Source organism: Streptomyces sp. RPT161 (assembly GCF_027533845.1).
Classification (GTDB): domain Bacteria; phylum Actinomycetota; class Actinomycetes; order Streptomycetales; family Streptomycetaceae; genus Streptantibioticus_A; species Streptantibioticus_A silvisoli_A.
In genome coordinates, this window is sequence record NZ_JAPZVN010000006.1 from 1 (window position 1) to 55,630 (window position 55,630).

The window sequence follows — 55,630 nt, forward strand, 5'->3', positions numbered from 1 at the left end:
TGGCCGTCCTCGGCGCCGGATACGGCCTTACCCGGCACCGCACGGTCGCCAAGGAGGACCCCGTCGACCGGGTCGGCCGGGACACCTGGCGGATGCCGCCGCTGGCGACGCTCACCCGGCCCACCATGTCCACCGCCCGCAGGATCGGTATGGGCGCGCTGCGTTCCTACCTGTTCGTCGCGATGGTCCTGATGGTCATCAAGATCGTCCAGGTCGCCCTCGGCCACTGAACTCTGAGAGCGGCCGGGCGGTGGTTTCCCAGCCCGCCCCGAGTGCGCGGCGGGCAGCCGTCCGCGAAGCGTGGTCCGCCGCCAGCGGGTCTCGTCGCTGACCGCGATGGGGCCGTCGGCCGCGGCCAGCCCGGCGGCCCTCGCCGCTTACGCCGAGCCGCGCCCGAAGGTTCGGACACTGTTTACGGCATCACGCCGTCGTGGCTGGCTGTCAGCCCAACTCGTACTCGAAGGTGTAGGCGACCGACGGCTCGCCGTGGTGGGCCGTGAAACCGCCGGTGCCGGTCAGCCCGACCAACTCTCCGGTGCCTGTTCCCGGTACAACCTCGAACGTGCAGTGCACGGTGCCGTCGGCGTCGAACGAGCCGCGCTGCTCGACGACGAAGGCCCCGTCCCGCCCGTCCAGTTGGCCGGTCAGCGCCTCCATGCCGGTGAACGTACCGGTCTTCTCGGTGACGTAGACGATGGTGTACTCACATGTGGTGTCCGCTGCCTTGATGCCACCGGAGAACGCGTTGGTGACGGAGGCATGAGCGAGTCTGGGAATCACATCGCTCGAACTGACCGCCTGCTCATCCCAGTTGGCGAACGTGAAGTGGCCGGTGGTCTGCGTGGGCATGGGAAGTCCTCTCGCTCTCGGTCCGCCACACGCGTTCCTGCGTGCGGTGTGTGACCAGCGTGACCGCCATACCTGACACCCTCTGTCAGGTATGGCGGGACACTGTTTCCATGCGCGCTGACCGGCTTGTCTCCCTCCTCCTGCTGCTCCAGAACCGTGGGCGGATGACCGCTCCTGAACTGGCTGCCGAGCTGGAGGTGTCGGTCCGTACGGTGTACCGGGACATCGAGGCGCTCAGCGCGTCGGGCGTCCCGGTCCGCGCCGACCGCGGCCCTGCCGGCGGCTACCGCCTGATGGACGGCTACCGCACACGACTGACCGGCCTCACCGAGGCCGAGGCCCACGCCCTCTTCCTCGCCGGAGCACCCGGCCCGGCGCGTGAACTGGGGCTGGGCGCCGTGCTGACGACCGCGCAGCTGAAGGTGCAAGCGGCCCTCCCGGCCGAACTGGCGGAGCGGACCCGGCGCATCCAGGACCGGTTCCATCTGGACGCGCGGGCATGGTTCCGTGACGCGGACCCGGTCGCGCATCTGGCGCAGGTCGCGCAGGCGGTGTGGGAACAGCGGGTGCTGCGCACGCACTACCGGCGCTGGGGCGGTGAGGTGCGCCGGGAGATACGTCCGCTGGGCATCGTCCTCAAAGGTGGAATCTGGTACCTGGTGGCGTTCGCCCACGATTCGGTACGCACTTACCGGATATCGAGGTTCCTCGCGGTGGACACCACAGAAGAGGTCTTCGAACGCCCGACGGGGTTCGATCTGGCCGCCTACTGGCAGGAGTCGTCCCGCAGCCTGGAAGCCGCGCTCCACCAGGGAACCGCCAAACTGCGCATCTCGCCACGGGCACAGCGGCTGTTGCCCATGCAGTTCGGCGCGGTGGGTACCCGAGCCCTGGAGGGCGCCGGGCCGCCGGACGCGGAGGGCTGGGTGCAAGTGGAAGTGCCGGTCGAGGGAGAGACGGTCGCGGTCAGCGACCTGCTCAGACTCGGCGCGGAGGCGGAGGTACTCGGCCCTCCCGAACTCCGGCAGGCCATCGCCAAGGCCGTCGCCATACTGGCGGGCCGATACGGAGTGGCACCGTGACCCCACGGCATCTGGAGACGGCCGTCGGGATGGATCGCCATGGAGGAGTAACTGTGAAGACATGGCCGGGGGCCGCCGCGAACGCGGCGGCCCCCGGCCATGTGCCCGCAGACGCGGACAGCTGTGCCCCCAGGATCGGCGATGCTCAGTGCTTGAAGGCGTCCTTCACCTTTTCGGCAGCCTGTTTGAGATCGCCCCTGGCCTGGTCGACCTTGCCCTGGGTCTCCAGCTCCTCGTCCTCGGTCATCCGACCGACCGTCTCCTTCGCCTTGCCCCGGAGCTGGTCCTTGGCGTTGCTGGCCTTGTCCTCGGCACCCATGTCCTGCCTCCACATCACATTGACGTCTCTGCTTGACGAACAGGCGCTTGCCCAGGGCCCGATGACGTACACATCCATTCCGCCGGACACCCGCAGAAGGCTGCTGGGACCCCTCCGGACGGGGTGTGGCGACGTACGGCCGGTGTGACAGGAGTACCTGGTGGGAAGGCGCGGGACGAATGGTGTGTGCACCCTCGCGGTGCCAGCGACGGTACGACCACCGGTCGACAGCGGATGCGGAGTCATGAAGCCAGGAAACAAGTCACCTCGCGATGTGGGACGCAAGTTCGGAAAGGGTACCGGCAGCGCTGGTACCGAGCGCATGGTGCGCGTGCTGCTGCGCGGTCGTAAGAAGCGGCTGAGTGAGGAAGACATCACCGTCGTCGACCGTCTTCAGGTGCGGCGAGCCGTCTCGGCGGCGGCGCTCGGCAACATGATGGAGTGGTTCGACTTCGGGGTGTACGCCTACCTGGCCGCCACCTTGGGGAAGGTGTTCTTTCCGGCCAGCTCGCCGGGAGTGCAGGTCATTTCCGCCTTCGCGACGTTCGCCGCGGCGTTCATCGTGCGCCCGCTCGGCGGGTTTGTCTTCGGGCCGCTCGGCGACCGTATCGGCAGGCAGCGCGTACTGGCGGCGACCATGATCATGATGGCTGTCAGCACCTTCGCCGTGGGCATCCTGCCGACATACGGGACGGTTGGCATGGCCGCGCCCCTGTTGCTGCTGGTGTGCCGGCTCGTGCAGGGCTTCTCCACCGGCGGCGAGTACGCCGGAGCCACCACCTACATCGCCGAGTACTCGCCAGACCGCAAGCGGGGGTTTCTCGGCAGCTGGCTCGACTTCGGCACGTTCGTCGGCTACTCCCTGGGCTCCGCCCTGGTGACGGTCCTGACCGGCGTCCTCAGCGACGCGGACATGGCCTCCTGGGGCTGGCGCGTCCCGTTCTACGTGGCTGGGCCGCTCGGCCTGATCGGGCTCTACATGCGGCTGCGTCTCAAGGAGACACCGGCGTTCCAGCGGGTCGAGGAGGCCCGGCGCGAGGGTACGGCGCAGACGCCTCCAGACGAGGACCCTGTCGAGCAGTCACGCATGTCCGGCCGAGGACGTCTGAAGGAGCTGGCCACCCGGCACTGGAAGGCCATGGTCATCTGCATGGGCCTGGTTCTGGTCTACAACGTCACCAACTACATGGTGACCTCCTACCTGCCGACCTATATGACGGCGACGCTCGGCGCCCCCGCGCTGACCAGTCAGTTGCTGGTGCTCGGCACGATGCTGCTGGTGGTACTCACCATCACCGTGGTGGGCCGGTCCTCCGACCGCATCGGCCGTCGTCCGGTGCTGCTGTCCGGTGCGATGGCGATGGTCGCCTTGGCGATTCCCGCGTTCTGGATGATCCGGCAAGGAGGCCTGCTCTGGCCCTCGGCAGGATGTGTGCTGCTCGGGTTGCTGCTGGTGACGTTCGCGGGGGTCAGCGCCTCAACGCTGCCCGCCCTCTTCCCCACGCATCTGCGTTACGGCGGGCTGTCCGTCGCCTACAACATCTCCGTGTCCCTCTTCGGCGGTACCACCCCGCTGTTGGCCTCGTTCCTCGTCAACAGCACGCACAACGCCATGGTGCCCGCCTACTACTTGATGGTCGCGGGCCTCATCGGTACCGGGGCGGCCCTCGTCCTGAGGGAGACCGCGGGCAAGCCGCTGCGCGGGTCCGCGCACACGGTGGAGACCGAGGAGGAGGCACGGAAACTGGTGGCCGCCCACCGCACGCACGAGGCGCGTCGGGCCCGCAAGGTGTGGATTGCCCTACGCCACAGGGCGGTTGGAAATCGAGGCGGTAAGCGGCCGGGTAAGGCCGCCGCACGGTCGCCCCGCTGACGTACGCCTCAACTCGGCTACCTCTTCGTGCCGGTGACCCGGACTGGTGTCACCCGGTCAGGCCGGGGCACCCGTCCCCCACGGGCAAACGACGGCTGACATCACGGAAAGAGGGGCGGAGTGGGAACGAACAACGGCGCGCGAGCGCTGGACGCGACTCAACAAGCACTCGTCGTCGCTGAGACGATCGAGGAACCCGGTTCGAAGGCGGTCGCCTTGGCGCTCTTGGCGGTGGAGGCTCGTCTCGACGACATCGCGGCGGTGGCCAGGAGCGTGGATCACCGCCTGGAGCAACTCAACCAGTACCTCGGTGCCATCGCGAACAAGCCGTAGCGCAGTATTCCGAGCGGCTCGTGCTGGCCGCCGCCGGGCCGAACACCTGTCGGTCGCATGCCGGTTGGCACGTGAGGTCCCGTAGCGGCGCTGCCGACGGGAAGCTCACCCGATTGGGCGCGTGTGGTTCCGCTGGCTTGAGGCAGGCGTACCCCAACGTTTCGAGGAGAGCACAGAAGGGAGACCGAGGAGGTCGTCGCGAACCCCCCCACCGATGGGAGGTGGTTGACCAGGACACAACGTGGTGCTTCGCCCGTTCTGCTGCTCTGTCACACGGCGAAGCATGGCTCTGGGCGGGGACACGAGCGGGTCCCGGGACACATTCACAAGTCCCGCTCGGTCCCCGCCAACCTGTGTCCCGGGACGACAGTACGGGCGAGGAGGACGCCGGCACCGCGAGGACAAGGACTTCGGACAACCGTGGTGGATGAATCCCCGTGGCCGGGGTAGCCGCCGTTGCACAGATCCAGAACTTCGGAGGTGCCGACTTGTCATCCGAAACCGCGCCGCTGTCCATCGATGTGGCCGTGCGTCAGCCTGATGTGGCGGTGGTGTCAGTCGGTGGTGATCTCGACGTCGATACCGCGACCGAACTGCACTACCAGTTGGCCAACCAAATCGCCCACGGCCGCAGGAATCTGGTGCTCGACCTTTCGGCGGTTCCCTTCATGGACTCCTCGGGCCTCAACATCATCCTGCGCACCTTGCAGGAGGCGCGGCGGATCGGGGGGAGTGTGCAGGTGGCGGCACCGACGTCGGCGGTGCGCAGGATCCTGGAACTGACCGGAGTGGGTCTGGCCACGCCGATCCGCGAAACGGTCGACGAGGCGATGCGTGGGGTCGCGGACGCGGTCGAGACCGCCAAGCGCGGCAGGCAGGACGACGAGCCCGCGGTGGACCGTGCGGAAGACTAAGTGCGGGTCAGGGGAGAGCCGCGCAGGAAAAGTCACCCAGGGGTACATACCCGTGCGTACCGCTCCACAGACCGGGTAAACGACCGCCATGAAACGACGTCCCGCCAGAGCAAGGCGACTCATTTGCGTTGACCAGATCGTGTTCGGCCGGATCGCCGCCCGGACCTGGCCGTTCGCCGAATCGACACTGCCACGGCTCAGCCGGGCCGCCGACCATGGTGTGCTCTGGATCGGAACGGCCGCCGTGATCGCGGGTCTCGGTGGTAAGTCCGGGCGGCGAGCGGCCGGGCGCGGGCTCGCGTCGCTGGCGTTGGCATCGGCGGTGGTGAACACCGTGGGCAAGCGGCTGGTGCGCCGACCGCGTCCGCTGCGGGACGCGGTCCCGGCCATCCGGCAGCTGCGACGGCAGCCGTTCACCACTTCCTTCCCGTCCGGGCACGCCGCCTCGGCCGCTGCCTTCGCGGCCGGAGTGGGTCTCCAATCCCCGCGCTGGGGTGCGCTGGTGGCGCCGGTGGCGGCGTCCGTGGCGTTCTCCAGGGTGTACACCGGCGTCCACTACCCGAGTGACGTGCTGGCGGGTGCGGCCATCGGAGTGGGCGCCGCCGCCGTGGTGCGTGCGCTGGGCGCCGACCGACGGGAGTCGAAACCACCGCGCGTGGCGGCCCCGGCGCTGGACGCCGGTGAGGGCCTGGTCGTCGTGGTCAACAACACCTCGGGTGTGCCGCCCCTTCTGGTACCGCCCGCGGAGCGGCTGCGGGCCGCTCTGCCGAAGGCACAGGTGATCGAGGCGACCGAGGACGACGACTTTCCGGGACTCATGGAGAAGGCGGTCCGCCTTGCCGCTGAGTGCGGCGGCGCTCTGGGCGTCTACGGCGGTGACGGAACCGTCAACACCGCGGCGGCGATCGCCTCCCGAGAGAACGTACCGCTCGCGGTCTTCCCCGGCGGTACGCGTAACCACCTCGCGATGAACCTCGGCGTGGAGGAGATCGAGGACACCGCCCGCGCCGTGCGGAACGGCCAAGCCACCGCGATCGATCTGGCGTACTTCGACGGAGCCGACGGTGAGCGCGTTCCGTTCGTCAACACCTTCAGCATCGGTGCCTATCCGGAGCTGGTACGCGTCAGGGAACGCTGGTCCCGCCGACTGGGTAGCTGGCCCGCCAGCGTGCTCGCGGCGCTCCACGTGTTGCGCACCGCCGATCCGGTGCCGGTGGTCCTCGGCGGCCAACGGCGCCTGGTGTGGCTGGTCTTCGTGGGGAACTGCACCTATCGCGGCAACGGGGTGGCACCCCTGCGCCGAAGCGACCTGGCGGACGGCGTGCTGGACGTCCGCGTAGTGGAGGCTGGCCCCTTCGCCCGCGCGCGGCTGATGGCGGCGGCCGTCACCGGAGCGTTGGGGCGTTCCCCGGTCTACTCCGAGAAGAAGCTGCGCGCCCTGCGCATCGAAGGACTCGGCGAGGACGCACACCTCGCCTACGACGGTGAGGTCAGCCGTGCCCCCAGCACGGTGAGCATCGCCAAGGCGTACAAGGCGCTCGTCGTCTACCGCCCCGGAGTGTGAGTTACCGCGGGGCCGGTCGCCCCGGGGAGAGCACAGGTGGGAAGGGGGAGTGGTGTTCACCGGGAACACCCGCGCCTGGGCCACGGCGCTGCGGCAGACGCCCGTCATGGCCTGGAACGAGGACCTCACCGACTGGGCCGCGGCGCTCACGTACTACGCCGTGCTGGCGCTGTTCCCGGTGCTGCTCGTCGTCCTGTCGGTACTCGGGCTGTCCATTCCGGGTGCCGCACCGGGGGCCATCGACCACATCACCCAGGTCGTGCCCGCCGCCTCCCGTGGGCTGCTTCGGCGGAGCCTGCTGGAGATGTCCCAACAGCCGAGCACCACATGGACGTTGGCTGCCCTGGGTATGACGGGCTCACTGTGGTCGGGGTCCAGCTATCTGAGTGTCTTCCGTCGCGCCCTGCACGCCATGTACGGCGTGGACAGCCACCGTCCGGTCTGGCGCACGGCTCTGCGTATCCTGCTCACCGCGCTGCTCGTCATCCTGCTTCTCGTGGCGAGCGCCGTGACCCTCGTGGCGACGGGCGGAACCGCCCGGCGGCTGGGCCGGTTGCTGGACCTGGCCAGTGCCACGCTCGCCGCGTGGGAGGTGCTGCGGTGGCCCGCCATGCTGTGCCTGGCCGTCGTGCTGACGCTGGTGGTGTTCCGTACCGGGCCGGCGGCTTCCCGACCACTGCGCCGGATGGCGCCGGGCGGGGTGGTGGCGGTGCTGCTGTGGTTGACCGCGTCGGCCGGCTTTGCCACCTACGCTTCCCATGTCAGCACCTATCAGCGGGTCTACGGCTCGCTCTCGGGCGTCGCGGTGTTCCTCATCTGGTTGTGGTTCTCCAATCTCTCCCTGCTGCTGGGTGCCCAGTTCAACGCCCAACTGGCGAAGGCGGAGGCCAAGTGACCGCGGTACGGAAGACCAGCCGGTGAAGTGGTGGCGCATGCGCCGACTGTGGCCGGGTAGGCGCAGCCGCGGTTAGACGGGGTGTCGAAGGGCGTGAAACGAAGGGGAGAGATGGCCTTGCTGAAGCCTCATCCGCTGGTGCTGCGCAACCTGTTGGAGCGGTACGAATCGCTGGCCGGGCGGTCGGTGAACACCGCCGAGCCGACCGAGTTGCGGCGTGAACTGGAGGACGTCACATACACGTTGTGCGTGTCGACGGGTACGCGGGACGTGCAGTCCGCGGTGGCGGCGGCCCGGGGGATGCTGGAGGAGGCGTTCGCGGCCAGCGTGGCGCCTGGCGAAGCCCGAACGCCCTCGATAACCACGGCCGCTTGACGTTCCCGCGCTGGTGGCCGCGGGGGGACACGGCGCGGAACCTCAGCCCGAGCCCGGCATCGTCCGGGCTCGGGCTGATCGCTGTCGGGCCACCGCGCTTGCTCCGGGGAATCCCGGGAACAAGTCCCTCCACGGCCACTGGAAGGATGGCAGCCCATGTGGATGGCAGCGCCCACCGCCCCCACGCACGTAGCCGTGGTGATCATCGTGGTCTTCGTCGTAGCCGGAATCGTCGGAATGATCACCAGCCACAGGGACAAGCGATAGCCGCCGAACGACGGTGGAAACCGAAAACGGGTGGATGGCTGGGAGCTTGTGTGCCCGCTTTCACCGAAAACACATGACAAACCGTCGGACTGCTTTTGTGATATTGAGGTTTGCTGCTCCCCGAGGTGGGGATTCGTTGTGGCGGGTGCATTTCTCGCAGTAGGGAGGACTCGACTGTGCGTGCGATCGGTACGGCGAACGTCGGAGCGGACCGGGCGAGCGGTAACCTGGCCGAGGTGGTCGAACACCCGCCAGCTGACGCGGAGTTGACGACTGACGAGCAGGTGGAGCGGGCTTGTGCGGACCTGCGCGCGGCGGTGGAGGAGTTCCACCAGGAGCTGGCCGACTTCGAGGGCGCCCTCAGGAGGTAGCCCGGAACGGCAGCGGCCCGTGCGAAATCGGGTCGGTTTATAGGGCGGTGCTGTCCGCCGCGCATGGCGGTTTCCGCTGACAGAAATGGGGCGAGCCAGGTGGTCGCGGATCACGATGGGGCGTCAGTGGTGGAAAGGCTGCGGCACCGGGCGGCAGCATTCGTGGACGGCCACGCCGAGCTGTTCGTCACCGTGGAGGACGACGGCACGTTGATGTTCGGCGGAGACGACCAGGCCGGGCTGTTCCGGGCCGCGGCGGAGTGGCTGGAGGAGGACCCCGCCTGCACCGTCGCGGGCGTCGCCTGGGGCCCGGCGGCGACGGAGCCGCCCTGGACGTTGGCCCTCCACCTGCGACACCCCGGCCCGCCGGGCGACTGAGTAGGCGGCGTGGGCGTCCCGGCCGGGCGAAGGCATCTGCGCGCTGTCGCGGTACCTGCCCGACCGGGCGTTCGTACTCCGGTAGGCCAGCGGATCGGCCCAGTACGCATCGCACCGGAGAATCCGGATATCCGAGAGGTATGACTGAATTTCCCACACCCACCCACCCCCAACTGATCGGCGCCCGGCCCCGCTCCCTCGTCGAGAGTGCGTACCAGAACCTGCGGAAGCGGAGCGTGCGGGCCGATCAGTTCACGTACGGTGCGTTGGACGCCTACCGGTGGACGATGGGCAGTGGCGTCAGCGCTCCGCTCACCGGTGCCCAGACCGCCGGGGTGCCCGATCTGGAACGGTTGACCTCCGAGATCGACGCGGCGGTCGTCCAGTTGGAGGACGTCACCCAGCGCGCGGGCACCCGTGACTTCACACAAGGGGTGCATGACGCGTTGGCGTGGGTGTGCGGGCTCAGCGACGAGAAGCCCTGAGCGCTTGTGTCGGGCGCCTGGACGGTGGCTCAAGGCCACCGTCCAGGCCGCGGTGTGTGGGTGGAGGTGTGGGAACCGCCGTGGCTACGGCTCACTGATGACGCGGACGGACTCGATGGGGCTGCCCGCGGTCCGCGCGGCCTCGTTCCTTACGGCGTCGAGGTCATGCGTGGTGAGCTTGGCCCCTTCCAGGTGCACGTAGACCACGTCCGGCTGGGGGTCGACCGTCGCCTGGACGTCCGGCAGCCGGGCGACCAGGCGGCCCAGAGCGGCTGTGTCGCCGTGGGCGGCGGGGGAGCCGGGCTTGACGGGCGCGAGTACGCCCGCGCTGTAGATGTCGCGGCCCTGGCTCGCGAACCGCAGGGCGGGGACGACGTCGTCGCGCACCGCACGTACCTGCTGTGCGTCGGCCTTCCACAGCCGCAGCACGATCGCCGGCCGTCCCGGGTCCTCCTTGCCGACGACCGTCCAGTCGGTCACCCCGGCGCGGCTGAGATCGTGGTACACGCCGTCGAGCCGCTGCCCGAGCGGTGAACCGTCCGGGGTGCTGATCGTGAGGTCCTGGACGTGGTGGCGCAGCGCCGTGAGCGCGGTCGCCCCGGAGGGTGTGGCTGATGTGGTCTGTGGGGTTGGTGTTGCGGCTCCCGCCGGAGCGGCGGCGCCGGCCATCAGGCCGGTGAGCAGCGCCGATCCGACAGCGGCCGACGCGGCGGTCCTCCTCCGCGAAGTGTGTTTGCGGGTTCGTTCGTGCCGCGCAGTCATGCTCGTCCCTTCCGTGGACAACGTTCTCGTGGGTGCGCGGCTACCCCGGATGCGAACACCTACACGGCCGCCATCGGGGGAGGACGCGGCAGGGGCTGGTCAGCCTGCTTCGATCCGCGGGAAGACGAACTCGTCGAGGAACAGTCCCAGCGCCATGGCGGCCGGGATGGCGACCAGCGCGCCGATGATGCCGAGCAGGGCCCCACCGACGAGAACGGCGACGACGGTGACGATGGGATGGACGTCGACGGCGAACCTCATCACCCGCGGCACGATCAGGTAGTCCTCGGCCAGCCGGAAGAGTACGTAGAACACCGCGGTGGCGATGGCGATCGGCAGTGAGACCGAGAGCGCCACCAGGCTGACGGCGATTCCGCCGATGGTGGATCCCACCATCGGCACCAGGTCCATCAGGGCCACGAGGACACCAAGGGCCGCCGAGTAGGGGATCTGCGTCCCCGCACACCAGGCGAACGTGGCCAGTCCGGCGATTCCGGAGGTGGCCAGGTTGCCCAGCATGTACCGCCCGGTGCGGACGACGATCTCCTCGGTGAGCGCGGCCACGCGTTCACGGTGGCTGCCGGGGACGAACCGGTAGCAGAAGTCCTTGATACGTGGCAGTCCGACCATGAAGTAGAGCGAGACCACCACGACCACGACGGTTGCCGTCACGGTGCTGACCACCAGTTGGCCGGCGCCGAGCAAGCCGTCGAGGATGTCGGATCCTCCGCTCGACAGCTGTTGCTTCGCCTTGTTGATGAGGTGGTAGCGGTCCTCCAGCCGGCCCAGGGTCGAGTGGTGGTCGTGGAGTTGCTGGAGCCAGCCCGGCACGGCGTGGACGAAGGCGGTGACTTCTTCCATGACGGGGGGAACCACCAGCGCCACGAAGCCCGCCAGGACCGCCGCGAAGGCGACCACCACCAACGCGACGGCCCACCCCCTGCGCAGCCGGTGCCGCACCAGCCAGCGCACGATGGGATCGAGACTGATCGCCACGAACAGCGACAGGAGCAGCATCACCAGCAGCTCGCTGATGCGGATGACCTCCTGTGCCAGGAAGTAGGCCAGCACCCCGCCGAGGGTGAGGCTGAAGCCCATCCCGAACCAGGACCCGGCCCCGCCGCCGGAACGGCGCAGGCGGGCGCCCGGCGCCCCGGGAGGTGCGGCGAACGTGTTCCGGGATCCTTGGCCCCCGGAGCTGGCGGGGGAACGCCCGTTGACGGGTGGCCCGCTCTGGGCGCGCTCATGCCTCATCAGGGTGTCCTGGTTGTCGAGGAGCTCGGCACGCGCTCGGCGTACACCGCTCAGTCACCGTAATCGTCCTAAACGTGGAGCGGGTTGACCGGCAGAACCGTACCGCTGGAGACCGCCCCGCACGGCGGGGGCGTTGGCGGGCGTGTCCTACGCCCGCGCCCGGCAACCGTCAGGCGCCCGCCAGTAGTTGGCTGCGCAGCATCTTGAGGGTCCGGGCCAGCAGACGTGAGATGTGCATCTGGGACAGGCCGAGTTCGGCGCCTATCGCGGCCTGGGTCATGTCAGCGCCGAAGCGCATGGCGAGGATCGTGCGTTCCCGCTCGGGAAGTCGGGCGATGAGCGGCTTGAGAGCGGTGAGGTTCTCCACGCCTTCGAGCGCGGGGTCCTCATAGCCGAGGCGGTGGACCCAGGAGGTGCCCTCGTCCTCCTCGGCCGAGGCTTCGGCGTCGATGGAGCTCGCGGTGTAGGCGTTGGCCGCGATCTGGGCTTCGAGTACCTCCTCCTCGGTGATCCCCAGCCGCTCGGCCAGTTCGGCGACGGTGGGCGTCCGGTCGAGTTGCGCGGCCAGGGCGTCACTGGCCTTCGCCATGTCGATGCGCAGTTCCTGGAGCCGACGCGGCACCCGAACCGACCAACTGGTGTCGCGGAAGAAGCGCTTCATCTCACCGACGATGGTGGGCAGGGCGAAGGTGATGAATTCCACGCCGTAGTCGGGATCGAATCGGTCGACCGCCTTGATCAACCCGATCGTGCCGACCTGCAGGATGTCCTCCATCTGGTCGGCCCGGTTGGAAAAGCGCTTCGCGGCGAACCGTACCAACGCCATGTTCAGCTCGATGAGGGAGTTGCGCACGTACTGGTACTCCTGGGTGCCTTCTTCAAGCACCGCCAAACGGGCGAACATCACCCGCGAGACCTCTCGCAACTCCGAGGGGTCCGCCTTGCCTTCGGCCAGCAGGGTGGTCAGTTGCTCAGGAGTTGACTCCCTTTCCACCGCGGTTTCAGGAACGGCCTTCTCAGCGAGCTGCCCCGACATGATCGCCCTCCCATCGATCCGAAGTCTTTGACGCCTCAGCGCCTACCCGCCTCCGCAGCTCCAAACCACGGCCATTTCCCGAAGTTTGGCGCAGCGCCCTTGCCACGACAGTGGGCCCCACCGGATTCCGGTGGGGCCCACCCTCAAAAGCTCTCATGACGGCCGTCGGTCACCATCGGTACCAACGGCCCCGTGCGCCGGCCGAGTCGGTGGAGCGCACGAGGAAGCCCAAGAGCCAGATGACCAGCACCGCCACCGCGACCCACCAAAGGATCTTGATGGCGAAGCCGGCACCGAACAGCAGTAGTGCGAGGAGCAGAACGAGTAGCAGGGGAACCATAGTCATCGACCTCCTGCGGCCACGCCTGCCCTGCGCTCCGGCGTTCAATCGAGCGGCGGCCACCTGTTACGAGTTGGGCCTGGGAGGCTGCGGTGGCTTGTGGCGCTCCGGGAGCGGGCGGGGCGTGATGGCGTCCTCGCCTTGCTGTTCCGCGCGCATCCGCTTTCCGGTCTCGCTTTCGCCGATGCGCGGCCCGGCCGGCGTCTGCGGTCCGTCGAAACCGGGCGAGGAGAAGCCGGGGGAGGTGTAGCCGGGCGAGAACGATGAGTCGTCCTCGCCGGTCGACTCCGCCGCTGGTGGTGCGGCGGCCGGCTTCCGGTCCCCGGGCTGGCCGTGTTCGCGGGCCGCCCGCTGATCGGCGTCTTCGGGAGCCGCGGTCCTCCGTGACCGGGCCGCGGTCGGGGACGGCTGTTGACGTGGTGTTCTGCGCACTTGGCACCAGGCTCCTCTCCGGACGCTCCGGCGATGGCACCTCGTTGTGTGCTGGCTTGGGAGCGTTCAATGGACGTCCTCGGAACGTCTTCCCGTGTGCTCCGGATGTACAACGGCCTTTTGAGCGGCTCCGGTTGGCCGTCGCGATCGCGCGAGTGAGTGACGAACCGAACAAAGTCGTCCGGCGGTGCGAGGTGTTCTGCGCGGTATTCCGACCGAGGTTCGCAAACCTGTTCCCCGAATCCATGTTGTCAATTCGGGGCGCATCTGCGGCTCGTTGGCGGTAGTGCGGTGCCAAGGAAACACACCACGCGTCTCTGTAGTGCGATGCCGGAGCCCTGCGGGCATGGCGGATTCCGCAGCGGAAAGGCGCACATGTGCGAGCCCGCCGCTGTGTTGTGCCGCGGCTGGGAGAAGTCAACCTGTGAGGTGAAAGGAGGCGCGGCATGAGCCAAGTGAACGGTGTCGTCGGTGTGTACGGTTCGATGAGGGAAGCCGAGGACGCGGTGCGGATTCTGCTCCGGCAGGGAATCCCGGCCGATCAACTGTCCGTCATCGGACAGGACTTGCGGAGCGAGACACGGGTGCACGGTTTCGTCACCACCGGAGACGTGGCCAGGTCGGGTGCGACCACGGGGGCGTGGGTGGGCGGTCTGTTCGGACTGCTGTCCGGCACCGCGCTGTTGCTGGTGCCCGGTGTCGGCCCGCTGCTGGTGCTCGGCCCGCTGGCCGCGGGCGCGGTCTCCGCGGCGGAGGGCGCCGCGACGGGGGGCGGACTGGGAGCGGTCATGGGGCACTTCATCGCCAAGCGGCACGTGCCCAAGTACACCCGGCACGTGGAGGCGGGCGGCTACCTGCTGATCCGCCAGGGCCCCGGTGCCCAGGCCGGAGTTGACCTGATGCGCGAGGTGACGGACGCCGCACACGTCGAGCACCACGACGACCTGGTTCCCGCCCACCTCGCCAGCGTCGTCCGCTAGTTCCCCGAGCAGCCGGGTGTCGAAAGCGGCCCGCTCCGCCGGGCCGTCGGCGATGGGAACGGGTAGCACCTTGCCACCGGAAGACAGTTGCCGTTTGACAACTATGGCAGTCAGGCAACAGAGTTACGACGTCACAGGTGTGCAGGGAAGGATCTTGAATGTTCCGGTGGGCGAGGGAGAGTCCTCGCGCCGGTCGGCCGCGGAGCGCGGACGTGCGCCGGGTGGTGGCGGACTGCGGTCCCGCTGGTCAGGCGGAGTGTGCGTCAGCGGTGTCGTCGTGGATCTGCGTGGCGGCGGCGGCGCAGAACGCCTCCAGACCCTCCAGTAGCGCGGTCCGCTTTCGGGCGGGCATCTGCGCCAGGACGGCCTGCAGTTCACGCTCGCGGCGGGAGCGTAGATCGGCCAGGAAGGCCCGGCCCCGACTGCTGAGGTGCAGCCGCAGTTCGCGGCGGCTGGTGCTGTGGGGCGCGCGCTCGACGAAGCCCACCGCCTGGAGGCGGTCACACAGCCGGCTCGTCGACGGGGGAGTGGAGCTCAGGGCGTCGGCGAGGGTGCGGAGGTTGATCCCCTCGTTGTGTTCGAGGATGAACAGCACGCGGAGCTGGGACACCGACACCGGGGCGGTCGACGCCCGGCCCCACAGGACCTCCAGCAGTTCGGCGGCCTCTGAGGCCACGCGCGCCACCTCGTCGGGCTGTCGGCGTGAAGGGGAGGCAGTCACGGTCATACTCTCGCAGGCTCATCGGGTGCTGTCAGTCGGCTAAGGGCGGCTAGCTGGCTACACCACAGTAAATACCGGCGAGGCCGGATCAAACGACAAGGCTCCGCTTGCGGGTGCGATGCTCTCCTGGCAAAGAATGGCTTATCCAACATCGTGAACAGATTCGAGGCCGCCGAGCGGGCTCTGCGTAAGGCGGCCCCCCACCAGTTGGTGGACGCCCTCGGCGCGGTGCTGACCGACCGGTACGCGGCGAAGTCCGTCGAGCTTCTCCTGGTGGACTACGGGCTGACCGTACTCCAGCCGGTGACCGCCCTGCCACACACCGGGGAACCCGTGCCGGTGCACAACAGTCCCGCCGGGCGGGCGTTCGTGGTGCAGCAGTCCGTCGTCGAGGGCGTCGGCGAGGGGATGGCGAAGGTCCACTGCCCGGTGACCGTGCGCGGGGATCGGCTGGGCGTGCTGTGCCTGGTGGTGCCGACCGACGTCTGCACTCCGGAACGGCTCGCCGAACTCGCGGACGTCGCCGAGGTCCTGGGACACGAGGTCGTCGTCGCGGAGCGGGACACGGACCTGTATCTACGGGCGCGCCGCAAGGACCGGTTGACACTCGCGGCCGAGATACAGTGGCAGCTTCTGCCAGGCCGCTCCTGCGCCCGGCCCGAGTACGAACTGGGTGCCCACCTGGAACCGGCGTACGCGATCTTCGGCGACAACTTCGACTGGTCGGCGACCGAGGACCGGCTGATGCTGTACGTCACCAACGGCATGGGCGAGGGGATAGAGGCCGCGCTCCTGACCAGCCTGGCGATCAACGCGCTGCGCAACGCCCGGCGTGCCGGTCTGTCGATCGCCGACCAGGCCGCGCTGGCCGATCAGGCAGTCTACGCCCATTACCGCGGGGCGTCGTACCTGTCGGTGCTCATGGTGGACTTCGACCTCGCCACCGGCCGGGCGCGGGTCGTCGACGCCGGATCGCCGCGGATGTGGCGTTTGCGGCGCGGCGGTGCCGTGCAGCCCATCACCTTCGAGGCACAGCTGCCGTTGGGCATGTTCGAGGAGACCGACTACGTCGCGGAGGACTTCCAGGTGGAACCCGGCGACCGGCTCGTGTTCGTCAGCGACGGGGTGTACGAGGCCGCCTCACCCTCGGGCGAACGCTACGGTGAGCGGGCACTGGCCCGAGCCATCGCCGCCACCCAGCTGCTGCCGGCGGCCGAGGTGCCGCGCGAGGTGCTCAGACAACTGGCAGCTCACCGCGGTAGACCGGTGCCGCACGACGACGCTCTCGTGGTGTGTCTCGACTGGCACGGACGGTAGGCCGGCGAAGCCGAAGCACGGACGCGGGGCACGACCTTGGGCCTGAGCCGTGGGAGCACTTCGCGGCATAGCGATTGCCAAACGGGGTACGACACCGACGCCGAAGTTTGCCGTATGACAAGGAAGCGCACGACGTTCCCACGGCGGGTGCCGGGAACGGTGGTACGGATTGGAGATGCGGGTGCCGGAACACGAGACGGAAGCGCAGTGGTCGCCGTCCAGGGAGGTCGGGGACTTCCTGCGGCGCTTCCGTGAGCAGATCGCCCAGCGGTGGGCGGACGCGACGCTGTTTCGGACGGTGTTCACCGTCTCCCGGGACGAGGCGGTGGAGGCGTGCAAGGTCGTGATCGACGCGCTGTCCGTGGTCGCCGCCTCGGAGCGTATCGAGGACATCGAGGCACCGGGCTTCGCGGTCGTGCGCGAGCAACTGGGTCGCATGTCCGCGTCGCATGTCCGAATGGGGCGCACTCCGGCACAGATCGCCAACGAAGTGGCCGCGCTACGGGTTCCGGTTACCGAACTGCTGGCTGCGGAGTCGCGCGACCTGCCGACCGAGCGGGTCCAGCGGACCACGTTGGCCCTGACGGTCCTGATGGGCACCCTGCGCCTGGCGGTGATGGAGACCACGCTCACCGAGGGCGAGGAACTCATCGACCGTCAGCGCCAGCAGCTCCTTGAGTTCGCCACTCCGGTGATCAAGCTGTGGGACGGGATCGTGGCCGTTCCGCTCATCGGCACGCTGGACAGCGCGCGCAGCCAGGTGGTGATGGAAAGCCTCCTGGAGGCCGTCGTCGCCCAGCAGGCGCGCTTCGCGATCCTGGACATCACCGGCGTGCCGACCGTCGACACCCTCGTCGCCCAGCATCTGATGAAGACGGTGGCGGCAGCGCGGCTCATGGGCGCGGAGTGCATCGTCTCCGGTATACGGCCGGCGATCGCCCAGACGATCGTGCACCTCGGCATCGACCTGGGATCGGTCGTCACCCGCGCCACCCTGGCCGACGCCTTGGCGTTCACTCTGCAGCGACAGGGCACGGGCGCCGCGGTCGGCGTGTCCGCGGAGGTCGATCCGACGTGACGTGCCCTCGTACGGAGGTGATTGGGGCGCACGTCCCGGTACTCACCCTGGGCGACGTACTGTTGGTGACCGTCCAGGGGGACCTGGACGACCAGACCGCCGAGTACCTGCGCCAGGACATCACCCGGGCGGTCGCGGAGACCACCGCCACCGGCGTGGTGATCGACGTCTCCGGAGTGGAGGTCGTCGACTCCTTTCTGGGACGGGTCCTCGCCGACATCGCCGCCACCGTCAAACTGCTGGCGGCACGGACCGTGGTCGCCGGAATCCGTCCCGCGGTGGCGATCACGCTGGTGGAACTCGGCCTGACGCTGCCCGGGCTGTGCACCGCCCTCCACGTCGAGCAGGCCCTGCGACTGCTGCGGGAGCCGTCCGGAACGCACCGTGGCGCGCATCCACGGCAAGGGGGCGTGTGATGCACGTGCCCAGTACCGTCGCCGCGAGGTTGCCGATCGGCTCGGACATGGACCTGACCTGGATCAGGCAACACGTCCGACAGGCCGCCGCCGAACTCGGCTTCGGACTGGTCCAGCAGACGAAACTGGTCACCGCGGCCAGTGAGCTGGCGCGTAACACCCTTGTACACGGTGGAGGCGGTCACATGGAGTGCACACCGGTGGCGCGCGGCCGGATCCATGGCCTGCGCCTCGTGTTCACCGATTCCGGGCCGGGGATTCCCGACACGGAACTCGCCTTGTCCGACGGTTACACCTCCGGCGGCGGGCTGGGCATGGGCCTGGGCGGTGCCCGGCGGCTGGTGCACGAGTTCACTCTCGACAGCCGGCCGGGAGAGGGCACCACCGTCACCATCACCGCCTGGGCCTCCGGGCCTCCCTACCCCCGCAGGGCGTTGTGATGACCCGGGTATGGGACGTTCCGGTGCACGATTCCACCCGTGTGCGCGATGTCCGCGTCGCCGTGGAGGCGGCGTGCGGCCACACCGGGCTGACCGCCGACCGCACCGCCGACGCGGACCTCGTGGCCACCGAACTCGCCACCAACCTGCTCAGACACGCCGGTGGTGGACGAGTCCTGATCGACACGCCCAACGACGGGCAGCCCGTGGTGCAGATCCTGGCCGTGGACCACGGGCCGGGCATCCCCGACGTCCTCGCCGCACTGCGTGACGGCTACTCGACCAGCACCTCGCTGGGCGCGGGCCTGGGCACCTGCCGTCGTGTCGCGGACGCCTTCGACCTGCACACCGTCCTCGGTCGCGGCACGGTCGTGCTGGCCCGGCTCGCCGATCGCGGCGCCGCTCGGGCGGGCGCCGCGAGACCGGCCGAGGAACTGCCCCGGGTCGGCGGGGTCCATGTGGCGCTGGAGGCGGAACACAGCGGCGACGCATGGGCATACGTACGTGGCGAGAACCGGCTGACCCTGATGCTCGCCGACGGCCTCGGCCATGGCCCCGAAGCCGCGCGGGCCTCCACCACAGCCGTGGACGAACTGCGCCGCATGCCCGATCTGACACCGGCGGAGATGCTCCGGCGCCTTGACAGCGCGCTGCGCCGGACCCGCGGAGCCGCGATCGCGCTGGTCCAACTCGCCCACGGCACCGACCGCCTGGTGGTCGCCGGTGTCGGCAACATCGGCGCGCGGCTGCGCACGGACGGCACCTGGCATTCGCTGCTCTCCCGGCCGGGCATTGTCGGCGCCTACCTCCCCGCCCTCATCCCCGAGCGCCAAGTGCCCTGGAACCAGGACAGCCTGCTGGTCCTGCACAGTGACGGCCTGCCCAGCCGCTGGATCCCGCCCCAGGACGCGCGCCTGGACGCCCATGACCCAGCTGTGATCGCCGCGGTCGTGCTGCGCGACGCCAGCAGCTCGGCGCGCCCGGCGCGTGACGACACCACAGTGGCCGTAATGACCCCTGCACCGCTGGACCGCCCGCTATGACCCGCACCCACGCCTGGCCCGTCGCCAGTGTCTCCGACGCGGCACACGCCCGTATCGCCGTGGCGCGCCTCGCGGCGGCCGGAGGCGTGCCCGCCGTCGAACGTGCCCGGCTGCTGACGACGCTGACCGCCCGGTTGAGAAGGTGTCTGGAGGAGCCCGGATCCTGGCAGTTGGTCTTCGAGGCGCTCGACGCACCAGCGGACGGCGAACCCGGATGTCTCCGGCTCGCCCTGCGTCGCATCGGCCGGTCCTCAGCAGAGCCTTCCTGGCAGAGGACCGTCGTGTGCCCCGACCCCGAGCGCGCGGCTCGTCAGGCCGCCGAGCCGCCCACTCCGCTCGCCGAGGCGTTGCTCCTCGGGGACGACGACACCGCGGCGCTCCTGGGCCGCCTGGACGAGCAGGAGCGACTCGTCCGGCTCCACCGGGAGGAACTCCACCACACCAACCAGGGTGTCCTCGCCCTCCACGCCGAACTGGACGCGGCCGACCGCACGCAGCGCGAGTTGCTCGCCGCGGAGAAGGCGGCCCGCGCGGAGGCGGAAGGCGCCCGCCACCGGCTCACCTTCCTGGCCGACGCCAGCGCTGCCCTGACCGCCTCGCTCAGCCACCGGGAGATCCTCCGCCGCCTTCCTGAGCTCCTCGTGCCGCAACACGCGCGCAGCGCCGACGTCTGGCTGCTGGAGGGCGACGACGCCCAGACGCGGGCCCCGCATCCCGCGGCCGCCGTCGTCGCCGCGCGCAGCGGGCGCCCGCAGTACGCCGCGGACCATCCGGGAAACCTGCCCGGCGTCGGCGATCTGCCGCCCTCGGCACTGGCCCCGGGAGTGCCCCTGCTCTGTCTGCCGCTCACCGCCCGGCGCTCCACGCTGGGGGTGCTGACCCTCACCCCTCCCGGTGACCGTTTCGACACCGACAACACCGTCATGCTCATCGAACTCGCCCGCCGGGCCGGGATCGCGATCGACCACGCCCTGCGGTACGAGCACAACCGCGACATCGCCGAAACACTCCAGCGCACGCTGCTCACCGACCTGCCGGTCACCCCGGGACTCCAGCTCGCCGCCCGCTATCTGCCCGCCACCCACGGCCTGAACATCGGCGGAGACTGGTACGACGCCTTCGCCCAGCCGGACGGCAGCCTGATCGCCGTCATCGGCGATGTGACCGGGCACGGACTCCACGCGGCGGTCATGATGGGCCAGCTGCGCAACGCGCTGCGCGCCTACGCCGTGGACGGCGACTCCCCGGGGCGGTTGCTCACCCGCCTCCATGCCTTCCTCCACCACCTGGAGCCGGACCTGTACGCCACAGCGGCCATCGCCCGCTTCCGCCCCGGCGACCCCACCGTCACCTGGGCCGCGGCGGGCCACCCGCCGCCCGTGGTACGCACCTCGGAAGGGCGGGTTCGGATCCTGGACGTCAAGCCGGGGGCCATGCTCGGCATTCCGCTCAGCCAGGGCATCAGGGACCACACCGTGGAACTCCCACCAGGCTCCACCCTCGCGCTGTACACCGACGGCCTGGTCGAACGGCGCAGGGAGGGGCTGGACCCGGGCATCGCCCGCCTCGGCACGGCGCTGGCCGAGATCGACGCGGCGGACCTGGCCCAGGACCTGGACGGCGTGGCCGAGACCGTGCTGGGGCGCATGCTGCGCGACTCCGAGCGTGAGGACGACGTGTGCCTGCTGCTCTGCCACACCGGCACCGAACCCCTGGGTGCCCCTGGCGCGCCGCGGCTGCGCAGGCGCCCGCACCAGCCGGCAGCGTGCGCGCCAGGCTCCGCCAAGCCGATCACGTCGCCCCCGCCGAGCGGCGCACAGGTCCCACCACCACCGTTGGTCACGGACAATGCACAGGACTGACCGACCGAGCACACGACTACGGGCCCAACACGCCCCGAACAGGACGTGGACGCTGTGACCAACGACGATAGACGCAGGACCGCCGAGGCCGTCCTGCGCGAGGCTGCGCCGCACGCGCTGATCCCCGCCGCCCAAAGGCTGCTGGCGGACCGAGTGGGGGCGCGGTCCGTCACGTTGCTGATGGCCGACTACGGTTCGGCGGTGCTGCAACCAGTGCCGCAGCCGCCGCACGGTGCCGAGGCGGTACCAGCTCACCACGGCCCTCCCGGTCGCTCCTACTCCACACAGGTCCCCGTGGTGGAGCGGACCGACGACCCGGCTGCCGTCCTGGCCCACCTGCCGATCACCGTGCGCGGCGACCGGTTGGGAGTGCTCTGCGTCGAGCTGCCCGCAGCCGACGCAGACGCGGCCACGGTGTCCGAACTGGCCGAGTTCGCCACCGCGTTGGGCCACGAGCTGCTCGCCGCGGACCGGGACACGGACCTGTACCTGCAAGCCCGCCGCCGCAAGCGCCTGACCCTCGCGGCCGAGATGCAGTGGCAACTGCTGCCCGGTCGCGGCTGTGCCCGGGACGAGTACGTCCTCGGCGCCCATCTGGAGCCCGCCTACGCCATCGGCGGCGACAACTTCGACTGGTCCACCAGCGCCGAACACCTCACGGTCACCGTCACCGACGGTATGGGCCACGGGATCGAGGCGTCGCTCCTGACCAACCTGACCGTCAACGCGCTACGCAACGCGCGCCGCGCGGGGGTCGGCATCGCGGACCAGGCCAGCCTTGCTGACCAGGCGGTCTACGCCCAATACGGGGGCAGGGTCTACGCGTCCACCCTGCTGCTGCGGTTCCACCTCGACACGGGTCTCGTGGATGTCGTCGACGCCGGTTCCCCGCAGTTGTTCCGCCAGCGTGATGGCACCGTCGAACTCATCGAACTGGAAGGCCAGTTGCCGCTGGGCATGTTCGAGGAGACCCAGTACGAGGAGCAGACCTTCCATGTCGCCCCGGGTGACCGGCTGGTCATCGTCAGCACCGGTGTGCACGGGGCGCGTTCGCCGGACGGCGGATTGTACGGCGAACGTACACTGCGGCGCACCATCAGCGCCTCGCGGCTCGCCACGCCGCACGAGACCGCCCGGGCCGTGGTCCACGGCCTCATCGAGCACTTCGGCAGCGACGATCTCGCCGCCGACGCCGCGGTGGTGTGCCTGGACTGGAAGGGCCGCCCCGGCGCCCCGCGCACCGATGAACCGCCTCCGTCCACCCGCACATGAGCGCTTCACGTCGCCGAACCGTGGCCCCCGCCACATGAAGACAACGCATTACGGATTGACGAGAGCACATTGCGAAGTGAAAAGTGCGACGTAGCCGGGTAGACGCACACGTACGAGGCCGCCGGATGCCACTAGGAGGAGCGAGAGAGGGGCGGGTGTCTACCATGACCACGATCGGGGTAGTCGACAACCGTATGTCGTCGCTGCGTTGGGACAGAGCCTATGAAGCCCGTGATCCGAACGTCATCGCCGCCGCGCGGGACTTCGCCACGGAGTTCCTGGAGCATGCCCAGCGCACCATGCGGACGCGGCTCGACGATCGGGTCATCCAGGACGCCCAACTCGTCGTGAGCGAGCTGGTGACCAACACCAGCAAGTACGCCCCTGGTCCGTGTGAGCTGAGCCTGGAGCTGGCACCCGGGGGAATCGAAGTCACTGTCTGCGACAGCAACCCCATCGCGCCTCGGCCCGCTCCGCAGGACCCGGACCGCGTGGGTCGGCACGGCCTGGAGATCGCGGCCGCGCTCTCCGAGTACCTGTACACGCGGCGTCACGAGGGCGGCAAGTCCGTCCACGCCCGCATAGCCTTGAGTTGACGCACACCGGAGGCGGGCATGCACCGGTCGTACGCCACCACGGGTCGGCGAACAACGCCGGCCCGCTTACCTCGCGGGTCTTTGGGTACGGCGCTAGGACGAACAACTGCCCGTACCGACCCCAGCGGAGAGATTTCCCGTGCCGTACCGTGATGGCGTCGTCCGCCGTGGGATAGCAGCGGTCCCGATGCGGACCGCCCCGATTCGCCGCGTGACGAACAGCCCTTGTGGAGGTTGAGTGGCCCATGGGCTTTGGCCAGAGTGCCGGGCCGCGTCCGGATGAATCCGCCGAGCGGATGTCCGGTCCCGTGCAGGAACTCGTCGCGGTGTGGTCAAGAGCCTTCCATCTCGCGGCGCCCCACGTGTCCACGTTGCAACTGCGCGCCCTGGAGGCCTTGGAGGACCGGCGCAAGCTCAATCTGACCGGTCTGGCGGCGGAGTTGGACATCGGCATGCCCACCGCGAGTCGGCTGTGCGACCGTCTGGAGGCGGCCGGTTTCCTTGAACGGTCCGTTCAGCCGCGCAACCGGCGGGAGGTTCTGCTGGCGGTCACCGCGCAAGGCAGGCGGCTGCTTGATGACATAGCTGCGCGGCGACGTCGGGCGCTGGCCGCTGTACTGACGGCGATGGACCCCGAAGAACGCGCCGCACTGGTGCGGGCGTTGCAGGCATTCCTGGCCGCCTCCGTGACGGCGCGAACGTACGGATCGCGCGGCACCGGGAGCGAGTAGGCACGCTGGCCGGGGCCAAACACCTGTGGCGCACAGCGGATTCACTCGCGGAGCAGAGCGTCCAGGACGCGGTCGAAGACCCGATTCGCGATCCAGCGAACGGGCCGGTCGAACACCGAAGGCAGCCACCGCACCCGTAGGTCTTCGCGCCACTGGATCCAGCAGCCGGTGCCGCGCGGGCGCACCTCGATCGTGGCCCAGCCCGACACCACGGAACCCCGCTTCTCCAGACGGCAGAGGCCGCAGGTGCCACCAGCCGGTGGGTCCCACAGCACGACCTCCATGGGATCGTCGAACCCGATGGCGCCGACGCCGGTGCGGGCGGCGAACCTGGTGCCCACGCGGGTCGGCGGGGATGTCGTCACGACGACCCTGGTGAGCGGCACGTGCGCACCGTGGCGCTCCCAACGGGTCAGTCGGCTCCAGGCCTCGCCGGTCGGCAGCGCCGAGCAGCGCTGGATCTGGAAGAGAACCACTGCACAGAGGATAGGCGCGCTGCGGCCCTACGGCGACGCGGGCCCGCACGGTCGACACGGCCGTGCGGGCCCGCGTACCCGGCCGCCGAGAGGGCGTCGGCGGGCAGACCCGTCAGCGCTTGAACGCGTCCTTGATGTTCTGCCCGGCCTGTTTGAGTCCGCCCTCCATCTGCTCGCCCTTGCCTTCGCTCTCCAGGTAAGGATCATCGATGGCCTTGCCGGTGTCCTTCTTGACCTTGCCCTTGGCCTTCTTGACCGCGTGCTCGGCCTTCTTGCCAGCACTCATGGCCAGCTCCTTCCACGGCTTCCTTGGATCCCTCTACGGGCTCTCCAAGCCACGTCTGCCCGTATGGCACCTTTTAAACAAAACTTCACATGTTTGATGTGTTTTGCCGCAGGGAAGCCGACCATTCGGTGACTGCCTGCAACGCAAGGGGTGAACCCGATGTCAACAGGGACCCTCATCGCCATCATCGTTCCCGTGGCGGCTGTGATCGTCATCGCCGCCTTGGCCACATCGCTCGTCATGCGTCGCCGTCGGCTACGGGAACGCTTCGGACCGGAGTACGAGCGGACGGTCGAGACCACTGACAGCCGCCGGGCCGCCGAACGCGACCTGAGCGCACGCGAGAAGCGCCACGACGCGCTGGACATCAAGCCCCTGGCTCCGGCGGCACGGGACCGGTACAGCGACAACTGGGTGCACGTTCAGGAGGAGTTCGTCGACCGGCCCGAGGACGCGGTACACGACGCTGATCGACTCGTGACGTCGCTGATGCACGACCGCGGCTACCCGACCGAGGGCTACGAGCAGCAGCTCAAGGACCTCTCCGTCGAACACGGCCGCACCCTGGAGCACTACAGGGCCGCCCACGAGATCGACGAGCGCAGCACTCGCCACCAGGCGACCACGGAGGAACTGCGAGGCGCCATGGTCCACTACCGGGCGCTGTTCGAGGAACTCCTCGGCGATGGCGGCCAGCAGCGTCCCGTCCGGGCATAGCGGGGGACCCCGCCTGGTACGGAGAAGCCAGGAAGGCCGGACGTGGACGGAACGAGCACGGACCAGGAAAGAGCACAGACCATGCGACACGAAACAGACCCAGGTCAAAGCGGCCTCTCAACCGAGGACATCGCCGGAACGCAGGAAGACACTGAGGACGTAGCCGCGTCGCCGACCGAGCAGCCCACCTACCCGGGTGAAGGCACCGAAGTCGAGACGGGACGGGACGCGGAGGCCGGATCCGCCGCCCCCGAGAGGGCGGAAGCCGGAACCGCCGCCTCCGAGAAGGAGGAGCCCGCGACGGAGGATCTGCCCCAACTGCTCAACGAAGAGGACCAGGAGACCTTCCGGTCCCAGTGGAAGGAGATCCAGAACCGGTTCGTCGACGACCCCCGTGACGCCGTGCACTCGGCCGATGCCCTCGTCGCCGAAGTCATGCAGACTCTGGCGACGACCTTCGCCGAGTACAAGCAGGACCTCGAAGGGCAGTGGAACCGGGGCGAACAGGTCAGCACCGAGGACCTGCGCACCGCGCTGCAACGCTACCGCTCGTTCTTCAACCGGCTGCTCAGCGCCTGAGTTGGGACGGCCCGGACGAGTACCCGGACGCCTCCTCCCGGCTCCGGCGGGAGCCATCCCTGCCAGACGATCACGCGTGGAGGCGTCGCGTCGCTGCATCTCCGAACACGGCAGGTGACGGAAGGATGGATGACGCGGGATTCGGCGCCTTGCTCGGCGAGTTGCTGGAGGAGTCGCACCACCTGCCGATGGAGGGTATACCCGCCCTGGTGGCGCGGGCGGCCAAGGAACTGGGGCTGGACGAGGCCACCGTGTACCTGGCCGACGTGCAGCAGGAGCGGCTCGTGCCGCTGGGGACGGTACCGGACAGCAGCCAGGGCGGCCTGCCGGTGGACGCAACGCTGGCCGGCTGGGCCTACCGCACGGTCTCGTTGCGGGTGGCCGAGGACGGCCAGGGGGGACTCGCGGCCTGGCTGCCGATGATGGACGGAATCGAGCGGATCGGTGTCTTGGGCCTGCACGCCCGATCGCTGGACGGCACCCTGCTGGGCCGCTGCCGGGCGCTGGCGTCGTTGACGACCCTGCTGCTGCTCTCCAGGAGCATGTACAGCGACACCTACCTGCAGGCGACACGCGCTCGGCCGATGCATCTGCCGGCGGAGATGGTGTGGGCCTTCCTCCCGCCACGGACCGTGGGCACCCGGCAGGTCACCTCCAGCGCCGTCATGGAACCGGCCTACGACATCGGCGGCGACGCCTTCGACCATTCGCTGTCCGACAAGGCGCTGGACGCCACGGTCATCGACGCGATGGGCCATGACCTGGCCTCGGGCCTGGCGGCGGCCGTCGGCCTCGCGGGCTGCCGGGTCGCCCGCCGCGCCGGCGGTGATCTGAAGGACATCGTGGAGACCATCGACCACGCCTTGGCACAGTGGCTCCCGCACCGCTACCTCACCGCGGTCTTCGCCCACCTCGACCTGGCCAGCGGTCAGCTCAGGTGGGCCAACTGCGGTCACCCGCCGCCGCTGCTCATCCGCGGCCAGCACGTCATCTCCGGCGCCCTGGAACACCACGCCGAACTGCCACTCGGCCTGGGACCCGGCTACCCCGACGTACCCCGCCGCATCCATCACGCCCAGTTGGAGCCCGGCGACCGCGTGCTGTTGCACACCGACGGCGTCACCGAAGCACGCTCCGGCACTGGCGAGGTGTTCGGGGAACGGCGCTTCACCGACTTCGTGATCCGCGCCATCGCCGCCGGTGAACCAACGCCCGAGGCGCTGCGCCGACTGCTTCACGCGGTCCTCGACCACCGGCGGGGGCAGCTCGACGACGACGCCACCATCCTGCTCTTCGAATGGCACCCGCCGTCGGCGGAACCCACGGACGCATCAGGGATCCAGACCGCAACCCACCTACCCGGCAAGGGCGTCAGGGCCGCACCCGCGAACGGCTAGCGGTGTCGGCGCGGGTGCCGTCGTGCGGCGAGCCCGATCACGAGCGCCACCACGAACAGCAGCGCGGCTGACACCCCCGCGTCCGGCCACGGCCTGCCGTCCGACCAGTGCTGGACAAGCAGCGCGAGCGCGCCGCCCGCCACCGCGAGTCCGAGTAACCGTATCCACCACGTGAACTTCGACATGCCCCGCGCCTACCCGGCTCGAAGTCGTCGAGTCAGCTCGCGAACCATCCTGCCCTCGGAGGACATAGGTCATCGACTGGCGGGAAGGCTGCAGCACACGGGGTATGCATCGTGTCACCCTGTGCGAGCTGGTGCTGTGATCCGTCCGACCTGGAGGTTTGCGAACATGCCGATTTGGCAGGACGCCGCGGACTCGAACCGGTGGCCGGGCAGCGCCTTTCCGCTCGGGGCCACCTACGACGGGAGCGGCACCAACTTCGCCGTCTTCTCCGAGGTGGCCGAGAAGGTCGAGCTGTGCCTGTTCGACGAGCGGGACGGTGAGGAACGCGTCGAACTCAGGGAAGCCGACGGCTTCGTCCACCACATCTACCTGCCCGATGTCGGCCCCGGTCAGCGGTACGGATTTCGCGTCCACGGTCCCTATCAGCCGGGCCGGGGACACCGGTGCGATCCCAACAAGCTGCTGCTGGACCCCTACGCGAAGGCGATCGAGGGGGACGTCGAGTGGAACGAGGCGGTCTTCCCCTACCGTCTTGGCGCGCCGCACCGACGGAACAACGCCGACTCCGCCCCCTACGTGATGAAGTCGGTGGTGACGAACCCGTACTTCGACTGGGGGCACGACCACCGGCTACAGATCCCCTACCACGAAACGGTGATCTACGAGGCCCACGTCAAGGGCCTGACGCGGACCCACCCGGCCATTCCCGAGAACATCCGGGGCACCTACGCCGCCATGGCGCATCCGGTGATGCTGGACTACTTCACCGAACTGGGCGTCACGGCCATCGAGTTGATGCCGGTCCACCAGTTCGTCCAGGACCACCATCTGAAGCAGCAGGGCCTGTCCAACTACTGGGGCTACAACACGATCGGATTCTTCGCCCCGCACAACGCCTACTGCTCCTCGGGCCAGCGAGGCGAACAGGTGCAGGAATTCCGCTACCTGGTCAAAAGCCTGCACGAAGTGGGCATCGAGGTCATCTTGGACGTGGTCTACAACCACACGGCGGAGGGCAACCACCTGGGCGCCATGCTGGCGTTCCGCGGACTGGACAACGCCGCCTACTACCGGCTGTCCGACGACCCCCGCTACTACTGGGACACTACGGGCACCGGTAACAGCCTGCGCATGGACCATCCGTTCACCCTGCAAATGATCATGGACTCGTTGCGGTACTGGGTGGACGAGATGCACGTTGACGGCTTCCGCTTCGACCTGGCGGCCACCCTGGCCCGGCAGTTCCACGACGTGGACCGGCTGTCCTCCTTCTTCGACCTGGTCCAACAGGATCCCGTCATCTCCCGGGTCAAGCTCATCGCCGAGCCCTGGGACGTCGGCGACGGCGGTTACCAGGTGGGGAACTTCCCGTCGCTGTGGACCGAGTGGAACGGAAAGTACCGCGACTGCGTGCGTGACTTCTGGCGCGGCGAGGGCGGCACCCTGGGGGAGTTCGCCTCGCGACTGACCGGTTCGTCGGACCTCTACCAAAGTGACGGCCGCCGGCCGTACGCCTCCGTCAACTTCGTCACCGCCCATGACGGATTCACCCTCCGCGACCTGGTCTCCCACAACGACAAACACAACGAGGCCAACGGCGAGGGCAACCGCGACGGGGAGAGTCACAACCGCTCGTGGAACTGCGGGGTGGAAGGGCCGACCGACGACCGGGAAGTACTCGCCCTGCGCGCCCGCCAGCAGCGCAACTTCCTGGCCACGCTCATGCTCTCCCAAGGCGTGCCGATGCTCTCCCACGGGGACGAGCTCGGCAGGACCCAGCACGGCAACAACAACGCCTACTGCCAGGACAACGAGCTGTCCTGGGTGGACTGGTCGGCGGTCGCCGAAGGTAGCGCGATGCTGGAGTTCACCCGGGAACTCATCGCGTTCCGCAGGAACCACCCGGTGTTCCGGCGGCGGCGGTTCTTCCAGGGCATCGCGGTGCGCGGTGGTGGGGACGGCCTGTCGGACATCGCCTGGTTCACTCCGGCGGGTCGTGAGATGACCGACGAGGACTGGGACGCGGGGTTCGCCAAGTCGTTGACGGTCTTCCTCAACGGGCAGGCCATCTCCGAGCCGGACCCGCGCGGTCGCCGCATCCAGGACGACTCGTTCCTACTGCTGTTCAACGCCCACCACGAACCGCTCACCTTCACGGTGCCGCTCGGCCTGGGAGCATGGTGGAGCGTGGCCGTGGACACGGCCATCCCCTATGTGGAATACCGATCGCTGATCAAGTCCGGTACCGAGGTGGAGGTCGAAGCCCGGGCCCTCCTGGTGCTGCAACAGTCCCGGCAGGAATGAGTACCACGCCGCTCCAGCGCCGGGTCCCGAGCGCGTTCCGCCCCGCTCTTGCCGAGCAGTGGGTGTGGCGCCACACTGCTCAGCAACAGTCCGCACTTCCGAAGCTCCATCCGTCGTCGAACTCGGGCGCCCGCTGAGCCCGTTGGACAAACCGTCCTGCGCGCGGCGCTCGCCACGAACCGTGCTGGGAACCAGGTTTCGAACCCATGTCGCAGATGCCCGAGCCGCGCAGAGGAGCCGCACGGTGACGACGCCACGTGTCGCTGGTGACGAGCACACCAAGGGTCAAGACCAGCGGCTGCGCCGCCGACTGGGGTTCTGGCAACTCACCGCCATAGCCTTCGGCGGCGTGATCGGCTCGGGCTGGCTGCTCAGCCCGATGCATGCCGCCCGCATCGCCGGCCCCGCGGCGCTGCTCACCTGGATCGTGGGCGGCCTCGCCCTCGTTCTGATCGCGCTGGTCATGGTCGAGTTGGCCGCCTCGATCCCGGAGACCGGCGGGCTGGTGCGGTGGCCCCTCTACACCTCAGGACGGCTCGTCGCGACACTGGTCGGTTGGGGCATCTGGGTTTCCTACGCCACCAACCCGCCGAGCGAGTCGGCCGCGGTGCTGCAGTACGCCAGCCACTACATCCCGAACCTGTACCGTGACGGCCACCTCACACCACTCGGCATAGTGGCCGGACTGGCGCTCATGGCGGCCTTCGTCGCGGTGAACTGGTTCGGCGTACAACTCTTCGCCCACGTCAACCTCGCTGTCACCGTGGCCAAGTTCGCCATTCCCGTGCTGACCGTGGTGGCACTGCTCGCGTCCGGTTTCGACGGCCACAACTTCACCGGACACGGCGGCTTCGCGCCGTACGGGTATGCCGCACCGCTGTCCGCGATCGCCACCGCCGGAGTCATCTACGCCTACACCGGCTTCCAGGGCCCCATCGACCTGGCCGGAGAGGCCCGCAACCCGCGCCGCGACATCCCACGCGCGGTGATCACGGCACTGCTGCTCTCCATGGCCCTCTACCTCGTCCTGCAGATGGTCTTCATCGCCGCCGTGCCCGCCGGGAAGTTGGGCGATGGCTGGCACGGCGTAAACTTCAACTCCCCGTTCGCCGAACTCGCCACCTCACTCAACCTGACCTGGCTGACCTGGGTCCTCTACGCCGATGCCATCGCCTCGCCGGTCGGTTCCGCACTCGTCTTCACCGCGGAGACCAGCCGGGAGGCCTACGCGCTGGGCAAGAACCGGCTGTTGCCCGCCGCCGTGGCCAGAGTGCACGCGGGCTCCGGTGTGCCGCGACGCGCACTCTTGGTGAACTTCGCCATCGGCGTCGCCTTCCTGCTCCCCTTCGGCAACTGGCAGTCCATCGTGGCGGCCACCAGCGTGCTGGGCCTCTTCGCCTACTCCATCAGCGTCGTCGCCGAGGCCTCGGTACGGCGAGTGGACCCCGGACGAATGGCCAACTGGGTACGCGGCACCCGCTGGTTCGCCCCCGCGGCCTTCGTGATCGCCACCCTCATCTTCTACTGGGCGGGCTGGCACGAACTGCGCGTCGCCCTTCCCGTACTCTTCCTGTCCGCGCTGCTGTACGCGTACCAGCAGATCCGCCGGGAGCGCGACCTCGCCGACCTGACCGCCGGGCTCTGGCTGGTCGGCTACCTGGTGGCGCTGCTGCTGTTCTCCTGCCTCGGCAGCTTCGGAGGCTCGCGGGTGATTTCGGCACCGTGGGACTCCGTCGCGGTGGCAGCCGTCGGGCTGGCGGCGTATGTGCGGGCGCTGCACGATTCGGCGCGCCACCTCGCCGTGCATCCGCTACCGCACGGATAGCCGGGGCCACGGTTCCGCGACAGTCAGGCGGGGACGGACTCCCGGGCATGGCCGTGCGCCCGCTGGGCGAAGGTACGAGCCGGTGTGCCGGTGGCATCCTCCGCGGTCGGCATCGGGCCGGCCGCCGTCGCGACGAGGATGACAGGCGGCCGAGAAGCGGCGCTGGTATCCGCGCCGAACACATCTGAACGGCCGAGGAGTCGATCACCCGCGGTGGAGGCAACGCTCCAGTTCTGCGAGGTCGTAGAAGTAACTGCCCCTGGCCATGGGCCTGCAGGAAGCCTTGAACGCGGTTTCCCTCTCGTTGTAGAGCATCCGCACGAGGTGTTCCGTGCCGCCGCCGTCTCGGGGCCCCGCGTACACATCCCACTGCACGTTCGCGGCCATCGGCGCCACTCTCGCGCCACGCCAGGGGTTGTTCCGGTAGGTATACGGCCGAGACGGGTCCGCTGCCCTGGTGCTGCCGGGTAGGCCCAGCAGCACGGCCAGGGGCTCGATCTCCTCGGCGTGGGTGAACCGCAGCACCGCGCCTTTGCCACTGGTGCCGCTCGCCTTCGCCTCTGCCTGCGTGAAGAGGTCGTCGAGCAGGACGTTCGCCATCTTGTAGGTGATCGTGCGCCCGCGGAAGGCGGGCCCCTTCTCGTAGAACTCCTCGGCGTCGTCCAGGTACGCGAACCACTCGGCGTCCCGTGCCGGGAGGAAGGCGTCGAGGTCCGCGTTCGGGGCCTCGATGCGCAGATCGGGCGCGACGCTGTACAGCTCGTACAGCGAACGGGAGAAGTCGATCTGGTCCGCCGTGGTGGTCGCCGCCACGAAGTCCGGGCCGAACAGCCGCGAGAACACGTCCTTGGCCGCTCGGGCCGTGCGTGGCTCGCCGTCGATACGGGTGAGGGTGGCCCCAAGCTCCGGGTCATGGGACAGGTAGGCCTGGTAGTCGGCGTTCTGCGGCTGTTTGTGGAAGTACAGCAGATCCTTGTCGACGACCGGCTTGCGTATCAGCCCGACCAGGCCCGGATCACCCTGGACCAGACCGCTGGTGAAGGCGTTGGCGCTGGCCACGGTACGGGGAACGCCGGAGGTCTCCACCTCGATCGGCTCTCGCCGGTTGCGGATCGTGCGGAAGAGCGAAGGCAGGCGGCGCTCCATGCGCAGCGCGGTCTGCCGCTGCTCCCGGGCACCGAGCCCGGAGAGGTTGCCGTAGCCGATCGAAGCGGCGCCAGTCAGCAGCGAGCGTATTCGCGGCGCGAGTTGGGCGCCGAGTGGGGTCAACGCGCCCTGCCTCGCGGCACTGTTCAACACCGCGACCACCGAATCGCCGTCATCGCTGTCGGTCATCGCGCGGGAACCATGGCGTGAGACGGTCTCGGTGAAGATCGGGGTGAAGCCGTGGGGCGGGCGCTGGTAGTCGTCGACTCCCTCCTGCGGAGCGTACGGCGTCTTCGTGGAGAGGAACTGCCGCTCGGCGCGTGCGTGGCGGACATCCTGGGCGAAGGCGTTGCCACTTACGAGGGCGACGGACGCCAGTAGGGCTACGGCGGTGGCGGCAGCGGAGCGCTTCACGACGGGTTCCTTCGAGGAGGCGAGGAGCGGTGGACCTGACAACCTCACAGGCAACTCATAGGAGCTTCACAGCCGTGTTCGAACCCGCCCTGACTTCAAACGGAGCTACGGATGAGGTGTGGGTGAACTCGGGAGCCGTCCCGGGCGCCCGGACGGTCCTGGTGCGTCCGCGAGCAGCCGCGCGCCTGACGGCTGAGTGGCGCCGGTCAACGCACCTGCGAACCTCGTGGCATTAACAGGACGTTGGGGGCGACGGCGATGTTTAGCGTCCGCCAGATGGGTAGGAGGCTACTCAATTGTCGAACAACAACTGTTCATCGACTAGCAGGAGGCAAGGAGAATGTCGGTCCAGCTCGCTCACCAGCAGGTCGGCGCCAAGGGTGACGATGTCGTGGACAGTTCCAGTAGCGAGGACGCGTACTGTCTCGACGCGCTCGTCGAGGGACGGGCGACCACTGCGGAGGTTCGGCAGGTCAGCAAGGCGATGTTCGAGCGTCTCGAGGTCCTGGAGGAGGGGACCGAGGAGTACCAGTACGTTCGCAACACGCTCATCGAGTCGAACATGACGCTGGTGCGGTTCGCGGCCAGGCGGTTCTCCCACCGCGCGGACCAGATGGAGGACATCCTCCAGGTCGGGACGATCGGACTGATCAAGGCCGTCGACCGGTTCGATCCCGCCTACGGCGTCGAGTTCCCCACGTTCGCCATGCCGACGATCATCGGGGAGATGAAGCGGTTCTTCCGTGACACGAGCTGGTCGGTGCGGGTACCGCGTCGTCTGCAGGAACTGCGGATCGACATGGCCAAGGCGACCGACGCCCTCGCCGCGGAGCTCGACCGCGCGCCCACCGTCGCCGAACTCGCCGAGCGCCTGGGCATCAGCGAGGAGGAGGTGCTTGAGGCCCAGGTCGCGGCCAACGCCTACACAGCCTCGTCCATCGATGCCCAGTCCGACGATGAGGACGAGGAGGGCACCTCGTGGATCCAGCGTCTTGGCGTGGAGGACCCCGCGCTGGAAGGGGTGGAGAACCTCACGGCCCTCAAGCCGCTCATCGCCGAACTCCCCGATCGCGAACGCGCCATCCTGTCGATGCGGTTCGGCTCCGACATGACCCAGAAGGAGATCGGCGAAAAGCTGGGTATCTCCCAGATGCACATCTCCAGGCTGCTGTCCCGGACACTGACCCGGCTGCGCACCCGGCTCCTCAGCGAGGTCTGAACTGAGCCGGAACAACGGCACCACCCGGATGGGGGGGTGCCTGCGCTCGGCTGGAGAAGTCCGCAGCCCGAGAGGAGAAGGGGCGGCGGAAACCGGGCGAACGGCACCGGTGAACACCGACCGGGAGTACCCAGCCGGGCGCGGCGGCATCAGCGGTGCCGCCGCGCCCGGCCGAAGGCGGCCTCACGTGTTCACGGCTCCTTACAGGTCCTGGACCCGGCGGCCCGTCGCGGAGGCGAAGCCCAGCCAAGTGTGCCGGTTGCCCGCCCAGCACCAGCCGATCTTGGGGGCGTTGCGGCGCTCGCGGCCGTCCCGTCCGGTGCCGTTGCTGATCCAGATCGCAGGGGTGCGGGCGTCCAGGGCGCCGTTGGCTTTGCGCAGTCGGGAGCCGATGGTCATGAAGCAGTGGTTGCGCTCCAGGACGGCGGGCTGCTGCATCACCCAGTGGACACCCTCAGTGAGCAGCAACGGGGTGCGGTCCTCTGCGGTGAGGGCGGGTAGCGCCTCGTTCGGGCTCCAGTTGGCCATTTGCTCGCCGCGGTCGAGGCCGGTGAGGAGGTAGAGCGGGGCGTCGGGCAGCGAGACGGTGTCGAGTGGGGCGAAGAGGTCGACGTCGGGCATGTCGGTGACCACGAAGCCCGGCTTGCCGTCGTGGCGGAGCAGGGGCGCGAGGGCAGAAGCAGGAGCGTGGTCCGGGTGCACAGCGAGCAGGGCGCTGTCGCCGCCCGCAGGGGCCTCGGCGGCCGCGGCGAAGGAAAGAAGTTCGGTAGCGGGCAGCCCGGCGATCTCGTGCACTCCCAGGTCGATCAGTCGCTCGGCCTGCACGCTCAGGGCCGGGAGTACGGGAAGAACGCTGGAGGTGGCGGACGTGGTCTCGGACACGATGCTCCAGGGGTAGCGACGTGGACGGGCCCAGAGGCAACGAGGCGCCCCGTCGGAACATTCCCGCCGCCGCCCCCTCGCCGAGGCACAACGACATATGCAGGGTGGACCCGCGCGCATCGGAAACTCCTGGCAGCGCTCACTGCCTGATGATGCGATTCCGCTTCACCATGCGCCCTACCGCGAGAAGGAGAGCGGAGGCGGCGGTCACCAGGAACACGGCGCACGCCACCGCGAGGAGCCAGAGCAGGCCCTTGACCATGAAGCCGATGAGACCTGCCACGACGCAGGCCAGAACCACTGCGAGAACCGCCGTACGCATTCTTGCCCCACCTCCTGGTATCGCTCGTGCCCAGCCCTACCGGCGTGCCAGACGCCGACCGCCCGGGGTCTCGGCTGGTGTGTACTCCAGCCCGTAGTGGTTGTACACATCCACCTCGGCCTCAACCGGAAGCACTCCACCTGGCTCAAGTGCCGGCGCCTTCCGCACCAACGCCGCGGAGTAGGCGACCCTCACGTGCCGGGGAGCCACTGTCGCGCCGCGCAGTGGTACGAAGGCGTGCCGCTGGCTGGTGAGTAGGCCGAGTTTGACCACCGCGAACACCGGTTCGTCCGAGGAGGTGTCGACGTAGACGTCCTCGAGGCGCCCCACCCGGTGCCCCTCGGGGTCGACGACCTCTTCGCCCAACCAGTCGATGATCGACTCCGCGTTGACGCTCATCTGCCCGCCCACCCTTCGCCCGGCACGCGACTCACCGTGTCGGCGTCCTTCCCGCACGGATCCCTACGGCAGCGCCTGCCCGATATCTCGCGACCGACACCATGCCCTGCACCTGATGCTGGTGACGCAAGGGCGTGCGGGCCGTCCTCGAACTGGGTTCAGTCCGCGGGAGGTTGAGCGATGGGGACCCGGGTCGGCCACCCATACGCGGACAAGTACGCATGGCCAACTGGCCATGAACAGCAAGTGAATGCCGATGGCTTCGCGGCCTCCGCTCAGCGGCGGCCCCTGCTCGTGGTGGTCCCCGCGCGCCGTGAAGTGCCGTGTGACGAGTTGACTTTGCCGCGACGTTGGTATGTCGGGCGGCAACACGGGCAGCAGTGCTCCCATCGCGGACGGACTCGGAATTCCAGGGAGATGCTGATGGGCCGAACGGATGACTGCTCGCTGAATCGCCGTGGGCTGCTCGCCAAGGCCGGCGCCGTGGCGGCCGGTGGCGTTGCCGCGGGGCTGGCGGGCCCGCTGGCCGCAGCGCCCACCGCGACCGCCGCCGCGGCCGGACCGCAGGCCACGGCGTTCGGGCCGGTGGCCGTCCGGCCTGGCGACCGGCGGTACGCCAGCTTGTTGCTCGGCGACAACTTCCGGTTCGTTGGCCGCCCGGAGGAGATCCGTGTGGCCGGGTCCACGGATCAGGTGTTGCGTGCCGTGTCGGACGCGGTGCGTTCCGGGCGGCGGATCGCGGCGCGTAGTGGCGGGCACTGTTTTGAGAACTTCACCGCCGATCCCGCGGTGCGGTTGTTGTTGGATCTCTCGCCGATGGACGCGGTCGGATACGACGCCGAGCGGGGCGCGTTCGCGGTGCAGCCGGGGGCCACGCTCGGGCATGTGTATCGGACGTTGTTCAAGGGCTGGGGCGTGACGATTCCGGCGGGTGGTTGCCCTGAGGTGGGTGCTGGCGGGCACTTCGCGGGTGGCGGATACGGGCCGCTGTCGCGGCGGTACGGCTCGGTGGTGGATCACCTGTACGGGGTGGAGGTGGTGGTCGTCGACCGTGACGGTACCGCCCGTGTGGTGGTGGCCACCCGCGAGCCGGACGACCCGAACCGTGACCTGTGGTGGGCGCACACCGGCGGTGGCGGCGGGAACTTCGGCGTGGTCACCCGATACTGGCTGCGCTCGCCCGGCACCACCGGCACTGACCCGTCACGGCTGCTGCCGCCAGCACCACGCAACGTGCTGGAGTGCGTGGTCGTCTGGAACTGGGACCGGCGCATGACCGAGCGGGCCTTCACCAGACTGCTGCGCAACTTCGGTGACTGGCACGAGCACAACAGTGCGCCCGGCTCGCGGTACACGGGCCTGTACGCGATCCTGATGCCGATGCACCGGGTCTCCGGAAGCATGCAGATGACCGTGCAGATCGACGCGGACATCCCGAACGCCAACGACCTGGTGACCGAGTTCCTCTCCGCGGTCACCGCCGGTACCGGTCTGAGCCCGACGCTCAACACGCGGCAGACCGCGCCGTGGCTGCACCCGACGACCTGGCCGGGCACGGGGGAGGCCGGTGACGTGGCCACTCGCCGCTACAAGCTCAAGGCAGGCTATCTGCGCCGCTCGTTCACCGACCGCCAACTCGGCGCGATATACCGCCACTTGACCGACTCGTCGAAGAACTCCACTAGGGGAATGCTGCTCATCGGGTACGGCGGCCGGGTCGGCGCGGTGCCTTCAACGGCCACGGCGGTCGCCCAGCGGGACGTGGTCATGAAGGCCGTGTACCAGACGATCTGGTCCGACCAGGCCGACGACGCGGCCAACCTGGCCTGGATCCGTGACTTCTACCGCGACGTGTACGCCGACACCGGCGGGGTTCCGGTGCCCAACGAGGTCAGCGACGGCTCGTACATCAACTACCCGGACGTCGACCTGGCCGACCCGGCGTGGAACACCTCGGGCGTGTCGTGGCACACGCTCTACTACAAGGGCAACTACCCACGCCTGCAACGGATCAAGGCTCGTTGGGACCCGCGCAACGTGTTCCACCACGCCCTGGCGATCGAACCGGCCAAGTAGCCGATCGGCGGTAGTACAGGGGCTGGCAGACCCCCGACGTGCCGCCGCTCATGTCACGACTCGGCGATGTCACTTCGGATTGGTCGTCTCTGTGCGCGGTGCGGGACCGGGACCGGGGTGAGACGAGGGGCGCGAGCCGCCTGTCGGCGGGTATGGAGCCGGAGAACGGGAAGCGGTGCGAGCCGGCGTCAGCGTTGTTGTGCCGTCTCGGCGGAACCTGGCCCACCTGGTGTACCGGGGTGCGCACCACTCCGTTCCGCGCCCACGCGTGGGTCGAGGTCGGTGGCGTACCCATCGGGGAACCCGTCCCGGCTGGCTACTACACCCCGACCCTCAAGGTTCCGCCTCGTACACAGCCATGACAGCGGCCGTCCTTCGCTGCGCCGACTTCAGGCGGGCAGGCTGCCGAGCCAGTCGGTCAGGAGCCGGTTGACCTCGGTTGGGCGCTCCTGCTGGATCCAGTGGCCGCAGTTGTCGAGGATGTGGGAGGAGACAAGGCCAGGCAGCGTGACGGGATAGGCGTTGATCGCCTCGGCCATCCACGTGGTGGAGGCATCCAGGCCGCCGCCGATGAACAGCGACGGCTGCGTGATGGGGGCACCGTCGAAGTCAGCGAGGTCCTCCCAGTCACGGTCCATGTTCCGGTAGCGGTTCAGCGCGCCGGACAGCCCCGTACGCTCGAACTCTCCGGCGTAGAAGTCGAGATCGTCCTCGCCGAGCCAGTTGGGCAGCCGGTCTACGGGAAAGCGGTCGCGTAGCGTCCCGCCCGCGCTGACGAAGTGCGGGTCCGCGGCGCTCGTTGGGGGCATCGTGTCGGCGGACAGGGCCGCGTAGAAGCTAGCGAGCCAGCCGCGCACATCGGGCTCGACCTCGGCCTCGGCGCGACCGGGCTGCTGGAAGTAGGAGACGTAGAACTCTTCGTCCCCGCCCATCCGCTCGAAGATCTGACTGGGCCGCGGGCCGCCGCGCGGAGCGTAGGGAACGCTCAGCAGTCCGACCGCACGGAAGACCTCCGGCCTGAGCAGAGCGGAGTTCGCGGCGATCGTCGCGCCCCAGTCGTGGCCGACAATCACCGCCGCCTCCTCGCCCAGTGCGTGCACCACCGCGGCGTTGTCATCCACCAGATCGAGCATCCGGTACGCGGCCGTCCCGCCAGGCTTGGAAGAACGGCCGTATCCGCGGACATCAATGGCGACGGCGCGATACCCGGCCGCAGCCAGTACCGGAAGCTGATGGCGCCAGGAGTACCAAGACTCCGGGAAGCCGTGCACGAGCAGCACCATTGGCCCGTCTCCCTGCTCCACCAGGTGGATCCGGCCTGCCGGCGAGGCGACCAGGCGGTGCGTGGCATCCGTAAGCTGCTTCGGCATGGGTCCTCCAGGACTGTTGGTCGGCTGCGGGCCACACCGCAGCGACTCGCTGGTGCATGGCTCAGCGCCGATCATGCGACGTACGAGTAGGTGACGACGAGACTCCTTGCCGGTTCAGCAAGAAACTGCACGACGCACGCCCACGGGCTTGGTCAGGCGGTTTGGTGCAGTGCCTGATCACGCACAGCCGCAATCGGCCCTCCCCGGTGCCTTGTTCGAGCCAGCCTGCCATCTCCTGCGGAGCCGCGAGCTGGTCGTCGCTACCGCCGGAAGCAGTCAAGCGGTCAAGCCGCGCTGCTCTGTGCGGTTCGCAGCAGTCCTTGAGGGCGTGTGCGGGGAGTTGCTCGTCCCTTTTTCCGAAGGTGCCCTGGGGGCTCATGAACTGGCCGCCGAACGGGTGTAATTCCCCGAACGGGGCATTTTCAGCAGGGCGGGAGGCGTCTACCCGCATACCGTGGCGGATCAGTCGTTTGTGACCCCCATGAGGAGCGTGGCGTGAAGAAGTTGCAGAAAGCTGTCGTTGTGACCGCCGTTGCCGGAGGAGTCCTGGCCAGTGGCAGCGGCCTGGCATTCGCTGACTCCGTTGCGAGCGGAGCGGCGGTCGGATCGCCGGGCGTCATCTCCGGTAACGTCATCCAGGTCCCGATCAACCTCCCGATCAACCTGTGCGGCAACAGCATCGACATCATCGGGCTCCTCAACCCGACGTTCGGGAACACCTGCATCAACTCGTGATCAGTCGCTGACCACCGAGCTGCGGCATCACGACGACCGGTTCCGGGCAGCCGCGCCGGAACCGGTCTTTTCGCTTGTCCAGCTCGCTCGTACGGACGTCGGGGCTCGGCCTCCGGCGGCCGCCGCGGCGCGGACGGCATCGTTGAGCGGCGCCCCGACGCGGAGCCGGTGCACGAGTCGGGGCTGGCGATGAAAAGCGTCCCGGACGAGAGGATGTCGGCCAACCTCTCGCCCACCAGGCGCAGTTGGCGGGGCAGCCTTACGTGGGGATCAGCGAGGCCGTTTCACGCAGTTGGCGGTGCAGCTCGCGATGGGTGGTCCCCGCAGGCAGCCATTGTTTGCGCAGCTTCGCGACGCATGTGTAGTTCGTGTCGCAGACGTTCGCCAGCGGCGACTCCGCGGCCTGCGTCACCAGTTGGTACGCATCGAGGCGGGACAGCCCGAAGTCGCGGTTGAGCCAGTCAACCAAGTCGAGTTGGGCGATCCGGAAGGCGTCTTCGAGCGGACGGGCGGAGCCGGTGGAGATGATGTGGGTGTCGGATTCCAGCCGGGGCCAGGGCGTGTTGACGCCCTTGAGGAGTTCGACGATCACCACGGTGTTCATCGCGCACTCCACCGCCACCCCGCACGTCTCGCCCTCGCCCTGCCGCGCATGCCCGTCGCCCAGACTCAGCAGCGCGCCCGCCACGTTGACGCCGAGGAAACACGTCACGCCAGACCGCATCTCGGGGGTGTCCATGTTGCCGCCGTGCGCGTCGGGGACAAGGGCGGAACGCACTTCCAGTCCGGCGGGTGCGACCCCGACCGTGCCGTGCATGGGATCCATCGGCAGTTCGATCTCGATGCCGCTGTCGCGGGCGCTGAACAGGCAGGTACGACGTGCACGGTCAAGTTCCCACATCCAGACGACCTCGGGCAGCGGCTCCTGCAGTGATGCGGTGGTGTGGGTCGAGGTGAGCGCACCGAACAGCGGCACGGTGGTGGAGGCGGCCCAGTCGCGCGCGGGTTCGATGGACACGAAGTGCACGGCCACCGTGTCTCCCGGCTCGGCGCCTTCCACGTAGAACGGGCCGGTCTGCGGGTTGAGGAACGGGAACTCGCACACACGCGAGACCAGATCCTTCTCCGACCGAACGCGCCCGGCGAAGCAGTCTTCGGTGTACAGCCGCAGTACCGTCCCCGGCGTGATGTGCGTCAGCGGCGGTACGCCGCCGAACGTCCAGGCGAACTGGTCCGGTTCGGGCCGCACGGTCACGATCTTCGGATCGCTCATTCGGGTGCCGCTCCACTTCTGTGAGGGGTTCGCTGTTCCTCGTCCTGGGCATGGACCCGCCCGACCAAGGCCAGCCGCCGCGGATGGCGCCGCCACAACACGAGCAGCACGCCCGTACCCAGCAGCATCCACACTCCCACCACCGCACCCGCGTACGACACGGGCGCGGCCAGCTTGGCTACGAACCGGAAGACGGGAAGTCCAGCCGCTGTCAGCAGGGCCGGTACGAACGCGGCGATGCCCAGGACCGGGAACAGCAAGTGCGGTACGAGGCGGAACTGAGCGCGTCGCCTACGTAGGAAGAAGCCCGCACAGGCGAGGTTCACCACGATGTAGACACCGATGACGACCGTCACGATGATGGTCGCGACAAGGTAGAAGGCCGTGGTGGGGCCGTATCCGAACCCCAGGCCCAACGACACCGCCAGTGCGACAGCGCACTGGGCACCGACGGCCACCACGGGGGAGCGGTGCCGGGGGTGCACGACGGCCAGGGCGCGAGGCAGTGCCCCGATGCGCCCGAACGCGAAGGCCGTACGTGTCGCGGTGGTTACGCCAGCGTTGGCATTGCCCACACAGGAGTTGACGACGGCGAGGAACACCAGCACCCACATCAGCCCGAACGACGCCCGCGCCACCCCGCCCCAGGATGCCGCCCCCTCTGCCCCGAACGAGGCGAACCGGTCGGGCCCGTAGAAGACGGCCATGGCATACGTGGTGAACACATAGATGCCTCCGACTCCCAATGCGGCGAAAAGCACCGCCAGGCGCACGGTGTGACGTGGCCGGTGGGCTTCCTCGGCAAGTGGGGCGGCGGACTCGAAGCCCGCGAAGGCGAGGATGCAGTAGACCGAGCCGGCCAGGACGCCACCGGCGCCGGAGAACCCTGGCGCGGTGTGCGCGGTGGTGAAGACGGACCATGTGTTGTGGGCTCCGGCGCGTACGGTGAGCAGGACCGCGAGGAGAAGGAAGACGGCGATCTCGAAGAGGCCCAGGGCGGTGCCGAGCCGGGCGGCGACCCGGATGCCGTACACCCCTGCCACGGTGATGACCGCCACCCCGGCCAACGCCCATGGCCACCACAACTGGGCCGGGTAGCCAGCCCATTGGCCATGGAGGCTCCCGGCCATCGTGAAGCCGAGTTGAAGCAGCAGCAACGGGGCGACCAGTGCCTCCACGAACACATAGGCCCAGGCGACCAGGAACCCTACTGCGGGGTGCAGGCCCTGGGCGCTGTACGTGGCCACCGAACCGGCGTCGGGAAGGTGGCGGGCCAACTCGCCCACACACGAGGCGGTCAGCAGACAGCCGATGAGCGCGACCAGCACGGACAGCGGAAGGCTGCCGCCGGCGAAGGCCGCGCCACCGGGGATCGAGGCCACGACGGCGGCTCCCGGGGCCATGGCGGTGATGCTCTGGAACAACACCTCGCGCACGCCCACCGCGTCACGCCGCAGCCCGGCTTCGCCACCATCCTGCCGGTCCGTCACCATCCGTTGCTCCTCAGGCGTTGCCCGCAGTGGTGATCGCGTGTCGCGGAGGCCAGGGTAGGTGCGTGAACGGTGTGGTGGAAGAGGGCGAGATGACGATGGCCTGAGCGGTCCGCGTGCCCGGGGTTCCGCTTGTCGCTTGAATTCAACTCCCCGGAATTACTGGCAGTTTTATGGCTGAAAAGCTTCGACTCACGTCCGAAAGATTCCTCGGTTTTGTCTTGGATTCGACAGGATTTTGCACGCCCATGGTTGTTCAGGCAAGATCAATCCGGAGCCTGGGCAACGTCTTTGTCGGCATGATGAACGGCAACGTCATGGTGGTGGGCTTCGCTCTCGGGGGGAGCGCCGCACTTATCCGATCCCGCTCCGTTGCTGGCCGTCGCCGGGTTTGCGGCGGGTGTCGCTACGGCAGGTGCCGCTTTCCGTGTCGCGCCGGGTTGCCGACGTTGGCTGTTTTCCGCTCTGGCGGTTGAGATTTCCCTGCTCGCGGTGACCACGGCAGTGGCGTTCCTCGCTCCCGACTCGCGGATGGGCCGCAACGCTTGCGTCGTGCTCTTGTCGACGACCATGGGCATCCGTTGTGCCGTCATTCGCCGCATCGGCGTCCCCGAACTCCGTGCGACCTTCGCGTTCACCGGTGCCCTTGTCGCGCTGGTGCACGACGCCTGCGCTGGCACCGGCGCCCACGCCTCCCGCCGGTTCGGCATCATCGCCGCCATGACCTTCGGCGCTGCTGTCGGTGCGGCAACCGTCATTCGTCGGGGCGTCCGGCGCGGCCGAGCGGAACCATGGTCGCGGGCTCTGGACGTGCACGCAGGGGCCAGCGTGATGGAAGTTGCCCCCGGTCAGTTCAGACCGGCCACCGCCCGTGCCGGTGGGCTGGCCAGTAGTCTTCTGGGCAGACTGCCGTCATCTGGCAGGCCCGCGCGCAGCCAGCGGGAGACTGCTGTGGCGTCGGTGTGATCGGTGAGGGGGCCGAGGCGGGTCGGCCTGCCCGTGGGTCGGCGGCGGGTATCGCAGGGCTGGACCACGGCGAAGATGCCGCGGACGCTGCTCCGGTGCGGAGTGAGCGCATCGCACTGGAGGATGCCGCCCAGGCATCCGGTGGTGACCAGGACGCCGTGCGGGCAGCTTCGTACGGCGTCCCTGAGCCGCTCCAGGACCGCCGCGGCCTGCGGTGCGTCGCATCCGGCCCGGCAGACGACGAGGGTGAAGGGCCGGGACGGTGTGCTCGGTCCTCTGTTGCGGGGGTTCGTGCGGCGCGTCATGGTCCTGAGTCCCTCCTCTCAGGGGCAGGCTATATGAACATGGAACCCATTGTCATGTAGCGTTGCAAGCTGACCGCCCCCAGCTTGTTGAAAGGAGCTCTCATTGGGCTCCGGGGTGGCGCTGTCGACGCCCGCCGCATCTGGTCAAGGCCACGACGACCCGTCACTGTCGTCGGCCCCTGCCTGCCCGGACATCCCATGGCCTGCGGCTGGCTGACTGCGGTACATGCCGCTCCACGGCTTGCTCCCCCGGCAGTACTCCGAAACCCCGACCGAACAGGGGAGTTGGTGGTTCACTCACAGTGCGGAGCGCGGCCAAGGGGCGGCTGCGCAGGAGGGGGATCGCGATGCGCGATGCAAGGGAAGCTGCTCGGCAGGAGTTCGTCTCAAGTGTTGCCCGGCAGGCCGTTGCCACCGTGGCACCCGAGGAGTTGGCGTTCTTCGCCCCACTTGCGGCGGAGTTCGCCAGGCGTGGCGAGGTGCGGTGCGATCACCGGTACTCGGACGGGATCATCGAGTCGGGCTGGGACGCGGCGGTGGCGCTGGTCACCCCTGTGGCGCTGACCTTGGCCAGCTCGCTCTACAACCGGCTCACGGACAACGTCAGCGACGAGATCATCAAGCGTGGCAGCCGTGAACTGGGCCGCGCCTGGAGCCGGTTGCGCGGACGACGACGAGCCGATGCCAACGCGGCGACCGCGCCTGAAGCCGAGCACGGTTCAGCGACCGCCGCGGATCTGCGTGACCAACTTCTCCAGCGCGCAGGGCACTTCCAGTTGCCACCGGAGAGTGCCACGGCGCTGGTGGACGCTTTGCTTGCGGTGGTTGCCAAGAGCGCAACGGGCGAGGACGGGTCGACGGGGAACGGCCTGAGATGACGCGTTCCGCCGACGGCCCGTTCAGTGCTCCGGCCAGCACAACGTTACGTTTCGGCACGCTCATCCTGCTGTCCGCGAGCGCGACCGCGATGTGGTACTGGCTGTTCAGCACCATCTGGCGCCCGATCGACGGCGTCGCCGCCCAGGCACGGTGCGAGGTGCGCAGCGGCTACTACCTGGCGATGGGCAAGTGGCTGCCGCCCGACGAGCAGGCGCGATACAACCAGTACCACCGGTGCATGGCGAACGTGACGCCCAACAGCGTTCTGTGGGTGGCGGTTTCACTCGCATTGCTGGCCGTGGTGACGCTGGCGCTGTTCGCCCTACAGCCGGTGTGGCGCAGGCGGCGCAAGCGGTTGATACCGATCGAGGCGCTGCCGGCGGCGGACACCACGGCCCTGCGGGAGGAGTTGCGGGCGCTGGTCCGCACCGCGGGTCTGGCCCGGACACCGAGGTTCCTCATCGAGTCGGCCAATCCGCGTCCCGCAGGACGGGCGTTCGGGGGGCTCGGGCGGCGCGAGGTGTCGTTGAGCGCGGGTTTGGTGGTGCAGCTCCGGCATTCTCCGGAGAAGTTCCGCGCCGTGGTGCTGCACGAGCTGGCCCACGTCCGCAACGGAGACGTGACCATCACGTATGTGACACTCGCGGCCTGGCGCGCGTTCGTGCTGGTGACGGTGATCCCGGCGCTGGCCTCCCTGGTGGACCCGGCCTTGGCCACGGCCCAGCCGTGGCGCAACCCGTTCCGGGTCGGATGGTCGCTGTGGAGTGCCCAACTAACCACCTTGGGCTGGTTCTTCCTGGTGCTGACGGCCCTGGTCTACGTCTCACGCATCGCGGTGCTCCGGGTACGGGAGGGCTACGCCGACGCGCGGGCCGCGCAGTGGCTGGCACCGGCGGTGTTGCGTGAGGTCTTCACGGCGGCCGCTGCGCAGGACGGTACTCGGTGGTGGCACACCCATCCGAGGTTGGCAGCTCGTGTCCGCCTGCTCGGGGAGCCTGAGCGCCTGTTGCGGCCCGGGTTCTGGGAGAACTTCACGGCTGGCTTCGCCGTGCAGATCGCGGGCATCTACGCCTATCTGGCGCTGGACTCAAGCTGGGACGGCTCGTCCGACTCACTCATCAACCAGGGTTCGCACGAGGCCACGACGCTGGTCACGGCCATGGTGGTGGGCATCGCCGGCTGGCGCGGTGTCAGCTTCATTGGATCCGGACAAGGCGGGCGCGGTGTCTACACTCGCGCGGGGCTCGGACTCGGCCTCGGCCTTGCCTCGTCGTACGGCCTGGTCATGCTGCGCGAGGGCCTGCTGTTGCACAACTCCCCTGCTCTCTCGGTCAATTCGTTCACGCTGGCCGGCCTGGGACGGGATCTGGTGCTCGTCGCGCTCATGCTGGTGTGCACCGTGCTGCTGTGCCACTGGGCCGGCCACTGTTCGCAGTTGGTGGGTGCGACGAGCCGGTGGCCGTGCGGTCTACTTGCCGCAGTCGCCGTGCTGGCCGGAGCTTGGGCCTGTCTGCGCTGGTGGAACAACCTCAACTACGGCATGCCACCGATAGCGGACACGTTGGCGGGCGACGCGTCGATGTGGCGGCAGAGTGTGCTGGAGGCTCACTGGACCGTGCTGGACCCGGCCGTGGTGAAGGGCGTCCTGTACCCCTTCGTGCTGTTGCCCGTTCTCGGGCCGGTCACCAGCTTCGCCGCGCCACTGCTCTGGCTGGTCCCGTTGCTGCTCGGCGCGGCCCGGCGGGGGACTGTGCGGTCCGCCGCACGCAGCGGTGTCGTCGCGGCGCTGGTGTGGCTGGTGATCGAGCTCAGCCTGCGCGCGGTGGCCCATGCCACCGTGCCATCCGGGACCCGTGCGGGAGGTGGGTTCGCCGTGGTGTTCGTCTGCTGGGAGATCGCTGCCGTCCTGGTGGTCCAACTGGGCACCGGTCTGGTGCTCGGCGCCCGGCGGATGAGACTGATGCCAAGTCTGTTCGCAACCACCGTCACCGGCCTGCTGTGTTGCCTTGCCCTGTGGGCAGCCCATGTCACCGACTCCTGCGTGCCCGGTCTGCAGATCTCGACGGCCGGTTGCCCAAGTCACGGCGATGTCTTCGTCGCCTTCCAGGCCTTGCGGGACGTCGGCTTCCTCGGGTCTGCCATGACGGTCGGCGGTGTCCTGCTCGGGCGGGCACTGCGCCGCTGGCCCCGGCCACGTCCCGCGCTGGGGCACTTCTCGGGGACGGCACCGCGCCTCGGCCTGGTGGCCTTGGCCTGCGTCTTCATAGGACTGGCCGCCTGGCCACCGCCGCACCATGAGAAGGTCGACAGCGTGGGTGTGGACTACGTGGCGCCGCACTTCGACCCCGCGGAAGTCGCCCGAGAGAGCTATCCGGATTGGCTGAGGGGCGGTGGGATCGCCCAGGCCCTCACGGCGCAGAGCGCCCTCACCAATCTGTTCAAGGCAGCCGAGCCCGCACTTCGCCAGCAGGCCAGCTGGGCCGCGATCTCCCACGACTCGCGATTCCGACTCGCCTGCCAGACCCTCGCCCACGTCGCACCGCAAACCGGGGCCTTCCCGCCACCGCCGGGAACGGCGACCAGCGCCCACTGGGCCGCCTACGTCCAGTTGATCGCCGGCTTCGCCGAAAGGTGCACCGCAGCCACCGAATCCGCGGATCCCGCCACCGAGACGGCAGATCTGACGGCCGCCATGAGAACCTCGCTGCAACCCGCGGACGACATGACCGCGGACATCGTGGCGGCCGGGAAGTCGATGCGCTGACACCCGGCGGACGGTGGGGCCGCTGCGCCTTGGTGCTACGTCGCGCGGCGTTGCTCACGTCCCACGTGGCCCCGCGGTGATCGATGCGGGCGTCTGTGCTCAGGATGCCCCTTCATCGAGAAGGAACCGCCCGCCTGCCTTCTTGGCGAGTTCGGGGCCGAAGAGCGCGCCGGGCGTGTAGGCGCCCGGGCGGCCCTCGTCGCGTGCGAGACGGCTCGCGACCTCGGCCGCCACCGAGGCTGTGAACGCCATGCCCTCACCCGCCCGCAGCCACCCCTCCCGGATGCTGCCGTCGGGGCCCTGAACCCGGGCCCGCGCCCAGGAGAACTGCCTGCTCTGCTCGCGCGGTTCGACGCGGACACGTGCGAGCCGACGCTTCGCGGCGTTGCCGAGCGCTGGCAGCGACAGCAACGCCGCCGCTGCCGGCAGGACCGCCCGGACCGCCCGCCCGGTTGGTACCGCGCCCGACGCGGCGACCACGAACGGTGCTCCGCTGGCACGGCGGGCGGCCTCCAGCTCACCGCTCGGACCCCCGACAGTCTGGGCCGTCGAGCCGTCAGGCAGGGTGAAGCGCTCGAAGTCACCGCCAAGCCTGGCGCGCACGAGTTGGCCGTGTTCGTAGCGGCGTCCACCGACCGCGAGGGCGTCCACGATCGACCCGGCCAGGGCGGAGCCGAGGCGGCCGGGCTTGGCCTCGACCATCGCCAGCGCGTCGACTCTCACCCGCGTCGGAACAGGCCGTTCCTCACACATCTTCAGCACCACGCTCTCGGTGGCCAGCACACCGAACCCCGCACCCGTCACCAGACAGCGGTCGCTGGAGGCGGCCTCGTCATGCAGTCCCAGCAGCCCGGTGACGGCGAGGAGTTCGTTCGCGACATCGACGTAATGGGTGCCCGGCGGGCACGCGCGGGCGATGAGCGGCGCGGTCTCCGTGAACGGACCGATCGTGTTGACCACCACGGCGGGCCGGTTTGCCGCCAGTTGCGAGACGACAGCGTCGACCGAGCCGGTCACCACGGTTCGCGACGTGCCGCCGATCGTCGTGGCCAACTGGCGTAGGCGCGCGGCATCGCGTCCCACCAGCACCGGCGACCCGTGGCTCGCCGCCAGCTCGGCGGCGACCGCGCGGCCAGTCCAGCCCGTAGCGCCCAAGATCCAGATCTCGTTCATCTCTCGCCCATCCTGCTCCACCGCGTGGACGCTGCGGTCGCCCGGCTGCCGTTCCCCACCGACCAGTTGCACGTGAGTGTCCTCTACGACGAGCCCCGCGTGCTGCTGGTCCCGCTCGACCACCGTCTGGCCGGCAAGGATTCGGTCACCGTGGACGACATCGCCGACGAACCCCTGCCCCGGGCGTCCGACCCGGCCTGGAACGCCTTCTGGCGAATCGACCCCCGGCCCGATGGCAGCCGAGCACCTGGCGGCCCGCTCATCGACGCCGTTGAGGACAAGATCGAACTCATCGCCGCCGGACAGGCCGTAGCCATCATTCCGGCTGGTTCCGGCGTCAGTGGGATCCGCCCCGACCCCACCACGATCCCCTTCGAAGGGGTCGAGCCGAGCCACGTCGTCCTGGCGACCCGCGCCGATGACCGCAACCCACTGGTGAAGGCCTTCCGTACTTACGCTCAAGCGCTGCGGCGACACCTCTGACGCTCACCCGCGTCGACCGAGTCGACTCTGCTGCGGAGTTCATCGACCGCCTCGGGCCTCGCCCGGCGTTCAGCCCGGCACGCTGGTCCGCAAGGACATCGTGTTCATCGTCGACGGAACCCTGGTGCCTGCCGATCCTGTACGGGGCAGCCGTCAGCAGGCTTACGTGGTCCAGGCGGACCGACAGGGGGGCAGGCTTCGGTACCACCCGTGTCGGCGACGGGATGCTTGCTGGCCCGTGCTTCGTTCGCCAGGCCGACAGCGCGCACGGCCTTTGTGTAGTCCGGGCCGACACCACGTAGCAGCACGTGGGTTCCGCGACGCGCGAACGCATCAACGACCGCCCGCAACGCCATCAGGGCGGTGGCATCGACCGAGGTCACCCGAGACATGTCCAAGATGATCAGGCGGGCCGGGGATCGTCTGACGGGGCGCAGGAGACGGTCGGCGGTGGCGAAGAACAGCGCCCCTTCGAGGCTGAACCTGTCCGTTTGCTCCTCTGGGAGTCCTGCGCTCGGATTCCATCTGACGGGAAGCGATTCGAAGAACACCGGTCTCCCTGGTGCGGGCACCAACTCGACGTGTGCTGTACGGGCGATTTGCCGCAAGGCCAGTGATGCCGCCAGCGCGGATCCCGCGGCAAGAGCGATCGCGAAGTTGAAGACAAGCGGAGTGGCCGCTGTGACTGCCACGACGACGGTTTGGCTTCGGTCAACACGGGCGAGCGTGAGCAGTGCTTTGACGTCGATCGACCGGACCATGGTGGCGATGACGACCCCTGACAGGGCTACGCGAGGAATCTGGGCGATCAACGGTGCGGCGGTCAAGGAGATGAGGGCCAAGGTCGAGCAACCCACAAGGGAGGCGACGCGGGACGTGGCGCCAGCACGAACGTTCACGGCCGTGCGCGCGGCGCTGCCTGTGGCGGCTATACCTCCGAAGAGAGGAGCGGTGAGGTTGGCTACTCCCTGGCCGAACAACTCCCTGTCTTCGAGACGTTGGTCCTCCGCGTTGATCGGTTGTGTCGAGATGACGGCCCGCAGCGACTCAAGAGTCACCAGCAGCGCCAACAGTGCGGCGGAAGGCATAAGGGCCGGCACCGAGGAAGCTTCCAGGAACCTCACCGAGGGCAGGGGGACCCCGCCGGTGCCGTATCCGATGTGGTGCAGTGCCAGATGCAGTCGGAGGGTCAGCGCGGTGACAGCGGCGATTGTCACCGCAGTGAGGAGTCCAGGCAGGCGCGACCGGCGGTCGACCAGACGCACCGTCATCGTCACGCTGGCCACAATCACGGTATGCCAGTGCGGATGTGTCATAAATGCCGTGAGCGCCCTGGCCGCTGTGAAGGCGACAGGGCCACCGTGCCTGCCGGACGGTCCCAGAATGACGGTGAGTTGCCGAAGCACGATTACCAGTACGCCACCGATGGTGAACCCTTGGATCACTGACACGGGCATATGGCGCACGACGCGACTGGCGCCGATGAGGGACGCAATGATCAGGAGAAAGCCGGCCAGCAGTCCTACGGTAAGGGAGCCGGCGGGCCCGTAGGTACGTGTCACGGGAGCCAGAACCGCGACGAGCACTCCCGTGGGAGCGGTGACTTGTAGAGGAACTCCGCCAAGCAGGGCCGCGATCGCTCCACCCAGCACTGCGCTGATCACCGCGGAGGCGGCCCCAAGTCCGGAGGCGACTCCAAGTCCGAGTACTGAGGGCAGCATTGACACTGCCGCGAGCGCTCCCGCTCTGACGTCCCTGCGCAGCGAGCGGCGCATGGCACCCAGGTCTTTCTGGGTCGAATGGACCGAGCGCGAATCGCGGACTGCCGTGCGAAGGCGCGCACCGGAACTACCAATGTGACTCAATCAGAGCCACCGCCTTCACACCGACGTGAGCAGGGGATGGAGCGCGGGTTACGGCGGGCGTGTCTCCTTTTTGCCGAGCGACGCCCTGTGAACCAGTGCTGCGGTAAGACCAGAAGGTCTTGTGATGAACGGTTTGGATTGAGGTGTGACGTCAGCCGTCCAGAAGTCTGGCGCGGCAATCGCGGCCTCGGTTGGTAAATTGCTTCGAAGCGGCGTCATTTGTCGCTGAGTCAAAGTCAAGTGCAGTGTCACACTTTCTGCGTGGCCCACGCAAGCAGTCTGCGACTATCAATCTCATATAACTGGCTGGACTGGAAATCAAATGCGTGGCGCCGACTTCCGGGGGCGCGGTGGTGTCGCAGGTCTTACGCATCGGCCCTCGCGTACCGAGGAGGTCGCCGTGCGACGCTCGGTGGCTTCGCGGTGACTGCGGCCAGGCGAGGTGGCAGCCCTCGTTACATAGCCTACTAATTGCAGGCGCGGTATATTGTGAAAGTGTGATCGATGCTGGGCTGTGGGGGAGCCCCAGCTGCAAGTGGAGGAGGAGCCATGACTGCCACGGACGCCACGGCGACCGGTCTCGCTCACGGCTGGTATGCCCTCTCCCTCCTGCACGGTCGGATCGAGGCGCACATCGAGCGTGCCCTGCAGGGTGGGCATGACCTCAGCGTGCGGGAGTACTCCCTGCTCGACGTTCTCAGTCATCAGCACAACGGCGAGGGCGGCCATCTGCGCATGAACCAGGTCGCAGACGCGGTGGTGCTCAGCCAGAGTGCGACCACCCGGCTTGTCACACGCCTGGAGGACCGCGGGCTGCTCGCCCGATATCTGTGCCCGACCGACCGCAGGGGCATCTACACCGATGTCACCGAGGCTGGGCTCGCCCTGCTCGCCGAGGCGCGCCCGACCCATGACGCGGCGCTGCGCGAGGCCCTTGACCGTGCCGGCCAAGATCCCCGACTGACGTCGCTCGTGGCGGCTGTCGAGACGCTGGACGGTCCCGCGGCTACCTGACGCCGCGCGCCGACCCCCCCGGTCGAGTTTCGTGGGCGCCTTCGTGGCGTTGATCTCCGCCTTGCGCGGGTCGGGCTGCTTTGCCGGGCGCCGACCGGCGCAGTCCCTGCGGTAGCGATGGCCGTAGGGCGCCCGGAGTGCTTGGTGCGCGCCCTGATTGCTGACTGCATGGCTCCTGGTTTGCCTGGTCGCCCTCCTCGCGCGGGTTTGTGTACGTCGGCGCAGTCGGCGGCTGTGGGTGCTTCGGCGCTGTAGGGGCCCTCCTCACTGCCTCCGCACCTCTTCGTATAGATGCGCTTGCAAGTATAAGGCGCCTGCAACTATTGTGAGAGCATGCTAAGGGCTCGCTCAAGCAACACGGAAGGTTGAGTCAATGCCTCTCGCGCTTCTCGCTCTCGCCATCGGTGCCTTTGGTATCGGCACCACCGAATTCGTGGTGATGGGTCTGCTGCCTCAGGTCGCTGCCGACTTCCACGTCACCATCCCCACCGCAGGACTGCTTGTCACCGGCTACGCGCTCGGCGTGCTGTTCGGTGCGCCGCTGATGACCGTGCTCGGCACGAAGGTCCCCCGCAAGCGGATGCTCATGCTGCTGATGGGCCTGTTCATCGCGGGCAACCTGCTGTCCGCACTGGCGCCCACCTTCGGGTTGATGCTCGCCGGGCGCCTTGTCACCTCGCTCGCGCACGGTGCCTTCTTCGGGATCGGCTCGGTCGTCGCCGCCGAGCTGGTCGCCCCCGAGAAGAAGGCCGGGGCCATCGCCACCATGTTCACCGGCCTGACCGTCGCCAACGTCGTCGGAGTGCCACTCGGCACCTACATCGGCCAGGCCGCGGGCTGGCGGACCACCTTCGCCATCGTCGCGGGACTCGGCGTGGTGGGCCTGCTCGGGATAGCCAAGCTTGTCCCCGTCCTGCCCCGCCCCGAAGGCGTCCATCTGCGTCATGAGGCCGCCGCCCTGCGCAACCCCCAGGTCCTGCTCGCCATGGCCATGACGGTGCTCGGCTTCGGCGGTGTCTTCGCCGCGATCACCTACATCGCGCCGATGATGACCCGCGTCGCAGGCTACTCGGACAGCGCGGTCACCTGGCTGCTGGTCCTGTTCGGCGTCGGCATGGTCATCGGCAACCTCGTCGGGGGGCGGTTCGCCGACCGCGCGCTGATGCCGATGCTCTACACCACCCTCGGCGGCCTGGCCCTCGTGCTGGGTCTGTTCACACTGACCGCGCACAGCAAGGTGCTGGCCGCGATCACCGTGCTGCTGGTCGGGGCGCTCGGCTTCGCGACCGTACCCCCGTTGCAGAAGCGGGTTCTCGACCAGGCGCACGGCGCCCCCACTCTGGCCTCCGCGGTGAACATCGGTGCCTTCAACCTGGGCAACGCCCTGTCAGCGTGGCTCGGCGGCATCGTCATCGCCGCAGGCCTCGGCTACACCTCGCCGAACTCGGTCGGCGCGATCCTGGCGGGCTCTGCCCTCGGGCTCGCCTTCTGGTCCGCGGCCCTTGAGCGCCGCGACCAGCCGAGCGCGCCGCGCGCCGCCGCCAGCCCGGTTCACGGCGAGTTCGTTTCCCGCTGAACTGCGGCCCGTTCACCGTCTCATTCCCACGCTTGTCCACCACCGTCTGAGGAGTCACCTTGAACGCCCACGCCTCGCTCACCACCACCGACGCCGAGACCCTGGTCGGTGCCGCCCGCACCGCCGCAGAGAACGCAGGTGTCCCGGTCAGCGTCACTGTCCTGGACGCCGGCGGACACCTGCTCGCCTTCCGCCGCGACGACCGCGCCGTGCTGATCTCGGGGGAGACCAGCACCCGCAAGGCCTACACCGCTCTACAGTTGGACTCCGCCACGGCCGACCTGGTCGACGCCGTCCAGCCCGGTGGCCTCTTCCACACCCTGCCCACCGCCCTCGACCGCCCGTTGCTTTTCATCGCCGGTGGCGTCCCGATCCACCAGGACGGCCGACTCATCGGCGCCCTCGGCGTTGGCGGCGGCGCCCCTGAGCAGGACCACGCCTTCGCCACCGCCGCGCTGAGGGAACTGGCTGCCTGACCGCAGAAGGCCATCCCTGCGACGGCCGCCGCCAGGCGGTCGGCGGCCTCGATGCCCCCATGAGGCAGGCACCGGTTGCCTGTTGGAGTCGCGCCGCGGATACCGGCAACTCACCTCGTGAAGCCAGAGGCTATCCGCGCCGCCGGGTCATGGCTGTCCCGGCGTCCAGGTCGACGCCCATGCGCGGCGGCGCGGCGCCCTGCGCGTCGTCTCGCAGTGCCAGCGGTCATGAACAGCAGGGCCTCCAGCACCGCGTCGCCCTCAGCGCGACTACCACGTGGTCCCTCCGCCGGGTCCAATGCGGCTTTGTCATCAGCCCGTTGACCCAGAACAGCTGGGTCCCGGTGTCCAGGACATCGACGGGGTACGTTCTCACATGACAAGCGTCCCAGAGGCTGCGGCACCCTTCTCACACATCAAAGTCCGCACCAGCGCGCTGGTGTTCTGCGGCGACCACGTCGCGCTCATCCGCCGTGACCGCGCTGACTCGACGCACTACGCGACGATCGGCGGCAACGTCGAGACGCGGAGCCGTTGCGCGGGGACCTGTGTGGATCCGCCGATCGGTCCGTCTCTCGCCGCGGATGTATGACGCGAAGCTCGCCGTCGCGTCCGTGCGGGAGCGCGGTGAACAGTTCGTGGGCATCCGCCGGGCCAGCACGCTGGTGGTCGAGGGGCGGGAAGCAGGATTCGGGCTGGCGCCTTCGGCCACCCACGGGGAGGGGGCGCGCCAGGCTCCTCACGGTGCGGGCGTCCTTTGCTGTGGGGCCTGGGGTAACCATCGGGCAGCCCACCACTATCTATCACTGCTAAAGGCAATCTGTTAGCATCGATTTATCGGTGCTAACGCCACAGCGTTAGCGATGATGATCGCCCTCGCGGTCGCGGGGTACGCAGGAGTAGGAGGCGTGAAGTTGATCTTTATGGCGAGGTCGCCCGGGAAGGCCCTCGCCGACAGCGTTCCGCTGGGCTCGCTGGCCACTGCCGAGGGTGTGGCGGAGTATCCGCCACACCAGTTGCCCCGGAATCCCTGACTTCCCGGCTCTCT

The 55,630-nt window shown here is 68.8% G+C and carries 57 protein-coding genes and 2 pseudogenes; 37 read left to right on the forward strand and 22 right to left on the reverse strand.

Annotated elements, in window-relative coordinates; all coding sequences use genetic code 11:
* Window positions 1–230: pseudogene (locus tag O5O46_RS14625) on the forward strand (manganese transporter); the annotation flags it as partial.
* Window positions 231–441: 211 nt separating this feature from the next.
* Here the strand turns inward: O5O46_RS14625 and O5O46_RS14630 are convergent.
* On the reverse strand, window positions 442–849 hold the full coding sequence (locus O5O46_RS14630; RefSeq protein WP_269855851.1) for a DUF3224 domain-containing protein: 408 nt from the start codon (window positions 847–849) through the stop codon (window positions 442–444).
* A gap of 110 nt (window positions 850–959) precedes the next feature.
* On the opposite strand from O5O46_RS14630, the gene O5O46_RS14635 reads away from it, so the two are divergent.
* A complete protein-coding gene (locus tag O5O46_RS14635; RefSeq protein ID WP_269855852.1) occupies window positions 960–1,931 on the forward strand; it encodes a helix-turn-helix transcriptional regulator in 972 nt (323 codons plus the stop codon).
* A 145-nt stretch (window positions 1,932–2,076) separates the two neighbouring features.
* Here the strand turns inward: O5O46_RS14635 and O5O46_RS14640 are convergent, their stop codons facing one another.
* Entirely contained in the window at window positions 2,077–2,250 is a 174-nt protein-coding gene (locus O5O46_RS14640) for a CsbD family protein (RefSeq protein ID WP_269855853.1), read from the reverse strand.
* Between the two features lie 322 nt (window positions 2,251–2,572).
* On the opposite strand from O5O46_RS14640, the gene proP reads away from it, so the two are divergent.
* From proP to O5O46_RS14685, 9 genes are all read left to right on the forward strand, one after another.
* Complete coding sequence (proP, locus tag O5O46_RS14645; RefSeq protein ID WP_269856113.1) at window positions 2,573–4,123, forward strand: glycine betaine/L-proline transporter ProP; 1,551 nt, start codon at window positions 2,573–2,575, stop codon at window positions 4,121–4,123.
* 120 nt (window positions 4,124–4,243) lie between these two features.
* Window positions 4,244–4,456, forward strand: a complete 213-nt coding sequence (locus tag O5O46_RS14650; RefSeq protein ID WP_269855854.1) for a hypothetical protein — start codon at window positions 4,244–4,246, stop codon at window positions 4,454–4,456.
* 488 nt (window positions 4,457–4,944) lie between these two features.
* Window positions 4,945–5,370 (forward strand): STAS domain-containing protein, encoded by a 426-nt coding sequence (locus O5O46_RS14655; protein WP_269856114.1) that lies wholly within the window; start codon window positions 4,945–4,947, stop codon window positions 5,368–5,370.
* A gap of 88 nt (window positions 5,371–5,458) precedes the next feature.
* Entirely contained in the window at window positions 5,459–6,934 is a 1,476-nt protein-coding gene (locus O5O46_RS14660) for a bifunctional phosphatase PAP2/diacylglycerol kinase family protein (RefSeq protein WP_269855855.1), read from the forward strand.
* 52 nt (window positions 6,935–6,986) lie between these two features.
* On the forward strand, window positions 6,987–7,829 hold the full coding sequence (locus O5O46_RS14665) for a YihY/virulence factor BrkB family protein (RefSeq protein WP_269855856.1): 843 nt from the start codon (window positions 6,987–6,989) through the stop codon (window positions 7,827–7,829).
* Window positions 7,830–7,940: 111 nt separating this feature from the next.
* Window positions 7,941–8,204: a DUF5133 domain-containing protein gene (locus O5O46_RS14670; RefSeq protein WP_333482378.1), complete on the forward strand. Its 264-nt coding sequence runs from the start codon at window positions 7,941–7,943 to the stop codon at window positions 8,202–8,204.
* 443 nt (window positions 8,205–8,647) lie between these two features.
* Window positions 8,648–8,842, forward strand: a complete 195-nt coding sequence (locus O5O46_RS14675; RefSeq protein WP_269855857.1) for a hypothetical protein — start codon at window positions 8,648–8,650, stop codon at window positions 8,840–8,842.
* Between the two features lie 126 nt (window positions 8,843–8,968).
* Window positions 8,969–9,220, forward strand: coding sequence for a hypothetical protein (locus O5O46_RS14680; RefSeq protein WP_269855858.1), 252 nt, complete (start codon window positions 8,969–8,971; stop codon window positions 9,218–9,220).
* A 140-nt stretch (window positions 9,221–9,360) separates the two neighbouring features.
* On the forward strand, window positions 9,361–9,705 hold the full coding sequence (locus O5O46_RS14685) for a hypothetical protein (RefSeq protein WP_269855859.1): 345 nt from the start codon (window positions 9,361–9,363) through the stop codon (window positions 9,703–9,705).
* A gap of 84 nt (window positions 9,706–9,789) precedes the next feature.
* Here O5O46_RS14685 and O5O46_RS14690 read toward each other — a convergent pair whose 3' ends face one another.
* The 5 genes from O5O46_RS14690 to O5O46_RS14710 all read right to left on the reverse strand — a co-directional run bounded on the left by O5O46_RS14690 (window position 9,790) and on the right by O5O46_RS14710 (window position 13,529).
* On the reverse strand, window positions 9,790–10,467 hold the full coding sequence (locus O5O46_RS14690) for a hypothetical protein (protein WP_269855860.1): 678 nt from the start codon (window positions 10,465–10,467) through the stop codon (window positions 9,790–9,792).
* Window positions 10,468–10,566: 99 nt separating this feature from the next.
* Entirely contained in the window at window positions 10,567–11,721 is a 1,155-nt protein-coding gene (locus tag O5O46_RS14695; protein ID WP_269855861.1) for an AI-2E family transporter, read from the reverse strand.
* A 169-nt stretch (window positions 11,722–11,890) separates the two neighbouring features.
* Entirely contained in the window at window positions 11,891–12,757 is an 867-nt protein-coding gene (locus O5O46_RS14700; protein ID WP_269855862.1) for an RNA polymerase sigma factor SigF, read from the reverse strand.
* Window positions 12,758–12,926: 169 nt separating this feature from the next.
* Window positions 12,927–13,097: a hydrophobic protein gene (locus tag O5O46_RS14705; protein ID WP_269856116.1), complete on the reverse strand. Its 171-nt coding sequence runs from the start codon at window positions 13,095–13,097 to the stop codon at window positions 12,927–12,929.
* A gap of 66 nt (window positions 13,098–13,163) precedes the next feature.
* A complete protein-coding gene (locus O5O46_RS14710; protein ID WP_269855863.1) occupies window positions 13,164–13,529 on the reverse strand; it encodes a hypothetical protein in 366 nt (121 codons plus the stop codon).
* A gap of 446 nt (window positions 13,530–13,975) precedes the next feature.
* On the opposite strand from O5O46_RS14710, the gene O5O46_RS14715 reads away from it, so the two are divergent.
* Complete coding sequence (locus O5O46_RS14715) at window positions 13,976–14,509, forward strand: general stress protein (protein ID WP_269855864.1); 534 nt, start codon at window positions 13,976–13,978, stop codon at window positions 14,507–14,509.
* Between the two features lie 247 nt (window positions 14,510–14,756).
* Here O5O46_RS14715 and O5O46_RS14720 read toward each other — a convergent pair whose 3' ends face one another.
* The gene (locus O5O46_RS14720) at window positions 14,757–15,236 is read right to left on the reverse strand and encodes a MarR family transcriptional regulator (RefSeq protein WP_269855865.1); all 480 of its coding nucleotides are present in this window, start codon (window positions 15,234–15,236) and stop codon (window positions 14,757–14,759) included.
* 147 nt (window positions 15,237–15,383) lie between these two features.
* Here O5O46_RS14720 and O5O46_RS14725 point away from each other — a divergent pair, with 147 nt between their 5' ends.
* The 9 genes from O5O46_RS14725 (at window position 15,384) to O5O46_RS14765 (ending at window position 23,985) form a co-directional block, all read left to right on the forward strand.
* Window positions 15,384–16,547: a PP2C family protein-serine/threonine phosphatase gene (locus O5O46_RS14725; protein ID WP_269855866.1), complete on the forward strand. Its 1,164-nt coding sequence runs from the start codon at window positions 15,384–15,386 to the stop codon at window positions 16,545–16,547.
* Between the two features lie 175 nt (window positions 16,548–16,722).
* Window positions 16,723–17,625 carry an STAS domain-containing protein gene (locus O5O46_RS14730; protein ID WP_269855867.1) on the forward strand — a complete coding sequence of 301 codons (903 nt, stop codon included), beginning with the start codon at window positions 16,723–16,725 and terminating at the stop codon, window positions 17,623–17,625.
* A 17-nt stretch (window positions 17,626–17,642) separates the two neighbouring features.
* Window positions 17,643–18,041: an STAS domain-containing protein gene (locus O5O46_RS14735; protein WP_269855868.1), complete on the forward strand. Its 399-nt coding sequence runs from the start codon at window positions 17,643–17,645 to the stop codon at window positions 18,039–18,041.
* Window positions 18,041–18,481: an anti-sigma regulatory factor gene (locus O5O46_RS14740; RefSeq protein WP_269855869.1), complete on the forward strand. Its 441-nt coding sequence runs from the start codon at window positions 18,041–18,043 to the stop codon at window positions 18,479–18,481. Before O5O46_RS14735 ends, O5O46_RS14740 begins: the two co-directional genes overlap by 1 nt.
* A complete protein-coding gene (locus O5O46_RS14745) occupies window positions 18,481–19,524 on the forward strand; it encodes an ATP-binding SpoIIE family protein phosphatase (protein ID WP_269855870.1) in 1,044 nt (347 codons plus the stop codon). Before O5O46_RS14740 ends, O5O46_RS14745 begins: the two co-directional genes overlap by 1 nt.
* A complete protein-coding gene (locus O5O46_RS14750; RefSeq protein ID WP_269855871.1) occupies window positions 19,521–21,386 on the forward strand; it encodes a PP2C family protein-serine/threonine phosphatase in 1,866 nt (621 codons plus the stop codon). Before O5O46_RS14745 ends, O5O46_RS14750 begins: the two co-directional genes overlap by 4 nt.
* A 45-nt stretch (window positions 21,387–21,431) precedes the next feature.
* Window positions 21,432–22,658 (forward strand): PP2C family protein-serine/threonine phosphatase, encoded by a 1,227-nt coding sequence (locus O5O46_RS14755; protein WP_443072537.1) that lies wholly within the window; start codon window positions 21,432–21,434, stop codon window positions 22,656–22,658.
* Window positions 22,659–22,822: 164 nt separating this feature from the next.
* Window positions 22,823–23,254, forward strand: coding sequence for an ATP-binding protein (locus O5O46_RS14760; protein WP_269855873.1), 432 nt, complete (start codon window positions 22,823–22,825; stop codon window positions 23,252–23,254).
* A gap of 245 nt (window positions 23,255–23,499) precedes the next feature.
* Window positions 23,500–23,985 (forward strand): MarR family winged helix-turn-helix transcriptional regulator, encoded by a 486-nt coding sequence (locus O5O46_RS14765; RefSeq protein ID WP_269855874.1) that lies wholly within the window; start codon window positions 23,500–23,502, stop codon window positions 23,983–23,985.
* 41 nt (window positions 23,986–24,026) lie between these two features.
* Here O5O46_RS14765 and O5O46_RS14770 read toward each other — a convergent pair whose 3' ends face one another.
* The gene (locus O5O46_RS14770) at window positions 24,027–24,461 is read right to left on the reverse strand and encodes an SRPBCC family protein (RefSeq protein ID WP_269855875.1); all 435 of its coding nucleotides are present in this window, start codon (window positions 24,459–24,461) and stop codon (window positions 24,027–24,029) included.
* 112 nt (window positions 24,462–24,573) lie between these two features.
* Complete coding sequence (locus tag O5O46_RS14775; protein ID WP_269855876.1) at window positions 24,574–24,747, reverse strand: CsbD family protein; 174 nt, start codon at window positions 24,745–24,747, stop codon at window positions 24,574–24,576.
* Between the two features lie 159 nt (window positions 24,748–24,906).
* Between O5O46_RS14775 and O5O46_RS14780 the strand changes: the two genes are divergently transcribed.
* The 3 genes from O5O46_RS14780 to O5O46_RS14790 all read left to right on the forward strand — a co-directional run bounded on the left by O5O46_RS14780 (window position 24,907) and on the right by O5O46_RS14790 (window position 27,440).
* Window positions 24,907–25,464: a hypothetical protein gene (locus O5O46_RS14780; protein ID WP_269855877.1), complete on the forward strand. Its 558-nt coding sequence runs from the start codon at window positions 24,907–24,909 to the stop codon at window positions 25,462–25,464.
* An 81-nt stretch (window positions 25,465–25,545) separates the two neighbouring features.
* Window positions 25,546–26,043: a hypothetical protein gene (locus tag O5O46_RS14785; RefSeq protein WP_269855878.1), complete on the forward strand. Its 498-nt coding sequence runs from the start codon at window positions 25,546–25,548 to the stop codon at window positions 26,041–26,043.
* Between the two features lie 125 nt (window positions 26,044–26,168).
* Window positions 26,169–27,440 (forward strand): PP2C family protein-serine/threonine phosphatase, encoded by a 1,272-nt coding sequence (locus O5O46_RS14790; protein ID WP_269855879.1) that lies wholly within the window; start codon window positions 26,169–26,171, stop codon window positions 27,438–27,440.
* On the opposite strand, the gene O5O46_RS14795 is transcribed toward O5O46_RS14790, so the two are convergent.
* The gene (locus tag O5O46_RS14795) at window positions 27,437–27,625 is read right to left on the reverse strand and encodes a hypothetical protein (protein ID WP_269855880.1); all 189 of its coding nucleotides are present in this window, start codon (window positions 27,623–27,625) and stop codon (window positions 27,437–27,439) included. The two genes, O5O46_RS14790 and O5O46_RS14795, sit on opposite strands and share 4 nt — an antisense overlap.
* Window positions 27,626–27,791: 166 nt before the next feature.
* Between O5O46_RS14795 and glgX the strand changes: the two genes are divergently transcribed.
* Together glgX and O5O46_RS14805 are read left to right on the forward strand one after the other, a co-directional pair.
* The gene (gene glgX, locus O5O46_RS14800) at window positions 27,792–29,930 is read left to right on the forward strand and encodes a glycogen debranching protein GlgX (RefSeq protein WP_269855881.1); all 2,139 of its coding nucleotides are present in this window, start codon (window positions 27,792–27,794) and stop codon (window positions 29,928–29,930) included.
* Window positions 29,931–30,174: 244 nt separating this feature from the next.
* The gene (locus O5O46_RS14805) at window positions 30,175–31,755 is read left to right on the forward strand and encodes an APC family permease (protein WP_269855882.1); all 1,581 of its coding nucleotides are present in this window, start codon (window positions 30,175–30,177) and stop codon (window positions 31,753–31,755) included.
* A gap of 204 nt (window positions 31,756–31,959) precedes the next feature.
* Here O5O46_RS14805 and O5O46_RS14810 read toward each other — a convergent pair whose 3' ends face one another.
* Window positions 31,960–33,315 (reverse strand): histidine-type phosphatase, encoded by a 1,356-nt coding sequence (locus O5O46_RS14810; protein ID WP_269855883.1) that lies wholly within the window; start codon window positions 33,313–33,315, stop codon window positions 31,960–31,962.
* A 340-nt stretch (window positions 33,316–33,655) separates the two neighbouring features.
* Between O5O46_RS14810 and O5O46_RS14815 the strand changes: the two genes are divergently transcribed.
* Window positions 33,656–34,534: an RNA polymerase sigma factor SigF gene (locus tag O5O46_RS14815; RefSeq protein WP_269855884.1), complete on the forward strand. Its 879-nt coding sequence runs from the start codon at window positions 33,656–33,658 to the stop codon at window positions 34,532–34,534.
* A gap of 201 nt (window positions 34,535–34,735) precedes the next feature.
* On the opposite strand, the gene O5O46_RS14820 is transcribed toward O5O46_RS14815, so the two are convergent.
* The 3 genes from O5O46_RS14820 to O5O46_RS14830 form a co-directional block, all read right to left on the reverse strand.
* Window positions 34,736–35,416 (reverse strand): DUF5701 family protein, encoded by a 681-nt coding sequence (locus tag O5O46_RS14820; RefSeq protein WP_269855885.1) that lies wholly within the window; start codon window positions 35,414–35,416, stop codon window positions 34,736–34,738.
* A 139-nt stretch (window positions 35,417–35,555) separates the two neighbouring features.
* Window positions 35,556–35,738: a hypothetical protein gene (locus O5O46_RS14825; protein WP_269855886.1), complete on the reverse strand. Its 183-nt coding sequence runs from the start codon at window positions 35,736–35,738 to the stop codon at window positions 35,556–35,558.
* Window positions 35,739–35,774: 36 nt separating this feature from the next.
* Complete coding sequence (locus tag O5O46_RS14830; protein WP_269855887.1) at window positions 35,775–36,137, reverse strand: PRC-barrel domain-containing protein; 363 nt, start codon at window positions 36,135–36,137, stop codon at window positions 35,775–35,777.
* Between the two features lie 423 nt (window positions 36,138–36,560).
* Between O5O46_RS14830 and O5O46_RS14835 the strand changes: the two genes are divergently transcribed.
* Entirely contained in the window at window positions 36,561–38,213 is a 1,653-nt protein-coding gene (locus tag O5O46_RS14835) for an FAD-binding oxidoreductase (RefSeq protein WP_269855888.1), read from the forward strand.
* Window positions 38,214–38,365: 152 nt separating this feature from the next.
* A complete protein-coding gene (locus O5O46_RS14840; RefSeq protein WP_443072538.1) occupies window positions 38,366–38,575 on the forward strand; it encodes a lasso peptide biosynthesis B2 protein in 210 nt (69 codons plus the stop codon).
* Between the two features lie 27 nt (window positions 38,576–38,602).
* Here O5O46_RS14840 and O5O46_RS14845 read toward each other — a convergent pair whose 3' ends face one another.
* On the reverse strand, window positions 38,603–39,583 hold the full coding sequence (locus tag O5O46_RS14845; RefSeq protein WP_269855889.1) for an alpha/beta fold hydrolase: 981 nt from the start codon (window positions 39,581–39,583) through the stop codon (window positions 38,603–38,605).
* 495 nt (window positions 39,584–40,078) lie between these two features.
* Here O5O46_RS14845 and O5O46_RS14850 point away from each other — a divergent pair, with 495 nt between their 5' ends.
* The gene (locus O5O46_RS14850; RefSeq protein ID WP_269855890.1) at window positions 40,079–40,318 is read left to right on the forward strand and encodes a chaplin; all 240 of its coding nucleotides are present in this window, start codon (window positions 40,079–40,081) and stop codon (window positions 40,316–40,318) included.
* A 259-nt stretch (window positions 40,319–40,577) separates the two neighbouring features.
* Here the strand turns inward: O5O46_RS14850 and O5O46_RS14855 are convergent, their stop codons facing one another.
* A complete protein-coding gene (locus O5O46_RS14855; RefSeq protein WP_269855891.1) occupies window positions 40,578–41,591 on the reverse strand; it encodes an acetamidase/formamidase family protein in 1,014 nt (337 codons plus the stop codon).
* The gene (locus O5O46_RS14860; protein ID WP_269855892.1) at window positions 41,588–43,084 is read right to left on the reverse strand and encodes an APC family permease; all 1,497 of its coding nucleotides are present in this window, start codon (window positions 43,082–43,084) and stop codon (window positions 41,588–41,590) included. Before O5O46_RS14860 ends, O5O46_RS14855 begins: the two co-directional genes overlap by 4 nt.
* Window positions 43,085–43,453: 369 nt before the next feature.
* On the opposite strand from O5O46_RS14860, the gene O5O46_RS35470 reads away from it, so the two are divergent.
* Window positions 43,454–44,047, forward strand: a complete 594-nt coding sequence (locus tag O5O46_RS35470) for a DUF1275 family protein (RefSeq protein WP_443072539.1) — start codon at window positions 43,454–43,456, stop codon at window positions 44,045–44,047.
* On the opposite strand, the gene O5O46_RS14870 is transcribed toward O5O46_RS35470, so the two are convergent.
* Entirely contained in the window at window positions 43,930–44,352 is a 423-nt protein-coding gene (locus O5O46_RS14870; protein WP_269855894.1) for a hypothetical protein, read from the reverse strand. The genes O5O46_RS35470 and O5O46_RS14870 overlap by 118 nt on opposite strands.
* A gap of 347 nt (window positions 44,353–44,699) precedes the next feature.
* Here O5O46_RS14870 and O5O46_RS14875 point away from each other — a divergent pair, with 347 nt between their 5' ends.
* Window positions 44,700–45,230: a hypothetical protein gene (locus O5O46_RS14875; protein ID WP_269855895.1), complete on the forward strand. Its 531-nt coding sequence runs from the start codon at window positions 44,700–44,702 to the stop codon at window positions 45,228–45,230.
* Window positions 45,227–47,995, forward strand: coding sequence for a M56 family metallopeptidase (locus tag O5O46_RS14880; protein WP_269855896.1), 2,769 nt, complete (start codon window positions 45,227–45,229; stop codon window positions 47,993–47,995). Before O5O46_RS14875 ends, O5O46_RS14880 begins: the two co-directional genes overlap by 4 nt.
* A gap of 99 nt (window positions 47,996–48,094) precedes the next feature.
* Here O5O46_RS14880 and O5O46_RS14885 read toward each other — a convergent pair whose 3' ends face one another.
* Window positions 48,095–49,168 carry a saccharopine dehydrogenase NADP-binding domain-containing protein gene (locus O5O46_RS14885; RefSeq protein WP_269855897.1) on the reverse strand — a complete coding sequence of 358 codons (1,074 nt, stop codon included), beginning with the start codon at window positions 49,166–49,168 and terminating at the stop codon, window positions 48,095–48,097.
* 9 nt (window positions 49,169–49,177) lie between these two features.
* On the opposite strand from O5O46_RS14885, the pseudogene O5O46_RS14890 reads away from it, so the two are divergent.
* Window positions 49,178–49,651 (forward strand): annotated as a pseudogene (locus tag O5O46_RS14890) (LysR substrate-binding domain-containing protein); the annotation flags it as partial.
* Window positions 49,652–49,755: 104 nt separating this feature from the next.
* Here O5O46_RS14890 and O5O46_RS14895 read toward each other — a convergent pair.
* Entirely contained in the window at window positions 49,756–51,426 is a 1,671-nt protein-coding gene (locus tag O5O46_RS14895) for a SulP family inorganic anion transporter (RefSeq protein WP_269855898.1), read from the reverse strand.
* A 639-nt stretch (window positions 51,427–52,065) separates the two neighbouring features.
* On the opposite strand from O5O46_RS14895, the gene O5O46_RS14900 reads away from it, so the two are divergent.
* The 3 genes from O5O46_RS14900 to O5O46_RS14910 all read left to right on the forward strand — a co-directional run bounded on the left by O5O46_RS14900 (window position 52,066) and on the right by O5O46_RS14910 (window position 54,582).
* Window positions 52,066–52,530, forward strand: coding sequence for a MarR family winged helix-turn-helix transcriptional regulator (locus O5O46_RS14900; protein ID WP_269855899.1), 465 nt, complete (start codon window positions 52,066–52,068; stop codon window positions 52,528–52,530).
* A 373-nt stretch (window positions 52,531–52,903) separates the two neighbouring features.
* Entirely contained in the window at window positions 52,904–54,106 is a 1,203-nt protein-coding gene (locus tag O5O46_RS14905) for an MFS transporter (protein ID WP_269855900.1), read from the forward strand.
* 59 nt (window positions 54,107–54,165) lie between these two features.
* The gene (locus tag O5O46_RS14910; protein ID WP_269855901.1) at window positions 54,166–54,582 is read left to right on the forward strand and encodes a GlcG/HbpS family heme-binding protein; all 417 of its coding nucleotides are present in this window, start codon (window positions 54,166–54,168) and stop codon (window positions 54,580–54,582) included.
* Between the two features lie 130 nt (window positions 54,583–54,712).
* Here the strand turns inward: O5O46_RS14910 and O5O46_RS35475 are convergent, their stop codons facing one another.
* A complete protein-coding gene (locus O5O46_RS35475) occupies window positions 54,713–54,805 on the reverse strand; it encodes a DUF6191 domain-containing protein (protein WP_443072544.1) in 93 nt (30 codons plus the stop codon).
* Between the last annotated feature and the right edge of the window lie 825 nt (window positions 54,806–55,630).

Excerpts from the sequence above, each read along its gene's own strand:
- O5O46_RS14630 (WP_269855851.1), bottom strand. The coding sequence starts at position 849 with ATGCCCACGCAGACCACCGGCCACTTCACGTTCGCCAACTGGGATGAG.
- O5O46_RS14635 (WP_269855852.1), top strand. The coding sequence starts at position 960 with ATGCGCGCTGACCGGCTTGTCTCCCTCCTCCTGCTGCTCCAGAACCGT.
- O5O46_RS14640 (WP_269855853.1), bottom strand. The coding sequence starts at position 2,250 with ATGGGTGCCGAGGACAAGGCCAGCAACGCCAAGGACCAGCTCCGGGGC.
- proP (WP_269856113.1), top strand. The coding sequence starts at position 2,573 with ATGGTGCGCGTGCTGCTGCGCGGTCGTAAGAAGCGGCTGAGTGAGGAA.
- O5O46_RS14660 (WP_269855855.1), top strand. The coding sequence starts at position 5,459 with ATGAAACGACGTCCCGCCAGAGCAAGGCGACTCATTTGCGTTGACCAG.
- O5O46_RS14670 (WP_333482378.1), top strand. The coding sequence starts at position 7,941 with ATGGCCTTGCTGAAGCCTCATCCGCTGGTGCTGCGCAACCTGTTGGAG.
- O5O46_RS14685 (WP_269855859.1), top strand. The coding sequence starts at position 9,361 with ATGACTGAATTTCCCACACCCACCCACCCCCAACTGATCGGCGCCCGG.
- O5O46_RS14690 (WP_269855860.1), bottom strand. The coding sequence starts at position 10,467 with ATGACTGCGCGGCACGAACGAACCCGCAAACACACTTCGCGGAGGAGG.
- O5O46_RS14695 (WP_269855861.1), bottom strand. The coding sequence starts at position 11,721 with ATGAGGCATGAGCGCGCCCAGAGCGGGCCACCCGTCAACGGGCGTTCC.
- O5O46_RS14700 (WP_269855862.1), bottom strand. The coding sequence starts at position 12,757 with ATGTCGGGGCAGCTCGCTGAGAAGGCCGTTCCTGAAACCGCGGTGGAA.
- O5O46_RS14705 (WP_269856116.1), bottom strand. The coding sequence starts at position 13,097 with ATGGTTCCCCTGCTACTCGTTCTGCTCCTCGCACTACTGCTGTTCGGT.
- O5O46_RS14715 (WP_269855864.1), top strand. The coding sequence starts at position 13,976 with ATGAGCCAAGTGAACGGTGTCGTCGGTGTGTACGGTTCGATGAGGGAA.
- O5O46_RS14720 (WP_269855865.1), bottom strand. The coding sequence starts at position 15,236 with ATGACCGTGACTGCCTCCCCTTCACGCCGACAGCCCGACGAGGTGGCG.
- O5O46_RS14730 (WP_269855867.1), top strand. The coding sequence starts at position 16,723 with ATGCGGGTGCCGGAACACGAGACGGAAGCGCAGTGGTCGCCGTCCAGG.
- O5O46_RS14740 (WP_269855869.1), top strand. The coding sequence starts at position 18,041 with ATGCACGTGCCCAGTACCGTCGCCGCGAGGTTGCCGATCGGCTCGGAC.
- O5O46_RS14745 (WP_269855870.1), top strand. The coding sequence starts at position 18,481 with ATGACCCGGGTATGGGACGTTCCGGTGCACGATTCCACCCGTGTGCGC.
- O5O46_RS14750 (WP_269855871.1), top strand. The coding sequence starts at position 19,521 with ATGACCCGCACCCACGCCTGGCCCGTCGCCAGTGTCTCCGACGCGGCA.
- O5O46_RS14760 (WP_269855873.1), top strand. The coding sequence starts at position 22,823 with ATGACCACGATCGGGGTAGTCGACAACCGTATGTCGTCGCTGCGTTGG.
- O5O46_RS14765 (WP_269855874.1), top strand. The coding sequence starts at position 23,500 with ATGGGCTTTGGCCAGAGTGCCGGGCCGCGTCCGGATGAATCCGCCGAG.
- O5O46_RS14775 (WP_269855876.1), bottom strand. The coding sequence starts at position 24,747 with ATGAGTGCTGGCAAGAAGGCCGAGCACGCGGTCAAGAAGGCCAAGGGC.
- O5O46_RS14780 (WP_269855877.1), top strand. The coding sequence starts at position 24,907 with ATGTCAACAGGGACCCTCATCGCCATCATCGTTCCCGTGGCGGCTGTG.
- O5O46_RS14785 (WP_269855878.1), top strand. The coding sequence starts at position 25,546 with ATGCGACACGAAACAGACCCAGGTCAAAGCGGCCTCTCAACCGAGGAC.
- O5O46_RS14790 (WP_269855879.1), top strand. The coding sequence starts at position 26,169 with ATGGATGACGCGGGATTCGGCGCCTTGCTCGGCGAGTTGCTGGAGGAG.
- O5O46_RS14795 (WP_269855880.1), bottom strand. The coding sequence starts at position 27,625 with ATGTCGAAGTTCACGTGGTGGATACGGTTACTCGGACTCGCGGTGGCG.
- glgX (WP_269855881.1), top strand. The coding sequence starts at position 27,792 with ATGCCGATTTGGCAGGACGCCGCGGACTCGAACCGGTGGCCGGGCAGC.
- O5O46_RS14815 (WP_269855884.1), top strand. The coding sequence starts at position 33,656 with ATGTCGGTCCAGCTCGCTCACCAGCAGGTCGGCGCCAAGGGTGACGAT.
- O5O46_RS14825 (WP_269855886.1), bottom strand. The coding sequence starts at position 35,738 with ATGCGTACGGCGGTTCTCGCAGTGGTTCTGGCCTGCGTCGTGGCAGGT.
- O5O46_RS14830 (WP_269855887.1), bottom strand. The coding sequence starts at position 36,137 with ATGAGCGTCAACGCGGAGTCGATCATCGACTGGTTGGGCGAAGAGGTC.
- O5O46_RS14835 (WP_269855888.1), top strand. The coding sequence starts at position 36,561 with ATGGGCCGAACGGATGACTGCTCGCTGAATCGCCGTGGGCTGCTCGCC.
- O5O46_RS14840 (WP_443072538.1), top strand. The coding sequence starts at position 38,366 with ATGGAGCCGGAGAACGGGAAGCGGTGCGAGCCGGCGTCAGCGTTGTTG.
- O5O46_RS14845 (WP_269855889.1), bottom strand. The coding sequence starts at position 39,583 with ATGCCGAAGCAGCTTACGGATGCCACGCACCGCCTGGTCGCCTCGCCG.
- O5O46_RS14855 (WP_269855891.1), bottom strand. The coding sequence starts at position 41,591 with ATGAGCGATCCGAAGATCGTGACCGTGCGGCCCGAACCGGACCAGTTC.
- O5O46_RS14860 (WP_269855892.1), bottom strand. The coding sequence starts at position 43,084 with ATGGTGACGGACCGGCAGGATGGTGGCGAAGCCGGGCTGCGGCGTGAC.
- O5O46_RS14870 (WP_269855894.1), bottom strand. The coding sequence starts at position 44,352 with ATGACGCGCCGCACGAACCCCCGCAACAGAGGACCGAGCACACCGTCC.
- O5O46_RS14875 (WP_269855895.1), top strand. The coding sequence starts at position 44,700 with ATGCGCGATGCAAGGGAAGCTGCTCGGCAGGAGTTCGTCTCAAGTGTT.
- O5O46_RS14880 (WP_269855896.1), top strand. The coding sequence starts at position 45,227 with ATGACGCGTTCCGCCGACGGCCCGTTCAGTGCTCCGGCCAGCACAACG.
- O5O46_RS14885 (WP_269855897.1), bottom strand. The coding sequence starts at position 49,168 with ATGAACGAGATCTGGATCTTGGGCGCTACGGGCTGGACTGGCCGCGCG.
- O5O46_RS14895 (WP_269855898.1), bottom strand. The coding sequence starts at position 51,426 with ATGCGCCGCTCGCTGCGCAGGGACGTCAGAGCGGGAGCGCTCGCGGCA.
- O5O46_RS14900 (WP_269855899.1), top strand. The coding sequence starts at position 52,066 with ATGACTGCCACGGACGCCACGGCGACCGGTCTCGCTCACGGCTGGTAT.
- O5O46_RS14905 (WP_269855900.1), top strand. The coding sequence starts at position 52,904 with ATGCCTCTCGCGCTTCTCGCTCTCGCCATCGGTGCCTTTGGTATCGGC.